We start from the raw sequence: 53,423 nt of genomic DNA, 5'->3' as shown, positions 1-53,423 counted from the left end.
ATTGCGGGCAGGATCACCTCTTACCATTCCGAACAGAGAAGTTAAGCTGCCCAGCGCCGATGGTACTTGGACAAGATCCCGGGAGAGTAGGTCGCCGCCAATTATGAAAGCCTCGTTGCATACCGCAGCGGGGCTTTCTCCGTTTGGGGAGCTCTGCAAATTTTACTTTAACCATTTGATGATCAAGGATTAATGGCCAATTTTTGGACTGTTCAGAGTCTGCTGGGCTCCGGTAATTTTCTGCACCTGCGCTCCGGCGCCCTCCACCAAAGATCCAATCCAATACATCTATACAGCAGTTAAGAACGTTTTTAAGCCGGATGGATTCGTCTAATGGAAACGTTAATCCATCGAACAAAGGTGCTTTTGGGACCAAAAGCGCGTATTTTAAGCAAAACTGCTTGCCATGATTTTTCTCGTAGCCCTATTACTGTGCGTATGGTTCTGGCGCCGGAGTATGCAGGACGCCAGTTGGTGGATGATCGCTACCTATGTGGGGGTCGGCCTGCTGATCTGGACTGATTACTCCGTTTCTGCCACCATGACCGACGCGATCCCGCAAATCGTTCGTGACTTTCTGATTCTCGGAATGGTCGGCTTCGTACAGAGCCTTGCCGTCCACAAAAGAATGCCGGTGTGGTTGGCCATTGTCCTGACCCTGGGCATATTCTTTGCCGCTCACCTACTGGAAGAATACGTCGCTGCGAAGCAGGTGATAACGGTTACTTCCGAAGAAGTCAGTGAAGTACCCCAGCTTAGTGCCGGGGAGAGTTACCTAATCGAGATTCGGGAAGGTGCTGGTAGTCAGCAGCTTAAGGCGGATGCTTTTATGCACGGACTGTCAATCCAACCCGCTTTCCATCCGGAAGACGAGGCCAGTACCCTGCTGGACAATTACTTTACCATTGACATTCCCGCGGATAACGATGCCCTCGTTAAAAAATTCAGCAGTTTCGACTACGTCGCCTGGATGGAGCCCAATGAAGTGATTCAGGTTGAGCCCTTGCTCAGCGAGGAAGTGCCTTCAACCCAAAAAAGAGGCTCCCTGAGTATCAATGACCCCAATACCGACCAGCAGTGGATCATGGATGTACTGGAAATGGACCGCTACTACCGACTGCTGAGCAAACAACAGCCCAAGCAGCAGGCCAAAATTGCCATTCTGGATACCGGTGTAGACGGAAAGCACGAGGATATCGTAGACAATTACTTTACGGTAGAACGTAAATATGACAATGACCCCATGGGGCACGGAACCCACTGTGCCGGGATCGCCGCTGGCGTGACGAACAACGGCATCGGCATCGGTAGCCTGGCTGGTTCCGGAGAGAAGCCCTTCGTTGAAATCACCAGCATTAAAGTGCTGGGTGCCGGTGGGATGGGAACCCAGAAAACCATCATTGCCGGAATTATTGAGGCGGTGGATGAGGATATGGACATCATTTCCCTTTCGCTAGGCGGGCCCAGTAATCAGAGTCGGCAGAGAGCCTATAGCCAGGCCGTGAAGTACGCTCATGATCACGGGGCGATCGTAGTGGCTGCTGCCGGAAACAGTAACCGGGATGCGGCCAACTACTCACCGGCCAACGCCGACGGGATGATTACGGTAGCGGCGCTTGACGATAAGTTGTTACGTGCTCCCTTCAGTAATCGGGTGGACCGCGTCAAGCGCGGCATCGCCGCGCCGGGAGTGGGCATCTTTAGCACCACCCCGAACAACACTTACAAATCTTTCAGCGGCACAAGCATGGCTTGTCCCTTCGTAGCGGGTTTGCTGGGGGTTATGCGTTCGCTGGAACCGGAGTTAACCGCCGAACGTGCCTACGCCATTCTCCACGCCACCGGTGAGGACGGTCCGGAAACGCGGGTTACGGGACGAATAGTTCAGCCGGCGGATGCCCTGGAGGCCATACTCCAGCGATAGACCATCGAATACATCCCTATCCACGGGGATGGGACAATAGGTTCAGGGTAAACCCTGGGCCTATGTTTTTTTAAGACCCAATTATTCTCACCTACGGGAAGATGGTTCTTTGGTGGGACCACAGTACCTTGCGGTATGGATTTAGCGATCAAGGATCAGTATTTCATCGTCGGCGGAGCTACCAGCGGTCTGGGGAAGGCAATTGCCGAGCAATTATTAGGGGAAGGGGCCTACGTGATTGCCGTAGCCCGGAGTAAGGATACGCTGGAAACATTGGCATCGGCTTACGAAGGTAAATGTCTGGCCTTCCCTGCGGACCTCTCCGACCCCCGGGCCATCGAGGAATTAGCGGAATTCGTATCGGGCTATCCGCTGGCGGGCTGTGTGTTTAATGCCGGCGGACCACCCACGGGGCGGATCGACGAGGTTAAGATGAGCGATTGGGATCGGGCGTACGAAAGTACCCTGCGCTGGAAAATTCAACTCTCCCAGTTGTTGGTACCCGGAATGCAGAAACGGGGATACGGAAGGTTGCTTTTCGTTGAGAGTGTTTCGATCAAGCAACCCATTGATAATCTCGTGCTTAGTAACGCCATGCGGGCGGCGGTCGCTGGCTTTGCCAAGACGCTCAGCCGAGAAATAGGGCAGGAGGGCATTACCGTGAATTTGCTGGCCCCCGGTTATCACGCTACTCCCCGAATCACGACGGTGCTGGATAAATCTGCCGAAATCCAGGGAATATCACTGCAGGAAGCCACGGTTCAGTTTACCGCAGAAACGGCGACCCAGTCCTTGGGGCAACCGAAGGATTTTGCCACCATGGCCGCCTATTTACTATCACCCCATGCCGCCTACATCACCGGCCAAACCATCAGCGTGGATGGCGGACTAACCCGCCACATTACCGGATAAACCCAGAAGATGAAACGATTTTACAGTAAAGGAAGCGATACCCGTGAGCAGGAAGTCTTTCCCGGTATTGTTGGCCATCTGGTGCATACCGAAAAGCTAACCGTAGCTGATTTTCTCTTGGAGGAAGGCACCGCTTTGCCTACTCACCAACATCCACACGAACAAATTTCCACCATACTCGAGGGAACCTTTAAGTTCACCGTCGGAGAGGAAACCCGCATCTGTACTACGGGAGACGTGGTGGTCATTCCGGGCAATACGCCACATTCGGGAACTGCCGTAACCGAGTGCCGGATAATCGATGTATTTTCTCCCGCCCGTGACGATTATCGGTTAGAATAATTCGCCATGGTGATTGCTATCCTGGGGAGGATGCCAGAAGTAATTGAATCCTCCTCGATACCCGATCAGGTTTCCTTTACCCACTGGGAATCCCATCCACTCTTTGAGGTAGACGGCGTGTTGGCCTTTCTCCCACTTGGCGAGCAGGACTTCCAGCAACTTCAACTGGCCGCCCGGAGTGGCCGGCCCGTTGCTGTAATTGGCCCGGGATCGGAGGACTTCCCGCTGGAGGGGCAAATTAAACGCTTTATGGAGGTTACTACTGCAGACCTTCGGCCGTTGGCCGAATGGTATGCTTCCGCCCAGCGAACCAACTATCGGCCCATCGATTGTAACTTCTACGATGAATTTGAAGCTGCCATCGTAACCCGGAGAACGGTACTGCTGGAGTATTTGGGGGTGGATGGCCACCGCAGAGAATTATCCACCAAACTCAGGGATACCAAAACTTATCTGACGGAAGAGTACCTCCAACTGGAGAACGGCAGTTGGCTACGGTTTGATCGGGTTTACGCTGTCAATGGTGTTCCGGCGGGAGACAGTTGCCGTTTCTGATTATTTAATCGGCCGGCCCATTTTTCGATCCACCCAGCGGAGAATAGGGTTCACGGTGACGCCGTGAACGGCGATGCTGACCAGGATAGTGAAATTAACGGTGGCCCAGATGGAGTCGATGTGGGAGAACTGCTCCGTATTGTGTGCGTAGGCCAAATAGTAAAGGGAGCCTACTCCCCGGATGCCAAAGAAACTGATTGCAAACCATTCCACGAGGGGAAGGTCACACCCCAGGAAGCCGATCAGGCCCGCCAGGGGGCGGACAACCAGAATAAGCAGAACCCCGATAGCTGCTCCGGCAAAAGTTAGGTCCGAAAGCCCCCCCTTTGCTAGAATGGCACCGAAGGCGATGAGGAAGATGCCGAGAAAGGCCTGCTCGACCTGCTCGATGGCCCGGAAACTCTTTTTGGGACCCTGGTCATCTTTTGATTTATGCCGGCTGACGACGGCCGCAATGAAAACGGCCAGAAAACCGTAACCCTCCAGGATTTCGGTAATTCCGTAAGTGAGCAGGGTAGCGGCCAGCACAAAGAAGCCCTCCTGGAGTTGAGTATCCTGTTGCTTTTGCATGTGATCCCGGACCCGGTAAAAGGTCCAGGAAAGTGCATGCCCGATGGCTACGCCCGCGGCCAGGCCAACCAGAATTCGGTACCCGAAGTCCCACCACGCCCAGGTAAAGAGGGTGTCGGATAAGGAATTGTAGGAAACGAGGGCCACGGCCAGGTAGATGAAGGGAAAGGCGAGCCCATCATTAAGCCCGGCCTCCAGCGTTAATCCGAAGCGCACTTCATCTTCCGGTAGTTGTTCATTTGGTGGCCCCACCTGAACGTTGGCGGCAAGTACCGGATCGGTGGGGGCAAGAACGCCCCCCAGAAGAACGGCCGAAGCCAGAGAGAGTCCCAACCAGTAGTAACCCAATAGGCTGATGATGGCAATGGTTACGGGCATGGTAATTGCCAGCAACCGAATGCCCGACGCCCAGTTTTTCCAGCCGGGCTTGCGGTCCAGCTTCAGGCCAGTACCCGCCAGAGAAATGATGACGATAAATTCTGTGATGTACTCCAGGGTAGCGCGATCGAAGGCTTTATCCTCCGGATTAACCAGAGGAAGATCCAACGGGAGACTGAACACCAGGAAGCCAAAGCCCACGTAAATAATGGGTAGGCTCAACAGGCGATTTTTTAGCAAGCTGGGAAGAATGAAGGACCCCAGAAACGCCAGGCCGGCGATGATGAGCAGTAAAATGTGAGTGGTCACGTGGTAGGAATGTCTACCTCGGAAACCCCGGTAGGTCAGTAGATGTTTGGACGCATATCCTCGTTAGGGGGTAATTGTTTTGATCTGGCCACGGAACACCGTCAGGATCAATCGGCAGAGAAGAAGGAAAAGTATCCGCTGCTGGAGGATTGGAATTCGAACAGTATTTTAGCTCCATGAATCCACTTGCTCCTCCGGCTTCCCTTCGCTGCCAGGCCGATCTCTTTCCGACTCCTGCCATCCGGGGCTACCTGAACGGGGCCTCGCGGGCCCCGCAACTGAAAAGTGTGGCGGCAGCTGCACGACACGCCCTGGATTGGCGGGAACACAATTCCTCCATGCCCATCGACCAGTTTTTTGGTCCCGTTGAATCGGTAAAGCAACAATTTTCCCGCCTGATTGGGTGCCGGGAAGCTCAGCGGATTGCCCTCATTCCTGCGGCCAGCTACGGGATTGCCACCGTGGCCAAAAACCTTCCCCTTTCGGCCAATCAGCACATCATTGTGGTGGAAGATCAATTCCCCAGCAATTACTACGCCTGGCACAAGAAATGCCAGCTAACGGGAGCGACCCTGCGGGTTATTTCCCGCCCCCAGGAGGGGGACAAAACGTCCTGGAACCAGAAAGTGCTGGAGGCCATTAATCCACAAACCGCCGCCGTAGCCATTGCCAATATTCACTGGGCGGACGGAAGTTTATTTGACTTGGCCGCGATTCGTCAGCGGACGGATGACGTAGGGGCGTGGTTAGTGATCGATGGTACCCAGTCACTGGGAGCGATGCCCTTCTCGGTGGAAGAGATTCGACCAGATGCGATCGTGGCGGGCGGCTACAAATGGTTGATGGGACCCTACGGCTGTGGCTACGCTTATTACGGTGCCCGGATGGACGAAGGAGAACCCCTGGAAGAGAATTGGATCAATCGCGCGGGCAGTGAAGACTTCCGCAACCTCGTCAACTACCGTGAGGAATACCGGCCGCTGGCAAATCGCTATTCGGTAGGAGAACATTCCAACTTCATCATCACCCCCATGCAGGAAGCGGCACTGCAACAGGTGAATGCGTGGGGACTGAAGAATATTCAGCACTATTGCGCAAAGCTCTGGGAGGCCGTCATCCCCGAACTGATGGCGCTAGATATTATCCTTCCCACCGAGCGGGCGCATCACCTGGTCGGGATCAGGGTCCCGGACAGCATCGCTACGGATAAGATCCCCGATGCTTTTGCGGAAAGGGGCCTAACGGTCAGTTACCGTGGTGATGCCATCCGGGTATCTCCCCACGTCTATAACACGGTGAAGGAACTTGAACTGATGGTGGAGGCCCTGAAAGCCTGTCGTCGGTAGTTTCTGTTTTTTAGATGACTTGCGGGTAGGGAATAAACTTTGAAAAGGATTAATAGTCATAGAAGAAAACCCATTCGATGAGACTATTCCTCCTATTGCCCTTGCTGTTACTACTACCCGGCCTGCCCGGCCAGTCGCTTTATTTCCCTCCGATCGATGGCGGAGCCTGGGAAGAGACTGCCCCCACGACCTTAGGGTATTGCCCGGAAGGAGTTCGTGCGCTAAGCGACTTTCTGGAGCAAAGCAATACCCGAGCCTTTATTCTACTCAAGGACGGGAAGATCGTCATGGAAGAATATTACAACAACTTTGGGCCAGACAGCCTGTGGCTATGGAATTCTGCGGGAAAAACCGTTACGGCCATGCTCATCGGAATTGCCCAGCAGGAAGGGTATCTGGACCTTGATGATTCCGCCAGTGATTATTTGGGACCGGGATGGACCAGCGCCACCCCGGAACAGGAGTCGGCGATTTCCGTCCGCAATCTCCTTTCCCAAACTTCCGGCCTTGACGATCGCCAGGGAGATTTCTGCACGGACCCCGAGTGTCTGGAGTACCTGGCGGATGCCGGTACCCGCTGGGCCTACCACAATGGTTCGTACACTCAGCTGACGGCCATATTGCCGGCGGCTACGGGTATTCCCCTCAACCAGTATCTGCTTGGTCGGCTGAGAAATCGTATCGGAATGAACGGTGGCTTTCTGACCCTGGGCTATAACCGGATTTACGCCAGTAACGCACGAAGCATGGCCCGTTTTGGTCTGCTGATGCTCAACGGGGGAGTATGGGACGGAACCCGTATCCTTGACGATACGACCTACCACCGGGAAATGATCACCAGCTCACAAGACCTGAATCCCGCATACGGATACCTGTGGTGGTTAAACGGCAAGGATCGCCTCATGGTACCCCAGGTACGGCAGGTGTTTAATCGGCCGCTGACCCCCAGTGCCCCCGCCAGTACTTACGTGGCGATGGGGAAGGACGGACAGCTGATCAACGTAGTGCCGGAAGAGAACCTCGTCTGGATCAGAATGGGGGATGCTTTTCGGGAGGGTGGACTGATCGCCGTGGACTACAATGAGGAGGTTTGGGCAAGGATAAATGGCCTGGAGTGCGCCACCTCAACTGCTTCCCCGTCGAGGGAGGAGACCGTTGCCATTTTCCCCAATCCGGTGACGGATGTCCTTAACCTGAACAGTACGCAGGAAATGCGGGAGGTGACCGTACTTACGGCCGGTGGACAGCGCCTGGAAGCATACCATCCCGCTGCGCGATCATTGCGTCTGGCCGCCCGGGATCTACCGTTGGGGATGTACTTCCTGCGCATCAGGCTTTCGGACGGCAAGGAAATCTGGAAAAGGGTGGTCCGTACTAATTAATGCTGCCGGGGACCATCCTTCTCAATGATTGGTTACCAGGAAACCTGGCCCTTCCCGGTTCATGGCACCTGCGCGTTAGCGCCCTCATGAACAGCCCCTACTCAAAGGTGAAATTGTACGATAAGCTCACGATGGGCGCGCCGAAGATGGTCAGGCGATAGCTGCCCAGCGGACTTGCTCCGAACACCTCCGAAGGGCCACCGGCGGAACGGGGCAAGTAGTAGATGTTGTAAGCATTTTTGCGTCCGTAGAGGTTATAGACGGTGAAGGTCCAGTCTCCCGTCCAGCGCTTTTTAACCATCAGCGGATTGGTGATCGTCCAGCTGAAGTCGAGTCGGTGATAGGTTGGCAACCGATCGTTGTTTCGCTCCAGGAAAATCGGAACGGGAAGCTCGTCAATGGTCAGAAATCCGTTGGGGACCGTGTAGGGTCGGTTACTCTGTAGGACGAAATTGAAGCTCAGCCGGTGGGTGGTTCCGTCGTCCAGGGTAATGTTGGTGTTCAGGGTGTGGGGCTGATCGAAGTAGCCGTTATACCAGTCTCCACCGTTAATCCGGGTGGAAAAGGTGGACCCGTTCACCCGGTTAAGACTGCGGGCGTAGGCATAGTTGATTTCTCCGGTGAGCATACCCTTGGCTTTGCGGACCCCCACTTCCACGCCATAGGCCTTGCCTTCTCCCTGGACCAGGTCCGTCTCTACTTCCGGGTTCAGGAAGAACTCCGCTCCGGGCTTGTACTCCAGGAGGTTGGCAATCTGCCGGTAATAGCCTTCGAGGCTTAACTCATACTTACCCGAGCCGGGCAGGAAGAATAAGCCCGCACTGTACAGTTCTGCCCGTTGGGGGAGGATGTTGTTGTCGGAGGTTTTCCAGCGGCTGGTGGGTAGGGGAGTGGTCGCGTTGAAGATGTTCTGGAGATACTGCCGGTTAAGGGCGTAAGCCGCTTTGAAACTGGCCCGGTCACTGAGCTGGTAACTCATGCCAAAGCGGGGTTCGAGCCCGCCGTACGATTGCATGTTTTCTCCGGCTCCGAAGCTGGTCGTTCCCGTGAGGAAGTCGGCGGTAATCTCCTGACCGTCCTCGTAAGTGCGAAGTTCCCCGGGGCCGAGTTGACTGAAGTAGGTGTACCGAAGTCCGAGCGAAAGCGTGAGGCGGTCACTGACGGTCCATTCATCCTCGGCAAAAACGCTGGCCTCGATGGCCTGTTCGTTGGTCAGGGTAACGGGGTTGATGCTTTCAACTCCGCCGGGATCCAGCTCACCGGGTTGAAGATCGTAGCGAATCAGTTGTACGCCCCCGGACAACAGGTGCCCGCCGTCCGTCTGGTGATCGAGAATGGACTGGATACTCTTGTACTGAATTTGGGAGCTGTAGGTGACGACATTATCCGTGTTCGACTGGGGAAACAGCACTTTCGGGACGTGGTTGCTGCTCACCAGGCGGGTTTGGAGGCTTGTTTTATCGGAAAAAATCTTCAACCACTCCAGGCTGCCGTTTAGGGTAAAGTAGTCGTTCTGGTTACTTTCCGCTACGATGCCACCAAAGGAGTTGATGAGGTCGATCTCGTAAAAATCCTTGGAGTAGAAGCCGGAAAAAGTAAAGATGTTCTTGTCGTTGGCCAGGTAGCGAAGTTTCAGGGTGCCGTCTACGAAGCGGCTCCTGGTGTTCTTCAGGCGTTCCACCAGACCGAAGACAAAGTCGTTGAATCCCGCTCGTCCGGCGGCCAGCACCTGGAGTTTGTTGTCTTTGGTAAGTGGAGTCTCCACACTGAGGTGACTCGAGACCAGCCCTAGCCCTCCCTGCATTTTAAACTTATCGGTGTTGGGGTTCCGCGAGCGAACGTCGAGGACCGAGGACACCCGACCACCGAATCTCGCGGGAATATTGGCCCGGAATAAATCCACCTTACCTACCGCATCGGGGGTAAACACCGAGAAAAGTCCAAACAGGTGGGTGGGGGTGAAGATCGGTGCGCCGTCCAGGAGCACGAGGTTTTGGTCAATCGTTCCTCCCCGTACACTGAGACCGTTACTGGCTTCCCCCGCCGAGTTGACGCCGGATTGTAGTTGTAGTCCGCGGAATACGTCGACTTCTCCCAGGGCAACGGGCAGAATTTCTATTTCCTTGATACTCAGTCGTTCCACTCCCATCAGCGGCCGTTCCAGCCGGTCGCTGGCGTCGTTGGAGCTTACCTCAATGGTTTCCAGTTGCTGGGCGGTGGGCTCCAGGCGGAGCGTCACGGTCTGAGGGCCGGTAACGCGGAGGTCCATCTGTATGGCCTCGTACCCCAGGAAGGAGGCCAGCAGCCGTTGGCGCCCGGCCGGTATTTCCAGTTGTAGGGCGCCCTCGGAATCCGTGGTGCCCGCCAGGGAAGTACCCTCCACCTGGACGTTGACAAAACCCAGCGGCGTATTGCTTTCGGCGTCTACCGTGCGGATGTCAACGGGGTAGGACTGGGCAAACGCACCCGTCAATCCGACGATCAGGAGGAGGAAGAAAAGGGAGAATCTCATAGAATGGGGAGTGTAAAGGAGGTCATTTGGTGGAGGACGGTCCTAAATTTTGACCTTGGGGGCGAAACTCATTGGGAGTGTCAGAATCAGTACTGGCAACGGAAGCCTGGCTGGGCGGGTAAGGCCGATTATTTGGCGTGACCGCAGGTGCAGAGTAATTAGCGAGGAGCCAGGTTTATTCGGGCCAGCCCACCGGTCGCTGGCGGGTGCGGGTTCCTCCCTCACAGGGAGCAACCGGCGGAGAAGGCATTACGGGCTCCAGAATAATTTGTCCGTCGTAGGGCAGGGAAGTACCGTTTACCGTATCCCGGTTCAGGTAAACCCGTTCAATATCCAGGGCCGCAACGCCCACGAAGCCGAGCACGTCGACCTTATTTTCGCTTCGATCAAGCAGGTTGCCAATCAGCGGGGCGGGTAGGGGGGCATTCAGCCCACTGGCGCCCTCGGCGAGATTCTGCAGGACGACGTTATAGTCGTAGGCCTTCTTGGAAATACTGTACTGCTCCACCTCAAAGAGCAGCCCTCCCGGCCGGGCAAAATCTTCCCGTCCGGCTTCCACTCCCGTGATGCGCCGACCCTGACTGAACTCATCACTGAGGATGTTCAGGTTTTTGCCCCGCGAAGAAACCCAGCAGGTCGCATCGCAGAGGTAATCCCAGCGGTTAACGAATCTGGTGTCCGGCCCGGGAATACATTCCCCGTTGCGCCAGCGGGCCCGTTGGCAGCTGGCACACACGTCGATGGTTTGCCAGGCGGTGTATTGCCACTGATAAAAATTTCGGTCATCCGCGGGGTCGTCAAGGTCCACCAGTAACCGGAAAGCGGGAACGAAGCGATCCAGCCCCTCACTAAAGTAAGCCTCCTGCTCAAACTGGACGCGTGCTGCGGCGATGGGAACCGTTGCGGGGACCCGTTCGGGCTCGGATTCCACGACTTCTCCCTGAGGAGTGACGGCCCGGATGTAGTAGGTGCGGCCGGCTTCGGCCTTGAAGTCCGCGGGCGGACGGTACTCGTTCGTGCTCTCCACCTGTGACCACTGGACTTCGTTGCCCGCATCGTCGATGCTGACCAGGTTTAGGCCCTCGACGGGCAGGAGGGCATAATTGCCGAAAATGATCTCGTTGCGGGAAACCCTGATCGCGCTGTACCCTTCCTGGTCCACGATCCGGCCTTCAAGCAGCAGAAATCCCGTCTCAAATCGGAAGACGGGCTCTACCGGATCGGAGCAAGTGGTGAGCAATAGTGCGAACAAAAGGGGAGGGAATGCCTGGAGCAAGAACCGCCATTTGATCAGATGGGGCAGGGCAAGGCCTGGGTTTGTTTTGGGGGTGTGCATGATGGGGTACTGGAATACTGGGGCACCTCGCCCCTTTTACCTTTGGTGAAAGGTAATAGCTTTATTTTAAAAATAAGCCAGAATTTTATCCCTTTGTCCGATACAAGAGGTCTGGTGGACCGAATTGAGGAACTGCCCCCCTTATTGGTTTACGATCAGTTTTCGGGCGAACTGTTTACCCTCCCTGGTGCTGAGCCGCCAGACGTAGGTGCCGGGAGCCAGGCCGCCGGGGCGGAGCATGACGCGGTTATCCTGGCCTCCGGCCAGGGTAATACTTCCCGTACGTACTTTCCGGCCACTGATGTCGATCAACTCAAAGGTGGCCGTTGCGTCGGTGGGGGCGTAGACCTTGATGTAACTGTCGGGGTTAACGGGGTTAGGCCGGGGCAGGCCTACCGCCCAGTCGGCAATGGCGGTACCCCGTAGTCGAGCAACCTTGACGGGACTGTAATTGTATTTTCCGTCCAGATCTTCCTGCTTTAGCCGGTAGTAGTACGTATTCCCCTTCGATACGCCCTGGTCCCGGAAATTGTATTCCCTGACACTGTTGTTGGGGGCCGACGCGGCCGGGGTCCAGCCGATCCGCCGGAAATTCCGGCCGTCTTCACTTCGCTCAATGACGAAACCACGGTTACCAATTTCATTGTCGGTTTGCCAGGCGACTTCCACGTTTACGTCGTAACCGGTTACGGTCATGCTCAGGAGGTTTACCGGAAGCGTCGTATTACAGCCGCCGGCAATGGGCAGGTACGTGAAGGCACCGTTGATCAGGTTTTGCACGGTGGCGGTGGGTACCTCAAACCAGTCAACGAGAATGCTGCCGTAGATGTCCCGGAAGTCGTACTGCATCGGTACGCCCACATTCTGGGCGACGTCGGGATCGATTTCGGGCGAGTCGCCCAGGACGCCACCCTGCACGCAATCACCAAAGAGAAAGAGGGGAGCGGCATCTCCGTGGTCCGAGCCGTTACTTTCGTTGGAGCGAATCCGTCGTCCAAATTCGCTGAAGGTCATGCCCAGAACCCGGTGGGAAACCCCCAGCAATTCGAGGTCTTCCATGAAGGCTTTGATGGAGTCACTCAGCTCCTGCAGCAGGCCGGCGTGGACGCCGGTGGTGTTGTCTCCAGCCGTTTGTCCGGAATGGGTGTCGAAGCCACCAAGGGTGGCAATGTAGACCTTTGTTCCCAGGCCACCACTGATGAGCGTAGCAATGTTTCTTAGCTGGGGGGAAAGCCGGCCATCGGTGTAGTTTTCTGACCGGGTATCTCCCGCTTCGGCGGCCTCCTGGACGATCGACCCGTAAGTATTGCTCTGTCCGATCAGGTTGCGGACAAAACTTACTTCATCGCCGTAGAAGTTGTCGGGTAGGGGAGTATCTCCCCCCGGAGCGATGTAGAGGTAGTTGAAGGGGTTGTTGACCGCCACGCTGAAGTTGGAGGCCTGCCCCTGGCAGGTTTCGGAGACCACGTTACCCATCGTCATCCCCAGAGGGTAGGGGAAATCGTCGTTGGGGTAACCGGTGGGATAATCGGGATGATCCAGTTCCAGGTAGCGGCCGAGCCAACCGGTGGTGATGACTTCATCCGCCGCCGAGGCGGTGGTCCAGATATCCGTACTGCGGAAGTGCGAGCGATTCTGGTTTGGGTAGCCCGCCGCCTGGACGATGCCTAATTTGCCGTCATTGAATAATTGGTGCATGCCGGTCATTGCACCGTGGAGCCCGGTCTTGGTATTCAGCCCGATGATGCCATCATCCGGTAGGGCGATATTGCCGCGAACCTGCCGGAGGTTCTCAAGTTGATCCAGGCCGATGACGGTATTTAGGCCGTCGTTGCCGCCCGACAGGCGGATTAGCACCAGGATATTGTCGTTGTCCGTACTCGCGAATTGTGAAAAAAGGGCCAGTGGGTTGGCCGCAATTCCCTGCTGCAGTAGGGCGGGAACACTCAGGGCACTGGTTGTTCTCAGGAAGTTTCTTCTGTTCATGATTTACCTACTTGTGCGGGGATTATTGTACCTGAAATTCAGCGAGTTGAAGGAAGCCGTAGGCCATTTCTTTTAGCCGGTTTTCCACCGACATTCGGGTGGCTTCGTCAAATGGGTTTTGCAGATAGTTGTTGTACTCACTACTCCAGACGAAGTCCTGTAAACCCGGCAGTAGCAGTTCCTTTACGGCCGTCAATTGCTCTTCCCGCAGGGGTTGGGGAAGTAGCCGATCCACGAACTCCTCAATCATGGTGTTGGGGTTGGCCGGATTTCTGAAATCGTCGATGAAGGCCAACCAGTCTATTTCGTAGCCCGAGCCATCCCAGAAGAAGCGGCGCAGGGTACATCGGCGGATGTGGTCGGTCCGGCGTTGGATGGTGGAAGTATTGAGCCATAACCTGGCGTAGCTTGGCTCCTGGTAATAGGCTTCCCAGCCGGCCACACTTGGCGGAAGGGTCATCTGCATACCCGTATCCCGGGCGTGGAAGAACGCTACCCGTGCGGCCCGGTAACGATCGTAAACGTCTTCCCATCCTTCGTACCAGGCCAGGGGGCGGAAAAGGCTCTGGACGAAATCCATCGGGGTTTTAATCTGGTTACCAATGATCCCTGCCTGGTAGAAGTGCTCGGAAGCAAGCAGGGCTTCGATGGCCGGCCCCACCACGTAATCGTTATCGATCAGAATTTGCGCCATGGGCTCGATGACGTTCGTTTCCACCGCATCGTCAATGCGATAATAGACGAAGAAGCGGTAAAGCTTGCGGCAGAGGTAGCGCGCTACTTCATCCTGCTGGAAGATGATGTCCACTACCTGCCGGTATTCGTTTTCGTCGCCGTTAGGAATTTGGACGTTACCAAAGCGTTCACTCAACTGCTTGGTGGAAGTATCGTGGCGATTGGGGACGTAGTAGCTTTCCGGATAATTCTCCGGGTCGGTGCTGTTGAAGTAGCGCGTGCGCCAGCCGGTAAAGGCCTTGGCCAGCTCTACAATATCTTCTTCGGTATAGGTCGTGTAGTCTCCCGGGCCAACCTGTGGCCCCTTACCGATGGTGAAAAGCTCCAGGATTTCGCGAGCATAATTTTCGTTCGGATTGGCCGCCGTGCTCTGGTTTCCGTTGAGGAACTGCAGCATGTAGGGATCTACCGTCATTTGTCTAACGAGTTCGCGAAAGTCCCCGGTAGCGAAATTCCGGTACCGCGTAAGGAAATCGTACATGAGGTTAGACTCATTAATGCCTCCCATGCCGAAGTGATTATGCCAGAAGAGCATCATCTTATCCCGGACATTGAACCCCTGTTCGGCGGTGCTGAGAAACCACCAGGACTCCATGGCGCGTCTGCGGGCCCCCTGGTCGGCATTCCGATCATCGGGTGCAAGGTGACTGCCGATAAAGGATTCTCCCCGGTTGAGCGTCGGATGCGATTCGTAGTCGTAGTATACCGGAGGACTCGGCAGCGCAATGGATTCAAATAGTTTACTAATGGATCCCGCCAGGCCAAGATTGACGGCCTGATCGATTTCGGATTTAAGGGGAGCGAAGGTTGCTCGGCGCAGGAGATGGGCCGCCTGAATGTTGGTCCATGGGCCGGCGTAAGGCGCAAGGCTGGTGGTCACCGTCACGGAAGGGAGGGAAAAGGTCGTGGACATACGCGATAGTTTAATCTTTCCTGCGTTGAGCAAAGATCAGCGGTGAAAAACAGTTTTATACCTGGGGAAGACTCAGTCGTGGCTGAGTTGTACGCACAATGTAGTGATAAACCTATGTATAAAATGCTTGAAGGTTGAAAAAACTAACGTTAAACTTAATCAAGAGAGGAAGACACTAGCCTGCAGCAAAGATCATAGGGCCACAATAAGCGTAATTAAACGCATAAAAACGTAAGTATACGTTTATTTGACGCTTAGCATGAGGGTGATGCCGGACCTTGCGGGTCAACAAATGCTTCAATATGGTACAGGCAAGGAATATGGTGCAACTGATCGGAGTGACGGGAAATACTCCGGAAATTTTTCAGCTTTCGGACGGAACCTACCGGACGAAGGTGCGACTTTATCAGGGGACGGCCGGGGGGCAACGACAGATGTTTCATCTGGTTGCCTGGGGAGCCATCGCCAAATCCCTTCACCGCACGGTCGGTCAGGGAGATCAGGTGTTGGTGCAGGGGGTGCTGCGTAACCGAACGATTCCCCTGGGGGAAGGGGTAATGGTGCGCACCGAAATTCATCTGACCCAGTTTTTGCAACTACGGCGGGGAGCGGGCAAGAGCCCGTCACTGGTCGCTAAAATCCGGGAAGAATGAATTGCCTCACGCTGATCGGTCGGGTGGCCTTGCCACCCGTCTACCACTGTACCAAGGCTGGTCACGACCTTACGCGATTTACGCTCAATGCTTCCCCCGGGACGGAAGGGGAGGACACGCACGAATGTATCTCCTGGGGGCCGGCCGCACTTGATCTGCACGAAAATCTGCGAGTGGGTGACCGGCTAATGCTCCGGGGGAGGTTGCGGTATAAATGGCGACAGCTACCGGGCGGCAAGCGGTTTCGGATGGCGGAAATTGCGGTGCGCAGTTATACCTACCTCGGCCACGGAGGAATGGTTGAATATCGACGGTAACGTGAGTTTGGCCATCCGGCAGTGCTCAATGATTCTGCTTTGCAGCACCTGGCGGAATTAACCGGGCCTCAAAATCTGCGATTTTTTGGACGCTGCGAGGAAACAATCCGACATTTGGGTTTGCCGCAAAAAACAAAGCCCATGGCAACTGCTGCTGCCATGGGCTTAAAATTCAATCCGAATACTTATTTCGTAGAGCCGATGCTTGACGTGAGGTATTCCCGGTTGAGGCGGGCAATGTGCTCAACGGAAATGCCTTTGGGGCACTCGGCTTCGCAGGCAGTTACGTTGGAACAGCGGCCAAAGCCCTCCGCATCGTGCTGAGCGACCATCCGCTGGGCCCGTTCGGCGGCTTCCACCTGTCCCTGGGGCATTTGCGCCAGGTGGCTGACCTTGGCGGCGGTGAACAGCATGGCCGACGCATTGGGGCAAGCAGCTACGCAGGCTCCGCACCCGATACAGGTGGCTGCGTCCATGGCGTGGTTGGCCTGGTCTTTTTCGATAGGGATGGCGTTGCCGTCCTGAGCCTGTCCGGTATTGACGGAAATGTAACCACCGGCCTGGATGATGCGGTCGAAGGAGTCGCGGTTAACCACGAGGTCCTTCACCACGGGGAAGGCGGCGGCGCGCCAGGGCTCAATGGTGATGGTGTCTCCATCCTTGAAGTGGCGCATGTGCAGCTGGCAGGTGGTGGTGCCCTGCATGGGGCCGTGGGGGTAACCATTGATGACCAGGCTACACGTCCCGCAAATGCCCTCCCGGCAGTCGTGCTCGAAGGCAACGGGTTCTTCCTTTTGGGAAACGAGCTGTTCGTTCAGTACGTCCAGCATTTCGAGGAAAGACATGTGTGAACTCACGTTGTCAACCTGGTAAGTTTTGAACTGGCCCTTGGTGTTTTCACCTTGCTGTCGCCAGATCTTGAGGGTAAGCTTCATGTTATCTGCTCCCATGATGAATTTTTTTGTGGCTCCTTTCCCAGATCATGGCACCTGCGTTTACGCCAAAAGGTAAGGGCGGGTGACGGGAAAAGGCCGGGCCAATTATTTGTAGGATCTGGTTTTCAGCTCCACGTTTTCGAAGATGAGTTCCTCCTTGTGCAGGATGGGGTCGTTGTCATCCCATTCCCAGGCAGAGACGTAGGCAAACTCATCGTCCCGCCGCAGGGCTTCTCCTTCCTCGGTCTGGTATTCTTCTCGGAAGTGTCCACCGCAGCTTTCCTGCCGGTCCAGGGCATCGAGCATCATCAGCTCGCCCAGTTCCAGGAAGTCGGCCACGCGCAGGGCCTTTTCCAGCTCGGGGTTGTATTCCTTGGCGGAGCCGGGAACGAACAGGTCCTGGTAGAATTCCTCCCGGAGTTCGCGGATCATTTGTCTCCCCTTGGTCAGTCCTTCGGCGTTGCGGGCCATACCACAGTATTCCCACATGATTTTGCCGAGACGGCGGTGGAAGCTTTCGGCCGATTGATTGCCACCGATGGACATCAGGCGGTCAATCCGCTCCTGGGCTTCTTTTTCCGCGGCCAGGAATTCGGCACCGTCGGGATCAATGGTCGGCGTACGAATCTCGTCGGCCAGAAAAGTACCAATGGTGTAGGGCAGGACGAAGTAGCCGTCCGCAAGTCCCTGCATGAGGGCGGAGGCCCCCAGCCGGTTCGCGCCGTGATCGCTGAAGTTAGCTTCTCCGGAAGCAAAGAGCCCGGGGATGTTGGTTTGCAGGTTATAATCGACCCAAAGCCCACCCATGGTGTAGTGCACCGCGGGGTAGATTTTCATGGGCATCACGTAGGGGTTTTCCCCGGTGATTTTTTCGTACATCTCGAAGAGGTTGCCGTACTTCTCGGCCACGACGGCCGTGCCCAACTCCTTGATGCGGGCCTCGCTGGCGTTGTACTCGTTCAGGGTGTTGGCGCGGCTCTTTCCGTAGCGCATGATGGCGTCGGCAAAGTCCAGAAATACCGCCAGGCCCGTGGGGCTCACTCCGAGACCTTCGTCACAGGCCGTCTTGGCGGCCCGGCTGGCGACGTCGCGGGGGACGAGGTTTCCGAAGGCGGGGTAGCGGCGTTCGAGGTAGTAGTCACGGTCTTCTTCCGCGATGTCGGTTCCCTTCTTCCGTCCTTCCCGGATGGCCTTGGCGTCCTCCTGATTTTTGGGCACCCAAACCCGACCGTCGTTACGAAGCGACTCCGACATCAGCGTCAGCTTAGACTGGTATTCGCCGGAAACGGGGATGCAGGTGGGGTGAATCTGAGTGAAGCAGGGGTTGGCCATGTAGGCGCCCTTTTTTACTACCCGCCAGGCGGCCGAGCCGTTGGAGTTCATGGCGTTGGTGGACAGGTAGAAAACGTTGCCGTAGCCCCCCGTACCCAGCACCACACAGTGGGCGGCGTGGCGCTCGAGTTCTCCGGTGAGGAGGTTGCGGGCGATGATACCGCGGGCTTTTCCGTCCTGGATCACCACGTCCACCATTTCGTGGCGGTTGAACATTTGCACGTTGCCCAGGCTGATCTGACGCGAGAGCGACTGGTAGGCGCCCAGCAGCAGCTGCTGGCCCGTTTGTCCGCGGGCGTAGAACGTTCTACTAACCTGGACACCTCCGAAAGAGCGGTTGGCGAGCAGGCCGCCGTATTCACGGGCGAAGGGAACGCCCTGGGCTACGGCCTGGTCGATGATGTTGACGCTGACTTCCGCCAGGCGGTGTACGTTGGCCTCGCGGCTGCGGTAGTCACCACCCTTGATGGTGTCGTAGAAAAGGCGGTAAACGCTGTCACCGTCGTTTTGATAATTCTTGGCGGCATTAATTCCTCCCTGAGCGGCAATGGAGTGTGCTCTGCGGGGACTGTCGTGGAAAGTAAAGGCCTTTACGTTATATCCCAGCTCTCCGAGCGTGGCGGCGGCCGCGCCGCCGGCCAGACCGGTTCCGACTACGATGACCTCAAGACGACGCTTATTATTCGGCGCCACCAGGGGCATGGAAGAGCGGTACTTGGTCCACTTTTCACTGAGTTCTCCGGGGGGGACGTTAGATTGAAATGGCATAATATATTTTTATCGTCGTTGATAGTTTACGCAAACAGGTACATGTAAACGGGAATCACGGCAAAGCCCAGCGGAACCGCTACACTGTAAATACGGCCCACCGTTTTGATGAGCGGCGTGTATTTACGGTGATTCAGGCCCAGGGTCTGGAAAGCCGATTCAAAGCCGTGCCAGAGGTGAAAGGCAATGACCAGCATGCTTACCACGTAGATGCCTACAAAAACCGGATTCTCGTAAACCGCGGCCACCAGAGTGTAGAGGTCCTTAACCGGTTCTCCACCGTAAGCCACCATCTCCGTATTGCCCAATTTCATTTGCAGCCAGAACTGGTACATGTGCAATAGAATGAAGACCAGAATGATGATCCCCAGGGCGCCCATCCGGTAGGAAGCCTTGCTGGCACCCGCCGTTCGGTTCACCTTCACGGCGTATCCTTCCGAGCCACGGGCTTTTTTGTTTTTCATCCAGAGAGCAATGCCCTGGAAGGCGTGCAGCAGGATGAAAAAATAGAGGCCGTAACTGGTGAATTTGATTAATGGATTGTGCGTCATGAAGTACGCGTATTCATTAAAGGCCTGCCCACCGTCACTCCACATCAGCTGAACGTTACCAGCAAGGTGAACGATAAGGAAGGTGATTAGGAACAAGCCAGTCAAAGACATCACCAACTTTTGTCCAATACTGGAGGTGATGAAACGACCAAACCAAGTCTTCATAGGTAGTTAGATTTTGCTAAACACGGCAAAGCTAACTGTTAAAGGGCAGAAGTAATAAATGGTTTGGTGTCGATTCCGGAGCAGCTTTTGTTTAGACTTGTTCTAATTAATTGAGGCGCTTTGATCCCGTTTTCCAAACGGCAGTGGGTGTCTTGTTGGAAGCCCAGGCCTGCCGGAGTATTGCTGGCTTGTGAGCGCAGGGAGGAAATATAGTAGGGGCGCGGAGCGCAGGTGCCATGCACCAACCCAGAGGCTTTTCGGGCAATTTTTTTACCCTACATTTTCGGCATCAAGCGTCCCCGGTGCTTCTCGCCACCAGGTTCGTAGCAGAATCCCACCAAGAAATCACCAGCTCTCTGGGGGCACCCCGCAGATGCGGATAAACGAGGGGTGGACAATAACCTTACTTTTTGCCTACCTTTCCCGTATGGTCCGTTTCTCTTTGTTTTGTACGCTTTCCCTCTTGCTGCTGGGCTGCACCCGGGAGCCCCCGGCAGACGCCGGGTTAATGTCATATTCCACCACCGAAGATTCGGCGACTTACTATTACCGACTAGGTTGGAAAGAGATCATGGATGACGGCTGGTACGGTCCTTCAGAGCAGAGCTACCGCAAATCACTGGCTTTCGATCCTGACTTTTTACTGGCCAAAAGCACGCTGGCCAGGCTAACCCTCGATCGATCGGAACGGCTCCGGTTATACGAGGAACTTCGGAAGGGCCTGCCTTCCGTTACGGGAGCGGAACGCCTGGCCCTGGAGGTGTATATGGGCTTTACTCACTTTACCAATCTTCGGGAGGCGGGCGCGGATTCTACCGCCGCGGTACTGAGCCGGGTCTTGTCCCTGGCGGAGAAAAACTTCGGCGAGATCATCCACCGTCACCCGGAAGAGACCTACCTGAAGGCCGAATATTTTGAAGTCCTCCACAGTGTACACGGACCGGAGAAAGCCCTGGACAGTTTGCGCCTGCTGACTTCTGCTGCGCAGCGACGTGCTCCCTTCATCCGGGGCTTCGAAGTATCCCTACTGGCGGAGATGGGCGAATTTGCCGTCGCCAAATCTTTGGCGGATAGCCTGGCGGCGGGCCTTCCCGCTGACCTTCCCAAACCCCACGCCGTGTACGCGGACTTGTACTTCCAAATGGACAGCTTCTCTCTGGCCCGCTCCTTCGCCGCCCGGGCCGTTGAATTGGACCACCGAAATCTGGACGCCAGCCGACTACTCAGCAGGTCAGAATCGGCGATAAAGGAAGCTTTTTCAGGAATAAAGGAGGATAAATGGGAGAAAAAGGACTAAAGCCTTTTGCTCCGGTTACCGAATATTAAGTAAAACTAACCGCTTATTAAGGTGAGTGGAATTAAAACAGGATTAAATGTGATATTTGTTGGTACAAGAACTTTAAGTCTGAAGGATTTATTCAGCATCAGGACCTACAGTGAACTCTCTCGGATTAAATCAAATCTTCTAGGTCTCAAATTTTCAATTTTTGTTCTTTGCTGGGCACGCTTCCCATCATTGAAGCCCCTTGTGCTTGGCAAAGCGTTTGTGTTGTTCATAGTGTATTGTTGGGCGGGTGCTGCACTAGGTGCACAGACCGCCCAACTTAGTTTTAAGAACCTGGGAACGGAAGCGGGCCTCCCAAGTTCCGAGGTTTATGTCTCTTACGAGGACCATCAGGGCTACATCTGGTTTGGAACGGACAACGGACTGGCGCGCTACAACGGCTACGATTTTGACATTTTTGACAGCCGTCATGGCCTTCAGGACGTCGTGGTCTTTTCTATTGTATCCGGTCCCGAAAATACTCTTTGGGTTTCCACCTACACCGGCAGAGTCTTCTATCTGGAAGGGGATCAATTTGTGCCCTACGAGAACAACGATATTCTGCTGGACATCAAGCGCAACACTCCCTTCCTGGTAATTTTAGGGGTAGAACCCTCGGGAAGCCTGATCCTCAACGTACGGCACGAAGGGATTCTGCGCCTGACCAGGAATGGAACCCAGGAATGGCTGACCGATAGACAACAAGATGCCATGTATCTGGTGGAGGAGATCGAGGGGCGAAACAATGGGCAAGGGCTGACCTCCATCAACAAAGGAAATTTAGTATTCCCCATGCCTTGGGTCAGGCAAGACTCGCTGGTGATCCACACGGGTAATTATAATGAGTGGTCCGAAAAGCACTACCTCAAACTAAGGAAGGAGCCCAGGTTGCCGTACGTCAGTTACGGCGCTAAATTCAACACCGAAGGTCCGTGGGACCTGGCCTTTGTTACCACACGTTTCTTTTACGGTAAGCTTAAGGGGGAAGACATTTTTTCGGTACCTCTGGAGACCAATGCCGTGAATTATATGATGCCCGATAACCAGGGCGGTATCTGGCTTTGTTCCTCGCTCGGAAGCGGACTATTACACCTTGCTTTCGATCCGGAAACCAAGCAAATTACGACAATGGACTCTCTGCTGACGGAATATTCCATCAGCTATTGCATGTATGACCGCCAGGGTGGTTTATGGATTTCAACCCTGGACAAAGGGGTTTTCTACAACGCCTTCCCAACCACCGTGGCTTGTCCCATGCGCCAGAAGCTGCCCAACTCCAGGGCCCTTTCGGTAGCCCTGGTTGAGGATGAGGGGGTTTACGCGGGTTTTGCCAACGGAGAGTTGCACTATGTCGACTTCAATTCCATGGAGAGCCGGAAAATTTACCCCAATGACCCGGCTCAGGAAGAAAATCTATTCAAGTTCTACGAGGTATTTTACGACAAGGCCTACGGTCGCGTCCACACCTCAAAATTTTCCTTCCTTCACCCCTTCCCGCAAAACGGTAGTGAATCTGACCTGCAGCGGTATTTCTCTCCCGAGGGAGGACGGGTTAAGCCCATAAAGCGTTTATCCATACCATGGGACTCCACGGCCGGGGAGTTGGGTTTTTCGGCCAGTATTGAAATTGGTACCCTTGATCGGGCCAGCGGACGGGTGAAGGACTTCTTTTCCACCTTCGATGGAAAGGACGTTCAGGGGCCCCAGTACCTTTACGTGGACAAAGGAGGAAAAAACCTGATTGGCACCTTGCACGGTCTGTATGAGTTGGAGGAATCCTTAGAGATAGGTCGCCCGGACATTGATTTTTCGGGAAAGGACGAACGGGTGGAAGTCATCCATCAACTGAAAAACGGTGCTTACTTGTTTGGTACCCGGGGAAACGGAATCGTTTATTTTGATCCGGCCGGAAAGGAGCGGGTTATCAACATCGATGACGGACTTGCCTCTAACATGGTCCGCGATTTCATCGTGGATGAAGAAGAGGTTATTTACGTAGCCACCCTTAATGGACTATCCGTATTCCGGTTAACACCCGACGGAGAACCGCTGGACGTACGTTCCTTCGGTCAGGAACACGGAATCGTCAGCGACGAAATTCATGGACTGGAAGTTGCTCAGGACGTAGTCTGGCTCGCAACCAGTGAGGGGGTTATGCGATTCTCCATACCACCAAAAGATACGACCTCCTATCCTCCGATCATCACGGAAATTACCGTTGATGGCACCCCGACCTTAATGGATTCCCGGATCAAACTGCGACCGGGCACCAAAAATATTCAGATTGACTACTGTGCGATCGATTTCCATCAGGAAGGAAATATTGCGTATCGCTATCGCATAGATTCCGAAGACGAGTGGACGCAGACGGACGGCGTCTCCGTAATTTATCCCCAACTTCGGCCCGGTACCTACCACTTCGAAATTGCCAGTAAATCCCGGGATGGGGTGTGGAGTACTCCCACTTCATTCAGTTTGATCATTCCCCAACTTTGGTACCGAACCCTATTCGCCCAGATTCTATTTGCGTTAATGCTGATCTCCGGGTTGGTGGTGGCCGTCCTACGCTACGGGCATAATCGACGAAAAGAGCAGACCCTGCTGATTCAAATAAACAACCTGGAACGTTCTGCCCTCCAGGCGCAGATGAATCCCCATTTTGTTTTCAACTGCCTGAATTCCATCCAGAGCTTTATTCTGCAGGACCAGTCGATGGAGGCCGTATCTTATCTGGGCCTGTTTGCCAATCTGGTGCGGCAAACCCTCAATGCCTCGGCAAAGGGTACCCACTCCTTGCGGGAAGAGATCGAGATGCTGGATAACTACCTGCGGTTGGAGAAGCTCAGGTTTAAGGAAGTTTTCAACTACGGCATTCATCAGGCACCGGACCTTCCTCTGGATGATTACCAGATTCCAACGCTACTCATTCAGCCCTTCATCGAAAATGCCGTCATCCACGGCATGAAGGAGCGCGAATCCGGTGGCAGAATTGACGTGTATTTTTCCATGGAAGGGTCAGAACTTGAGGTTTCCATTGTGGATAATGGCCCCGGATTTCAGAAGCAGCACGGCTTCCCCCGCAAATCTATGGGGATAGAAATTACCCGTCGCCGTTTGGAGATGATGCCCCCTACTCCCGACGGCCGAAAGCGCATGGAATTGGAAACTTTACGAGATTTTGAGGGAAAAGTTGCCGGAACTCAGATTATGTTGATGATATTTACACGGAATCTCTCAGAATAGTAGTTGTTTGAAACGTGAAGAGTTAAGCGCACTCGTCATTGATGATGAGGTAGACGCACGTGTCGGAATGCGGAAAATGTTAGAGCGTTGTTGTCCGGAAGTTACCCTGGTTGAGGAAGCTGCGTCCGGAGGACAGGCACTCGATATGGCCAGCAAACATCGCTTTGACCTGGCTTTTTTAGACATCCAGTTGAAGAACGAAAGTGGTCTGGATCTGGTCGATCGCCTGAGAACGTTCTGCCCCAACATCATTTTCGTAACCGCCCATGAGGAGTACGCCGTGAGGGCTTTTCAGACGGAGGCCATTCACTTTCTCCTCAAACCGGTGGAACCCCGTTTGTTGATCCAGGCGGTAAACCGGGCAAAAACTGCTTCGGTGCCGTCCTCTCCGGAAGAGCAAATAACGATTGGTCCCAGATCGGGTGGGGTGGTGGTCTCTGCCTCAGAATTACTCTACGTGAAGGGCGACGGGAATTATTGCACCTTTCACTGTACCGAGGGTCGCGAGTTCTTTTTTTCGGGAAACTTGGGCCATTACACCTCGGTGTTACCCGGATCCAGGTTTTATCGAATCCATCAGTCCTTTCTGGTGCAACTGATGGCGGTAGATGGGGTAAGGGCCCATAAAGGTCAGCTTCAGGTTGTACTGGCTAATGGCGAATGCCTGCCGCTGGCCAGGCGACGCAAGGAAGGGTTTATGAAATTGATGCAGGAACAGCGATAGCGAATCGTTCGGCCCGGAGGGTTTACGCAACTAGCCTTTGGCAACGGCCCCGAGTTCCGTATTGCTCGTCGGGATCGCTGATTTTAAGAAAATGCAGCGGCGTGCAGGTGCCGGGATTTCGCCAAAAAGCCAAGTAAACCGGATGCCTACTTGATCATGGACAGGAAGGTGCTGAAGAACCAGTTGGAATCAACTTTGATCAAAGCATCCAGTGCAGAATCCGCTTTGTAACTGTAGAGCTTCAGGTCCTTCACCACGCTACGGAATTCCTTGGCATCCTCGTCGTTGCCCTCGATACCCGTGAGCTCATCGAGCAGCCGCAACATGGGTTCCAGCTCCCGCTTCTTTCGGGCAATGATGATGCTCTTTACCACTTTAGACATATCCTTCTCGGCCACGAAGTATTCCTTCCGCTCACCGGGGATCAGCTTTTTGTGGGCTAGCCCCCAATCTACCAACATCCGCATGTTGGTATTCACGTTTCCCCGACTGATCTGGAGTTCCTCCATAACGTCATCGGAGCTTTTGGGGGTGTTGGACACCAGTAGAAGAGCATGGATCTGGGCCATCGTTCGCGTGACGCCCCAACTACTGCCGAGCGCACCCCATGCTTCAATGAAGCGATCTTTTCCTTCCGTCAGGTCCATTCGACTGGCTTGTGTTCGTGAGTTGTCCAAACTAGGGCGTTGAAATCTTGTACTGCTATGAAAAAGAAAAATTACCCTTAGAGTTTAATCATAACAATAGTTTTTCACTTTATTCAGGAATAAATGAAACCCGGCCAGCAGTACGCTGACCGGGTTTATTTTGATTCCGGACTGGGAAGTGTAATCGAGCTTGATTACATCATGCCTCCCATACCGCCGGGCATGCCGCCACCGTGGCTGTGACCTCCCATACCAGCGTCTGGTTCGGGCTTGTCGTTGATCACACATTCGGTAGTCAGTACCATACCGGCGATGGACGCCGCGTTCTCCAGGGCAATCCGGGTAACCTTGGTGGGGTCAATGACGCCCGCCTTCTTCAGGTCTTCGAATTCACCGGTGCGGGCGTTGTAGCCGTAGCTGTCTCCCTTGCCGGTGATTACACCCTGCAGGATCACGCTACCTTCCACGCCGGCGTTATCGGCGATGGTGCGCAGCGGAGCTTCCATGGCCTTACGCACGATGGCTACCCCGATATTCTGGTCTTCGTTGTCTCCGGTCACCCCGTCGAGGGAGTTGATGGCGCGCACCAGCGCAACACCGCCCCCGGCCACGATGCCTTCCTCCACCGCCGCACGCGTTGCGTGCAGGGCGTCGTCTACGCGGTCTTTCTTCTCCTTCATCTCCACTTCCGTGGCGGCACCAACGTAGAGCACGGCAACACCGCCGGCCAGCTTGGCCAGGCGCTCCTGCAGCTTCTCACGGTCGTAGTCGCTCGTGGTGGTTTCGATTTGTTGCTTGATCTGACCGATACGGCCGTTGATCAACTCGTCGCTACCGGCACCATTTACGATGGTGGTATTGTCTTTGTCTACCGTAATTTTCTCGGCGGAGCCCAGCAAATCAAGGGTCGTCTGGTCGAGCTTGTATCCCTTTTCTTCACTGATGACCGTTCCACCCGTCAGGATGGCAATGTCTTCCAGCATGGCCTTACGGCGGTCACCGAAGCCGGGAGCCTTAACGGCAACGACCTTCAGCTGAGCACGCAGACGGTTGACCACCAGTACGCCCAGCGCCTGGCTCTCAATGTCTTCGGCAATGATCAGCAGCGGACGTCCGCTCTGGATCACCTGCTCCAGCACGGGAACGATATCCTGCATGTTGCTGATCTTCTTGTCGTGGATCAGTACGTAGGGATTTTCGTATTCCGTGATCATGCTCTCGGTGTCCGTCACGAAGTAGGGGCTCAGGTATCCACGGTCAAACTGCATACCCATTACCTCATCTACGTAGGTGTCCGTGCCCTTGGCCTCTTCAACGGTAATCACGCCGTCTTTGCTTACGCGCTTCATGGCGTCGGCAATCAGGCTACCGATTTCGTTGTCGTTGTTGGCGGAAATGGCGGCTACCTGCTGAATCTTATCGAAGTCGTCACCGACGACCTCACTCTGACCCTTCAGGTTTTCGATGACCGTCTTGGTGGCCAGATCGATACCGCGCTTGAGGTCCATGGGATTGGCCCCGGCCGTTACGTTCTTAAGACCGGCCTGAATCATGGCCTGCGCCAGTACGGTAGCGGTGGTGGTTCCGTCGCCGGCGATGTCGGCGGTTTTGGAAGCTACTTCCTTTACCATTTGGGCGCCCATGTTGGCCACGGCGTCTTCCAGTTCAATTTCTTTGGCTACCGTTACACCGTCCTTGGTCACCTGAGGGGCACCAAAAGACTTCTGGATAACTACGTTACGTCCCTTGGGACCAAGCGTAACCTTCACGGCATTCGCCAGTGCGTCTACGCCGGCACGGAGTTTTTCCCGTGCACTTCTGTCAAAGCTAATTTCCTTAGCCATTGTAAATATATTTTAGTTGTTTTTGCGGATGATATTGTCCGGATGCACCCGAGGTAATCAGCGGGGTGCATCCTGAGGGAAAGGGAACTAGTCGAGAATAACCAGGATATCGTCCTCGCGCATGATCAGGTAATCCTGACCTTCATAGTTGATTTCCTGTCCGGCATACTTCCCGTAGAGCACGATGTCTCCCTTGGCAACCGTCATCAGGTTACCATCTTTACCTGGGCCTACGGCTACTACTTCGCCACGCTGTGGCTTTTCTTTTGCGGTGTCGGGGATGATGATGCCGCCACTGGTTTTCTCCTCCGCAGGGGCGGGCTTAACCACGACGCGATCGTTGATCGGCTTCATGTATCAGTTTTGTTTTGTTCAAAATTTTGGGTTCTCCATGTACCCCATTGGGTACGAACGGCGAGGCAGCTTGAACCTCACCCGCGCGAGAGCGTGCACAAGCCGTGCCAATTTATCGGTTCGGTCAATTTGTCAGTGTAGGCAGGGGAGGATGTCAGAACTGGCGGTCATAATATTACCGTCCCGTTAATCCTCTACGTGTTTGGGCTCACCATCCGTTTATCAATTATCTTCCTGCTCCCCAATCCCCCCGGTATGAAAAACTCATTGACCCTGCTTTTGTGCTGCCTTGGTTGTTTCCTGACCTCAACCCTGATGGCCCAGTCCAGAATGGCCAGAAGTGAAGCGATCTCAATGATTGGTGAGTTAACGCAGCACCTGCTGGAGCACCATCCCTTTGCCCAACAGGTTTCGGGCGCAAGAACGATTGATAGCATCGGCCGTCAACTGGAGGCCCAGCTGAGTATTGTCGGCCATAACGACAGTCTGTCCCTGCTGGAGTTCCTCGCTACCGTGGCGCCCCTGCAGCGGGGAACCGCCGATGGCCACCTCCAGCTGGTCCCGAATCCAAGTCCGGCTACTACGGACAGCATCGCGCTTCGGAACTTTCCGCTGTTCCTCGCCGAGATGAAAGCCGGGCAGTACGTTCTACGTTCCCCGCTGCCGACGGCGATGGCAGACACCCTGCCCGCCGGTACACCCGTGCTGGCCATCGACGGCTGGCGGGTGGCTCCACTCATTGAAAAAATGGCGGTCTTTGGTGGCGCCAACGACAATGGGTTCGACCGTGCGGCCAGATTTCATACGGCCTTCAACTTCGGAAGAAATTATCAGCGACTGGAGGGATGGCGGGATAGCATCAGCATCCTGGTACCGGGCAGCAAAGGCCAGGAGGAACTTCACTGGGTTAAACCGTCCCGTCCCGCGCAAAAAAGCAGCGACCAAAAGTCATCCAAAGGGGCTACGGCCAGACAAACCTTTAGCCTCCGGTTAAGTGAAGACAGTAGTGCCTGGATCCTGAAGGTCCGCAGCTTTTCCTCCTTTTCCTTTGGCGGCAACCGGAACTTCAGAAAGCTGGCCCGCGAGTACTTCGAGCGGATCAATGCTTCGGAAATCAATCAATTGGTGGTGGATCTCCGCTTCAACACTGGCGGTAGCCTGTCGAACTGCAGCTTTCTCTACGGATTTTTGGCCGAGGAACCCTTTCCGGCCCTCACCGACATTTCTTCCACCGGTCCCACGGCGGGGGGGAAGGGCCTCTGGAACCGGTTCGGAATGTGGCTCGTCGGAGGGGTGCGCAAGCAAGACGGCACCTACCGGCAGCCCCGGGAAACCAGGGCCAAAAACCGCGTGCCGGAAAAGAAGCGATTCGACGGCCAGGTAGTCGTGCTGGTGAATAACCTGACCTTCTCCGCCGCAGGATTGTTTGCCAATTACGTCCAGGGCTACGAGCGGGGAATCATCGTCGGGGACGTCAGCGGAGCGTCCAATGAGGTCGTTTACGGTGGAAAAACCCTGGAATTTCCGATCGGGGAAAGAGAACTGTTTACGCTGAAGATGAAAAACTGGCGCCTGATCCCGGCCAACCCCAAACCCGGAAACCTCACCCCGGATATTCTGGTACCCGTCCGCGCCAAAGACCTGTCGTCCGGCAGCCCGGATCCTCAATTGTCGCGGGCGCTGGACTCCTTTAAGTCATAGAGGTACCAGAAATTGACCTTGTCCAGCCAGCCCCGGTCTACGGCAAAACCCAGCCAGGCCGGGCGGTTGGTGTAGATCAACTCCGCTCCCGGCGGAGGTTGGGGTGCCCGGCTGCGGATGCCGTACAGACAGGTGCTGGTCTGGCATTCCGGCCAGTCCGAACGATCCTTCCCCTCTACGATAATGTTGCCGGGCCGCTGGTAAAAGCCCAGGTTCAGGCCGCCATAATCAAAGGGATGGTGACCATCGGCGTACAGGGTGACGGGCTGATGGAATTCGTGATACACGAAACTGGCCACGTCTACCTGTGAGCGGTTGGGTCGAATGGCGTTGAAAAGAACCAGGCCCAGGTTCACCACGACCATCAGCTTAAGGCCGTTGCGGACCCACCCCTGCTCAAACCAGGCGACTCCGCGTGCCCGGTAGATGGCCCGGGCGGCGGCCATAATCATAATGCCCAGATAGGGTAGGAGTGGGTAAAGAAAGCGGACGTCTTTGCGCGAAAGGTAAAAGTGGACGAGTAGAAAGGGGATGGCCATCCAGGTGATCGGATCTTTGCGGTATCGATAGAAAAACCACAGTGGTGCGCCGACGTAAAGTAGACTCAGGGGCGGCACGCCTTTTTCCAGCAGGGCCGGAAAGTAATACCACCAGGGTTCCGATCCGAAGGTGGCGGCCTTACCCTCCAGGAGGTTCACGGCCAGGTAATTCCAGGGGGCAATAACCCACTCGCCGTAGAGCCAGTAGTCGAGTACGGTCCCGAGGCCCAGGGCCGTGCATCCGCCCAGGATCAGGAGGAGCAGGTGCAAAAACTTTTCCCGGCCGATGAACAGCAACCAGGCCCCGAAGCCGACCACGAGGAGGGCGACCTGATACCGGAACAGAAAGGAAAGCCCAAAGAGGAAGCCCGCCAACAGGTACCGATGCCAGCTGCCCGACGGTGGTTGTCGGGGCGTGAATTGCTGGGGGCCGCTGTCCCGCGGCAGGGGGTACCACAGGAAGGCGACCGCAAGGACCAATCCCGACCAGTTTTCGCTGGAGAAACGGACCCCCGAATAGAGGGCGCACCAGTGGAAAAGGAGGATCAGCAGTAGCCAGGTTTTAAGCTTTTGGGCGCTAAACGCAGGTGCAAACCTTTGCCACAGGAGCCAGGCAACCACGAGGAAAAAGGCGGAGGAGAGCACCCGGAAAAGGAAGGTGATCAGGAAGGGGTCGATGGTCTTGCCGAGGGACAACACCCGGTAACCGGCGTAGGCCAGGGCCGGCTGGGCCGCCGGCCGCATCCGCTCGCCGAACTCCCAGGCCAAATCTTCCTGCGGGATGAGCCCCAGTTTGTAGCCGGCAAACTCCCAGATCTGGAAATGCTCGTCTCCCTGGTGGAAGCCTACGGAATTCCAACTGGCGAAGACCAGGAGTATCGCCGCGATGAGGAAGTACTTTCTTTCCAAGACCAGTGGGTTTTGCCCGCAAAGGTAAGCGGGCATGAGCGATGGGGGAAGAATTACGCGCCGAACCTAACGGGCGGAAAATCACGGAGGGTGCCCGGGGCCTGGCCATACCCAAAAGCATGGCACCGGCACGCCGTTGCATTTTCTAAAAATCATTGATCCCGACCTAGCTTCACTCAGTCGACGAGCCAGTTCCTGCGTCACGCCTCGGCGGACGAGTTCGTGTTTTGCGATGCATCGAATGTAGGGTGATAAAAATTTCGCGCTTGAACTACACATTAAATAGTATTCGGACGTCATTTTACTTGGCTACGCCTTCGCAAAACAGGCTTCCGACCACGACTTACTCTGGTCAGAGCAGTAGATTTTTTTTATCACCCTACATCTAATGAACGCTGCTTCAGCCTCGAGGTCGCCGGCCGAAACACGAGGCACGAGCAGATTCGTCCGCCGACTGGTGGAACGAAAAGCGGACAATCCCGAGGAAAGTCCGGAAAAAGCCAACCTAGTGCCCCCCAAATGCCTTTTCACACTACCGATCCTGCGCGCTTTATTGCGGGTTTGGATACCAACCCTTACCTTCGCCAGCGAAATTTCGCTAAATTGATCATGTATGTCCCCAAACAGTAGAAGAATCCGCCGTGTAGCCGTGCTGGGTTCAGGAGTAATGGGCTCCGGAATTGCCTGTCATTTTGCCAACATCGGCCTCGATGTCCTCATGTTAGATATCCTTCCGCGGGATATGAAGGAGGGCGAGACGAACCCCGCAGTGCGCAACAGTAATGCCGCCAACAGTCTCAAGGCCGCCATCAAAAGCAAGCCCGCTCCGCTCTACGATAAGTCCTTCGCCAGCCGGATCACGGTGGGTAACTTCACCGATGACCTCGACAAGCTCAAGGACTACGACTGGATCATCGAAGTGGTGGTAGAGCGCCTGGACATCAAGCAGGACCTGCTTGGTCGCGTAGATAAGGTCCGCAAGCCCGGCACCCTGATTACCACCAACACTTCCGGTATTCCGATCCACATGATTCAGGAGGGACTGAGTGAAGATTTTCGGGCTCATTTCTGTGGCACCCACTTCTTCAATCCCGCACGTTACCTGAAGCTTTTCGAGATTATCCCCGGTCCCGACACCAAGCAGGAGGTACTGGATTTCTTCATGCACTACGGCAGCCTCTACCTGGGTAAGACGACGGTAATGGCCAAGGATACGCCGGCCTTCATCGGCAACCGTATCGGAGTGTTCAGCATGAGTAAGATTTACGCATTGACCGACGAGCTGGGCATCCGGATCGAGACGGTTGACCGCCTGACCGGCCCGGCCATCGGCCGGCCCAAAACGGGTACTTTCCGCCTGGGTGACCTGGTCGGTCACGATACGGGCGCCCACGTCATGACCGGCATCCGGGAAAATGCGCCCCACGACGAAGCGGCCAAAATCCTGGAAATTCCCAGCTACTACCAGTTCTTGCTGGACAACAAATTCCTCGGCAACAAAACCGGCCAGGGATTCTACAAAAAGATTAAGGACGCCGAGGGTAACCGGCAGATTCTCGCCCTGAACCTCAAAACCCTGGAGTACGAGCCCAGCCAACGGGAAAGCCTGCCCAGCCTGAAGTTGGCCAAGCAGATTGACGATCCCCAAAAGCGGGTAGCGGCGCTGTTCAAGTCTGACGACCCCGGCGGTGAGCTGATTCGTCGGGCACTGGCCGGACTGTTCGCCTACTCCGCCAACCGGATTCCGGAAATCAGCGACAACATCTACTCCATCGACGACGCCATGAAGGCCGGTTACGCCTGGGAGATGGGGCCCTTCGAGTACTGGGATGCCGTGGGCATCCAGGCCGGGATTGATGCCGCTGAAGCCGACGGGAATACCGTTGCGCAGTGGGTAAAGGATATGGTGAGTGCCGGCCACGAGAGCTTCTACAAGCGGGAAAACGGACAACTCAAATACTACAACCAGGCCACCGGCACTTACGAGGTGAAACCCGGTCTGGATCAGTTCATCATTCTGGACAACTACCGCGAGCAGGCTCCAGTGTACAAAAACAGCGAGGTCACCCTGCACGATATCGGTGACGGCATCGCCTGCCTGGAGTTCACCAGCGCCCACAACAGCATCGGCGAAGGTGTTCTGCGGGGCTACGAAGAGGCCATCACGAAGCTGGAGGAAGAAGGCTGGAAAGGTATGGTGATCGGAAACGACGCCACCAACTTCAGCGTCGGCGCCAACCTCATGATGATCGCCCAGCTGGCCTACCAGCAGGAGTTTGACGAACTGAACATGGCCGTCAATCTATTCCAGCAAAGCGTGATGCGTTGCCGCTACTCGGCCATCCCGGTCATCGCGGCCACCCAGGGGTACGTCTTTGGGGGAGGTTGTGAAACGATGATGCACTGCGACCGGGCGGCGGTTGCCGCCGAAAGCTACATCGGACTGGTGGAGGCCGGTATCGGGGTAATCCCCGCCGGAGGTGGAACCAAGGAGTTTGCCCTTCGGGCCAGCGACAGCTTCTTTGAAGGAGACGTCATGGTACCCACCCTGATTGAGCGCTTCAAGGCCATTGCCATGGCCAACGTGTCCACCTCCGGGTACGAAGGCTTCAACAACGGCACCCTCATCGAGGGCCGGGATAAAATTGTGATCAACCGCAACCGCAACATTGCCGAAGCCAAGCAAATGGCCCTCGACCTGGCGGACGACGGCTACACCATGCCCCGTCGCCGGGAAGACGTGACGGTACTGGGCCGGGGTGGTTTGGCGGCGCTGTACGCCGCGGCCAACGAGCTGAAGCGCGGGCATTACGCCAGTGCGCACGACATCAAGATCGCCCACAAAATTGCCTGGGTACTCTGCGGTGGTGACCTGACCGGCACCCAACAGGTCAGCGAACAGTACCTGCTGGATCTGGAGCGGGAAGCCTTCCTTTCCCTCTGCGGGGAGCAGAAGACCCTGGAGCGGATTCAGCACATGTTGCAGACGAATAAGCCGCTGCGGAACTAGCAAGAAGACCGCGATACATCGGATGACCCTTCGCTTCGCTCAGGAGGCATCCGATGAACGCTACTTTACCTAGGATTGCGTCGCGTAACGACGTGGCGCCTGATTAAGTAAATCTAAATCAATTAATCAAGCGTTTTACTTACGCTTAAAAAATATAAATCATGCCAGAAGCATATATCGTAAGCGGTTTTCGTTCTGCCGTGGGCAAAGCCAAAAAGGGGGGATTCAGAAATTTCCGGTCAGACGATCTGGCCGTGCGGGTAATTCAGCACATGTTTGAGCAAAACCCGAATATTGATCCTAAGATCGTGGACGACTGCATCGTCGGTTGTGCCAACCCGGAAGGGGAGCAGGGACTGCAGATCGGTCGTCAGATCAGCCTGCGGGCCATGGGGAAGGAGGTTCCGGGAATGACCGTGAACCGCTACTGCGCCAGTGGTCTGGAAACGATCAGCATCGCCGTGGCCAAGATTCGTGCCGGCATGGGGCAGTGCTACGTAGCCGGAGGAGCCGAAAGCATGAGCCAGATTCCCATGACGGGTTACAAACTGGCTCCCAGTTACGAAGTGGCCAGCGATACGCCGGATTACGTCGTCAGCATGGGCATCACGGCGGAGTCCGTGGCGGCCAAGTACGGCATCAGCCGGGAGGCGGCGGACCAGTTCAGCGTCCGGAGTCACGCCCTGGCGGAAAAGGCCATTGACGGCGGACTGTTTAAGGACGAGATTGTTCCCGTGGAAGTTCCCGAGGTTTTTGTGCGGGACGGTAAGCGGGTGGAGAAGACCCACGTGGTGGACACCGACGAAGGCGTGCGCCGGGGCACGAGTATGGAAGGACTGGCGCGGCTGCGTCCGGTCTTCCGGAACAACGGTGTGGTCACCGCCGGTAATTCCAGCCAGACCAGTGACGGTGTAGCCTTCACGATTGTGATGAGTGAAGAGATGGTCAAGCAGCTTAACCTGGAGCCCATCGCCCGACTGGTGAGTTGTTCCGTGGGGGGTGTTGACCCGCTCTACATGGGCATCGGTCCCTGCGTGGCCATCCCCAAGGCCCTGCAGCAAGCCGGGCTGAAACTGAACGACATCGGTCTCATTGAGTTGAACGAAGCCTTCGGTGCTCAGGCCCTGGCCGTCATTCAGGAAGCCGGTCTCAACCCTGAGATCGTCAACGTGAACGGAGGAGCCATCGCTCTGGGGCACCCCCTGGGATGCACGGGAGCCAAGCTCTCCATTCAACTCCTGAATGAAATGAAGCGTCGCAATGAGCGCTACGGAATGGTGACTGCCTGTGTGGGCGGTGGCCAGGGAATCGCCGGTGTTTTCGAGCGACTGTAAAGCCCGCCAACGCTAAAAAGTAGCTGCCCTCTCTGGATGTTGTTCTGGAGGGGGCAGTGTTGTCTTGGAAAATATCTGGCGGGAAGTATGGCCGATAAAACGAGGTTGTGGGCACGAATTTTGCGTGGCTATCTGACCGGTGGCCCCTACATTTTTAACCGTGCAAAGGCCCCGAGTTTCGTACAGCTAGCTGGAATCGTTGATGTTTAGGAAAATGCAACGGCGTGTCCGCTAGTCAGTCGGATAAACTTGTGCGATTAGCCTCTAGAAACAGAAGTACAGGTGCAGCGAAGCGGAATCCTCGTGCTTAGCCAGGATGCCGGGAACCGGGAAAAGGAGCAATTATTTTTAGTAAAAATGAACAAGCTCCGTGGCGTAGAGTGTTGTGGGGTGATTGTACCTTAAATGTATACCTACCTATTTCCCCTATGGCAAAATGGTCTCTGTTACGCAGGTGGCGTATCCTCTACGAAAGATTCCAGCAGCGTAACTCCCCGCAGGTAAATCTGGTATTTGGCTTTGGCCTGTACGCCCTCATTGGTACGCTCTTGCTCCTTCTGCCAATTTTTCATAAATCCTCGGTCAGCCTCTTGGACCACCTGTTCATTGCCATTTCTGCCGTATCCACGACGGGATTGGTGACCGTCAGCGTATTCGATACCTACAATTTTGTCGGTCAGTTTATCATGATGGCGCTTTTCCAACTCGGCGGTATTGGTTACATGACCCTGACGACCTACTTTCTCCTGTTCACCACCCAGAGAATTACCCGATGGCACTCTCGCTTGATCGGAACGGAATTTACCCTGCCCGAGTCCATCAAAATCAATGACTTCATCAGAAGCGTAATTCTCTTTACCGTTGTCATGGAAATTCTGGGGACCTTCGGTTTCTTCTGGGTGTTCAGAGATGCCGGGATGGCCTTCGGGGAACGCTTATGGTTTTCTCTTTTTCACAGCGTTTCGGCCTTTTGTACGGCCGGCTTCAGCCTGTTTAACGATGGGTTTGCCGGTTTTCGGGATGACGGCGGAGCCAATGCGGTCATTTCCGTGCTGGCCATTGCGGGCTCGCTTGGCTTTATCGTGATTACGGATTTGTGGTACCGGCTTTCGGGGAAATCCAAAGAACTGACGTTTACCACGAAGATTGTCGTGGTTGGTTTTATCCTTTTACTTTCCCTTGGTACCATGGTGTTCTACGCCACCGACCCCCTGTTCGCCAGCGGAGAAGGTTCCTGGATGGCGGCCTTTTTCCAGGCCATGACCACCGTCGGTTTCAATACCGTCGACACGGGAGCACTGGCGCTCCCGGCACTGTTGCTGGTTACCTTTCTGATGTACGTGGGCGCCAGTCCCTCAGGGACCGCCGGGGGTATGAAAATTACCACCCTTACGGCCATGGTGGCCGTGCTGAAGAGTCGCCTCCTGGGACAAAAGAAGATCACCTTCCTCTGGAGAACGATTCCCTTTGAGCGACTCTACGTTGCGACTTCCACCTTCATGCTGTACACGAGCATGATTTTTCTGTTTACCTTTTTACTCTCTTACACCGAGACGTTTGCCTTCGAGGAAATCCTATTTGAGGTAGCCTCGGCGCTGGGGACCGTTGGACTCAGCACGGGCATAACCGGAGATTTAAGTTCGTGGGGGAAAGTGCTGATCAGCATCCTGATGTTCATCGGTCGGGTAGGGGTACTCACCTTTGGTTTTGCCATCCTGGAGCGTACCCAGCGCAAGGAAGAGGAGGAATTTCAGGATTGTGATCTGGCGGTCTAGGATTCACCATCTCCGGCCATGAATACCTTTGTGTCGCTAACCCGGTTCGGGTAGCCGGACTCTAATCGGATTCCCCAAAACTTCACCGAAACCATTTATCTTTCTGCCCATGTCCACCTACTGCCAGTACGTTCAGGGTTTACCCGCCGAAAACCCGCACCGCTTTTACCACGATAATGAGTATGGCTTCCCCATTCCCGACGATAATGAGTTGTTTGGTCGCCTGCTGCTGGAAATCAACCAGGCGGGTCTGAACTGGACGGTCATCCTCAATAAGCAGGATAATTTTCGGGCTGCTTACGCTAATTTTGACCTTGCCGCCGTGGCTAGCTTTACCGAAGCGGACCGCGAGCGTTTGCTGAACGACGCAGGAATCATCCGCAACAAACTCAAGGTTAACGCGGCCATCCATAACGCGCAGGTTATCCTTGATTTACGGCAGGCCTATGGTTCCTTTCAGGCGTGGCTGGATCACCATCATCCGCTTCCGAAAAGCGACTGGGTCAGGCTCTTCAAGAAGACCTTCAAGTTTACCGGAGGAGAAATAACGGGCGAATTCCTGATGAGCACCGGCTACCTTCCCGGAGCCCACGAGGAGCGTTGCCCGGTTTATCAACGGGTGCTGGAGACCAATCCCGCCTGGAACCGCTAGCCATCGCTCCCACTGATGGATCTGGGGCCCGGCTGACTCGTGGAATCAGATAAATTCCTCCTGCCCCGGCTGAGCATGAGGGTTCCGTTTCACTGCACCTGCGCTCCGCGCCCGCTTTTCAATAAGCCCCCGCTAAAACCTTACGGTTTGCCCGTGACTCGTCAACCAGGTGCCGTAGACGGCTCCCGGACCCTGCATGCGGAAATTAACTCCGACGATCTCGAAAACATGCTCCGGGGCGCTCGTCTCGTAGGCCAATTGTTCGTTAACCCAGAAGCGTAGATTGCGGTCCCTGCCCTCGATGCGCAGGTTCGTCCACTCGCTTAGATCGACCCCAAATCCCGAAAGGTCCGCCCGATTACTGTCGATGTTTTGTCCGAGCGCAAAAAGGCTCAGGTCCCCCACGCAACCCGGCGCGCTGAGGGGCACCACTAAAGCACTATTCTTGCAGAGGAGCAGTACTTCCATATGTTGACAACTCCCACTGCCCCGGTCATAGTCAGACCGCAAGTTAGCGTTGAAGGTGAAATTATCCGTCGTCAAACCCTCCGCCGCCGGAACGTTGTAGTAGCGCACTTCCGGGAGTTTGGGCTCCAGGGGATAGCCGTTGGCCGCCAACATCTTTTGGGTCACCTGCAGGGTGTCCTCTTGTTGAAAGTCGGTGGGGTCAAAGTAGATGGGGGACGGTTGGTGAATGGCCGCAACCCAGCCCTCGGAGTTGATCCGAAGATCGTGCTCGGCCACGATGGTTTCTTCCTGAATAAGCTTTGCCCGGAAGAAGCCGGGGTAGTAGTACATCGAGGAATGCAGGGAATCCTGAGCCGAAACTTTTACCTTTCGACGGACATCCCAATTCTGGGAAATGAAGAGATTGCCCTCCGGGCGCTGCGGAGCGGAATATCGAAAGACGACCGAATTTGGTACTCCGGAGCTGAGTACTTTCTCGGAAGAAAAGCGGTAGTCGTCGGGCCTGATGATGCTCGTCTGGGGTGCTCGCTTCCGGTTGCCCATGATGGTGGTTAACATCAGTACCACCGTACCCACGCCCACAATCCACATGAATACTTTAGCGGCGGCAGTAGTGGTGGCGGGGGTAGCGGTTTCCTCCCGTTTCGGTGGGGCCGGCTGCTCCTGCTCCAGCTGGCCGCAAAACGCCCGCCAATCGTCAAACTGCAGGAATTGAGCCAGGGCATTAAGGGTGGCCGTGGAGGGATTGCTCTGGTAGTTGACCCTTCCCCACAGCCGCTTTAGTGTGGTTATGCTGAGCTGGGTGCCCGTCGCTTCGTGGATGCGGTCACTCAGTTGTTCGAAGTCATAGTTGGTCCAGCGATCACGCTCTCCCCAGCCCAACTTTTCTTCGATGGCCGACAGGCATTGAGCAATGGCAGTTTCTTGAGACATCGGGGTGGTTAATTAAGGTGAGCCTGGCCCCGGCGATAGCGGAACGCTACGGGATATTACCGAGCGATGGTAATCCAAAGGCCCAAAAAACCCTGATTTTCGATCACTTTTAGCGTCGGCCCGTAACTCCAGCCTCCTGCATCAGGGACGGAATCCGTCGGGAAAATAAGGCTTATGCCCGCTTTCTCACCCGGAGTACCATGTTAAAGAGGAGCCCGACCATCATGCCGATCGTACCGATCCAGAACAGGTTGATGCCGGGGAATTCGATGGCCTGCAGGGCCAGCCAATCCGACCGGGAGCTGTTGGTCGCCACGGCAATCGGGACCGCAATTTCCTCCCGTCCTTCCGTTCTGGCCACGAGCAACGTGGCTTCGTTGGTGTTGGGGTTCAGGTTGACCAGGTTGGCGTAGAGCCCCAAATCCCGAATCTCGTCGCGCACCCGACTGGGTTGCTTATCCCGAATGATGAAGACCGGTTCCATGGAGCGGGGCTGCCCCCGCTCGTCCAGGGTCTCCAGCCGGGCACTGACCGCAATGTCACCCTCCACGGGAGCATAATGGTCTACCTCTGGCTGGGGATTGAAATTCCGGAACGTGATGGCCTGACCGTCAATTTCGAAGGTACTGCCCGGTGCCACGACGAACTCCTGATAGTCGAGTTCGTCTTCGTCAACGAGTAATTGCTCGAAGATGCTCTCGTCAATCTTTATCCGGGTGGCAATTTCGTTGATCTGCGCGGGGTAGTGATACAGCAATCCCTTTCGCAGCACCAGAGCGACCTGTCGCTCGTAGATTTCTCCGTCGTCATCGCGGCGAACCCAAACGGTGGCCCCTACGCCCAGGTCATCGGGCTCGGCCACGTAATCCGGGTGCGTGGGCACCCGGGCAAAATCCGTCAGGCCAACGGTAAAGCCCCGGATCAGGAAGGTGTCGGGTTGCCGTATCTTGATTGTATCCCGAAAGTCAATACGCTCTCCGCTTTGCAGGGATACGATCTGATACTTCAGGCTGTCTTCCTTGGCCCGTTTGGCTTCAATACTCTGCTCCTCTTCCGGCAAACTCATGATGACCGTGAAGATGTCCTTGTCCCAGTAGTGCTTGGTACTGGGGTTGGTGATGGCAATCTTCTCAAAGCTCTTGTCGTAGAGTACGTTCGGTTCCAGTTGGAATTCCTCCACCACCTCTCCGGCGGCGTTGCGCTGTTTGTAGTCTACGAAGTAGGTGCGGTTGTATCCGTCTATGGTGTCGTTACGCAGCGTGAGCTCATAGTTTTCCATGACCATTGGCTCATCCTTGATCAGGATGACGGTGGTCCGCACGAGTTCCTCATCGTCGCTCAGCCCCTCCATCAGGAACTGATTGTTGGAGATGATCCGCTTGTTGGTGCCGCTGGCGAGGATGCCGATCAGCATCAGGCCGAAGCCGATGTGACTCATACTGCTTCCGAAGACTTTGGGGTCCTTGCGGGCAAATTGAATCAGGTAGTCCAGGTTGGTCCAGACGGCAAACCAGCCGGCGAAGAGCAGCAGTTTGTGCTGGTAGCCGGGAGCCTGAATCCAGAGGGTAACCAGATAGCTGAGGACCAACGAACCCGCGACGGCAATCGCCGTACGGATCAGGAAAGGTTTTGCGTACTTCGAAAATTTTCGCTCCCGCCACCGCAGGTAGTGGGCAATTCCGGAGAGGATACCGATGAAAATACCGATCCAGATCTGGAAGTTATTGTGGTGCTCTTCCGGGTCGGCCAGCGTGACCCCCTCGTAGATGGGGTTGAAAATTTCCCGGATTTCGTTGTACACCGGCAGGCTCGTGGCCCCGGTGATCAAGACGGAGGACATGAACAGCACCAGGCTGCCGATGAACATCCAGAACTCCCGGCTACTGGTACTTTCTTCTTTTTCCGGTACCGGAATGGATTTCCAACGCCACACCATCAGGCCGATACTACCCAGGGTAAAGAAGCCAAGGAAGAACAGCAGTTGGGCCTCCAGCCCCATTTCGGTGAAGGCATGGACACTGGTGTCCCCCAGTACTCCCGAGCGGGTCAGGAAGGTGCTGTAGATGATGAGCACGAAGGTGAACAGGTAGAACAGGTAGGTCGCCCGGATACCCTGCCCGGTGGCCTTGCTGATGAGGTTGGTGTGCACCCCGGCGACCAACATTAGCCAGGGTACGAGACTGGTGTTTTCCACCGGATCCCAGGCCCAGTAGCCACCAAAGTTCAGCGCCTCGTAGGCCCAGGCGGCGCCCATGAGAATCCCGATGCCGAGAATGCCGGCACTGAAGAGGGACCACCGCAGTCCGGGTGCCAGCCATTCCTGGTGCTTACCCGTCCAGAGGCCCGCCACCGCGTAGGCGAAGGGGACCACCGTACTGGCAAAACCCAGGAAGAGGGTAGGCGGGTGGATGGTCATCCAGTAGTTCTGTAGGCTGGGGTTGAGGCCGTTACCCTTCAGTAATTCCACGTAATCGGCCTGCTGGAAAATGGGGGCATCCACCACTTCGCGTAACAGCAACATGGGGTTAGAGCCCAGCTTCACCACCGTCTCGCCGAACTCGAAGTGAATCCCGAGCAGCATGCTCACAATGATGACCTGTACGGAACACAACACGGCCATCACGGGGCGTTCCCACTGCCGAGCGTACACCATGAGCACATAACCCAGAATCACGTGCCAGAACATCCAGAGCAGAAAGCTGCCTTCCTGCCCTTCCCAGAAGGCACTGAAGATGTAGCGTTGCTGCAAGTCCCCACTGACGTGAGCGGAAACGTACTGATACTCGTAGTACTGGTTGAGCATCGCGTAAAAGATGCAGCCGATGACGGTAAAGACCGCCGCTCCGTGCGCCAGGAAGCTCAGTTGCCCCAAGCGGTGCCATCCCCGACTGCGCAGCTTTTCGTCGCGGTAGTGCGTCGCCAGAAAGTAGCTGACCATACTGAGCAGACCGCCAAAAAAGGCCAGCAGCAGGGCGAAGTGACCAATGTGGCGGGGTGCGAGGTGCTCACCGATGTACTGAATTTCTTCCAAGGTTGACTACGGGTTCGTGGGGTAAGGAGGAGGATTGAGGTTTTAGGATTTAGGTCTTAGGATTTAGGAATGATGATAGAGGCTTATCCTTAAGCCTAAAGCCTTGATCCTAAATCCTAAATATCTATTCAGTAAGTTCTTTGATCATGGACTCTTCGTCCTTGTATTTACTGGGACACTTGAGCTGGATGTCCTTGGCGATAAAGGCTTCCTGGTCCATGCGCCCGGTGAGTACGATGGATTCACTCATTTCAAAGTCCTGGGGTTTGCCCTTGAGGAGGATGACTTTCCGTTCGGTGCCTTCCTGGTCGCGCAACCAGAAACTGAAGTAGTTGGGATCCTTGAGGGCATCGTATTCCATGGGCTTGTCCTTCACCAGGGTGCCCACCAGCTTTACCTGGTCACCGTTTTCGGTTGCCGTGGCAAAATTTGCGTAGGGGGCAACTTCGCCTCCGGCACGGAGGACAAGGGCGACGGCCACGATGGCCATGATGATGGCAAGGATATACGTTTTCTTCATCGTACGAAAAGTTTAAGTAGGGGTACCACCGCTTAGTGCGATCAAATAACGAAGATGAACCACCGTTGGATGCGGGGTCGAGGGGTTTTGACCCCGGTTTTACGTGCCGGAAGGGGCGACGGAGCGCAGGTGCCAGGAAAATCCGGCGAGCCGCGCTGCCTGGCGCACCCAACCTAATGCACAAAGTTAAATTAACGCTTATCGTTGGGGGTCAGAATTGGGTCATGATGTCTTACTTACTATTGAGTTGCGGTCCGGACGGGGAATAGTCGTGGTCCTCCCGGCCGAATGTCTTTGGCAAAAAATAAACAATTAACTTCCGCTCCTATTTATTTCGGGAGTTAGGAAGACTCCTTTGTTACATGGCACCGAGGCCCGCTTGAGAACCAGATGAACCCCAGAATGAAAAGAATTACCTTCCGGTTGCTGCCCCTGCTCGGGCTTTTGGTTGGGTTGTGTGGGCCCGCAACGGCCCAGGACCTTACGATCAGAAAAACGACGGAGCCGATTACGGTGGACGGAAAAATGGACGAATCCGTTTGGAACAGCGCCGAGGTAGCGACCAACTTCCACCAGTTTTTTCCCACGGACACCGTGATGTCCCCCCTGAAAACGGAGGTACGGGTACTGTATGATGCGGAAAACCTCTACATCCTTGCCCGCATGTGGAGCGTCGGGCCGCGGGATGAGTACGTAACCCCCTCTTTCCGCAGGGATTATCGGGGGCGGGCCTTTGACGGGTTTTCTGCGGTACTCGATACCTATCAGGACCGGACAAACGCCTTTTCCTTCGGCATCAACCCCTTTGGCGTGCGGCGGGAAGGCCTGGTGAGCAATGGGGGCGAACTCTCCCTTACCTGGGACAACAAATGGTTCGGCACCTCCACGATCGAGGAGGATCACTGGGTGGCCGAAATGGCCATTCCCTTCAAAACCATCCGCTACAAGGAAAATCTGGATACCTGGTTCGTGAATTTCTACCGGGTAGATAGTGAACTGGGGGAAATTTCTACCTGGTCTCCGGTCCCGCTGAATCTGAGCCCCAATAATTTAGCCTTCAACCGCGAAGTCCAATTCGTCGAACCCCTCAATGACCCCGGATCCAACATCTCAGTGATCCCCTACGCCGCCTTCGGGACGGCGAAAGACTTTGTGGCCGAGACGCCGTCCACTTCTGATTTTGACGTCGGAGGAGACGCCAAGATTGCGCTTTCTTCGGCCATGAACTTCGACCTTACGATTAATCCCGATTTCTCCCAGGTAGAGGTGGATCAGCAGGTGACCAACCTGGACCGCTTCGAAATCTTCTTCCCGGAACGCCGACAGTTCTTCCTCGAGAACGCCGACCTGTTCAGTTCCTTCGGCTCCAGTCGGACTACCCCCTTCTTTTCCCGCCGGATCGGGGTGGCCCGGGATACGGCCACGGGCACCAACGTCCAGAATCCCATCTACCTCGGTGCTCGCCTCAGCGGAAAGATTAATAACGACTGGCGCGTGGGTTTACTCAGCGTACAGACCGCCCGGGATAATCGCATCCAGCTTCCCTCTACCAACTTTACCGTGGCTTCGCTGCAGCGGAAGGTCTGGGAACGCTCCAACATTTCCGCCATTTTCGTGAATAAGCAGGCCGTGCAGGATTCCATCGGTGGCGACTTCACCCTCGACCCCTCCGCCTGGAATCGCACCCTGGGTGCAGACTTTAACTACGCTTCGGCCGACGGTTACTGGACCGGCAAAGCCTACTATCACCGGACCTGGGACCAGGACCAGCGGGACTCCACCTTCTCCCTCGGGCTAAATCTGGAGCTGGACGCTTATCGCTGGGGTGTGCGCACCGGAGTGCGCTCCGTCGGCGCCAATTTTAACCCCGAAGCGGGATTCGTCCGGCGACGGGATTTTCAGCAGCACTTCAACACCATCGAGTATAATTTCTACCCCCAGCGCGGTCCCATCCAGTCCCACGGCCCCGGTTTCGACTACGACATCGTCGGCAACCAGCAGTTCGGGGTCACCGACTGGGACGTGAACCTCCTGTACCGGATCGCCTTCAGGAACACGGCCAACTTCCGGCTGCGGTTGCGCCGTCAGTTCACCTACCTCTTTCGGGAATTTGACGCCAGTGGAACCGGGGGACTGGCCCTCCCCGAAGGCAGCAGCCACTGGTACAACTTCATCATCGCCAGTTACGAATCCGATCAGCGTAAATCGTTTTTCTACGAGTTGTCCACCCGCTCCGGAGAATATTACAATGGGACGCGGATCAACCTCGAAGGCTCCTTCACCTACCGCTTTCAGCCCTACGGTTTCGTCTCCCTCGATTTCGCCTACAATCGCATCCGTCTGCCGGAACCTTACAACGACGGTGACCTGTATTTGATCGGTCCCCGGGTGGACATCACCTTCAGCAAGAACATCTTCTGGACCACCTTCGTGCAGTACAACAACCAGATCAACAACATGAACATCAATACCCGCTTCCAGTGGCGGTACGCGCCGGTGTCCGATCTGTTTGTCGTCTACACGGACAACTACTTCACCGACATCAACAACCGCTTCGTGGACTTCGGGGCTCCAAAGTCACGCTCCCTCGTGCTCAAGGTGACGTACTGGTTGAATGTGTGAGGGTGAGCTCGTCCGCCCAGGCGTGACGTAGGAACTGACTGGTCGGCCGAGCGACGCTGTACGATCATCTGGTTTCGAATCTATTACGATGCTTATTCCAATGAAGGGTGACAGTCTTTTTGTGGTTAACCAGCCCGTCGTATTGCTCGTCCGTCACCTCAGGGTAATCGAACTGGAGGTAGTCGCACACCAACAACTCGACGGTCACTTCACCCTTTTCGGGGTGCAATACGAAGTCGAAATCCCCGTATCCGGGATATTGATTGAGTAGCTCAGCATCTGCGGGCTTGTCGTAAAAGGCGGAAAAATCAAGGTTCGGTAGCACGATGGAATCGGCATTCATCAGCTGACCTTCCCGGTGGAGGAAAAAGAACGAATCGTGGCGCAGGCATTCCGGAGCTTCGCATTCCTGGTTGGAAACTACCACAAAGGCTTGTTCGTCCCGGCCACTAAAAATAGCCATCTGGAAGGAGGGCGGAAAGCCATCGTCCGAGTACTGCCTAAAGGAGAGCGAGCGGTTTTGGGTGTCAATGTGTTTGACGCCCAGGTCCCCGCCATATTCCCGCCAGTTGCATAAGTAAAAGCAGGAATCGGGTATTTGCTCGAAGTAGTAGGCAACTGTGGCGTGGGCAGTCGTATCCTGACCACTGACGTCAGACGAAAGGCCGAAGAATACCAGGCCAATGATCAGCAGAAAATACTTCATTAAGGCCATGTTTGAATCGATAGGTAATGGGGTAAGGAGGTACTTATTTTCACTAGTGTTCCGGCACCGACGTCCCGACAATGTCGGGGACTGACTGGTTGGCCGAGCAGTAGTTCGGGTAAACAGCTTGGGTTAAGCCCAATTTTCGCCAGATAAATCCGGCACTACCGCCAAATTTAGCAGTATCCTACTTCACCGTCACCTCCCAACTGATCGGCTTCTCCAGGGTCAGCAAATGTTCGGGGTAGGGGCCGGCGCTGGGCATCCAGCTGTTGTCGCCGCCGAGGCCGATCTGGGCACCGTCGAGGTTGAGGGTGTAATTGGTGGCTGGGGTGAGCTCGTGGGTGTGGGTGGCCGCTTCGAGGGTGGCCTGGGTGTAGGGCCAGACGCTGAAGTTGAAGTTGCCGGTAACGGTCAGGGGTTGGGCTCCGTTGCCGCTGAGCTGGAGGTCGGAGACGTCCTGCCGGTTACCGTTCTCGGCCGGGAGGATGTAGGGTTCCTGGAGGGCATCCAGGGCCGCCCGGTGGCGGCCGTACCGCGCACCATGCTTACGGTCGACGTAAGCTTCTTGGGGCCCGCGACCAAACCAGCTGGCGGTACTATAACTGCGGGGAATCTCCGTCTGCAGGCCGTAGCGGAAGACGCCCGGCACTTGAGCGTTGGCGTCCGTTTTCTGCAGCGATTGCGCCAGGGCTACCCCGCCACCGGCGGGGAAGCTGATGCTCACCGTTTCCGTCACCGCTCCCTCCAGGTACTGACGGGTCAGTTGCAGGCTGTTGTTGCGGAAGTCATGGCTGACCAGGGTGGGGGAGGCATCCCGCCAGGGACGGTAGCGACGGGCCAGTCTGGCCGGCTTGTCGTTGTCCGTCGGCGCCCGCCAGAAGTTCGGCTTCAGGGGAGCGGCGAACAGGGAATTCCCACCGCGAAGCACTTCATTGATGATGCCCGTGCTGCGGTCCACGTACACCTCCAGTTCTCCGGCGGCCACGAGGATGGTGGTGGGGGTTTCCTGATAGGTGGCCCGCAGGTTTTGCCGTACGGGACGGGAGGCCACGGCCGGAGCGGCGGCAATCGGCAGCTGATCGAAGGCGACCTCGTGGCCCACCGGCCGCCCGAAGGCGGCCTCCCGTTGCAGGAAGGCAAACTCCAGGTACTTGGTGCCCTCGGGCAGGGCTTCGTCTAGCGTCCATGGCACCTGCGCACCGGCGCCCACCGCCGGTGCCTTACCCCGCCAAATGCTCGTGGTGCCCGCCAGCGTCACCGCCCTTACCTCCATGTCGTACTGGGAAAGATTGGTGTGCGTCAGCCAGCTTTTGATCAGGAACTGGCCGCCGGAGCGACGGACCTGCACCGGCTGGAAAGCGTGCTTGACCTCGTAAAGGGCGGGTTGGGGCGTGCGGTCCGAATAGACCAGCCCGTTGGCCAGGAAGTTGCCGTCGTTGATGTCTTCCCCGAAATCGCCACCGTAGGCCATGTAGGTTTCGCCCCGGTCGTTGGTGACCTCCAGGCCCTGATCGATCCAGTCCCAGATGAAACCACCCGCAAAGGCGGGGTAGGTGCGGAACATGGTGGCGAAGGTGTCCAGGTGACCGGTGCTGTTGCCCATGGAGTGGGCGTATTCGCAGTAGATCAACGGACGATCGTCGTCCGCCGCCAGAATTTTGCGCATGAGGTCCTTATTCGTGTACATCCGGCTGCGGACGTCCACGTAGCCCTCGTCGGGCGTCGCCTCGGCGGCAAAGCTGTTGCCCGCGGCCCCCTCGTTGTGCAGCATCCGACTGCCGTCCCGGTTTTTGATCCAGGCGGCCATGGCGGCGTGGTTGGGCCCGGTGCCGGCTTCGTTGCCCAGGCTCCAACTCACGATGCTGGGGTGGTTTTTGTCGCGCTCGACCATGCGGATGGCCCGGTCCAACATCGCCCCGGCAAACATCGGCAGACCGCTGATCTGACTGCCCGCCTTGTGGGTCTCCACGTTGGTTTCGTCCATCACGTAGAGTCCCACGGAATCGGCCAGTTCGTAGAGGTAGGGATCATTCGGGTAGTGGCTGGTCCGCACCGCATTCAGGTTAAAGGCCTTCATCAACCGGAGGTCTTCCTTAATCTCCGCCCGGGTAACGGCCTTGCCGTTGCGGGCGCTGTGGTCGTGGCGGTTGACGCCGTAGAAAATGACTTCCCGCCCGTTCACTTTAAAGCCCTCCTTGCCCCAGCTGAGCGTGCGGAAGCCAACGTTTTCCGCCACGACGTCCACGACTTGTCCGCCGCCATCTTTCATGCTCAGCACCATGCGGTAGAGGTTGGGGGTCTCGGCGGTCCATCGGGCCGGATTCGGTACTTCCAGTTCCAGGTGATAGAACCGATGAATGCCGTAGGGGCCGCGGTAGGCGCCCCGTTGGTAGTATTCGATGATGGGGTTCACGGACTTCGCTACGGGCGATCCCACCAACTGGCCGATGGGGTCAAATAGCCGGAGCTCAAAGTGCCAGTCCCGGATCACTTCCGGGTCACGAAAGTGGAGTTGGGGCTCTACCCGCAGGGTGCCGGTGCGGTAGTCCGAGGAGAGGGTGGGTTTGGCGAACAGGTCCACGATGTATTCGTAGGGCGTGCTTTCGACGTAGACGGAGCGGTGTAGGCCGCTCATGCGCCAGTGATCCTGATCTTCCAGGTAGGAACCGCTGCTAAAGCGGTAGACTTCGCAGTAGACGGAATTTCCCCGTTCGCGGGCCACCGCCGTGATGTCGAATTCGGCGGGGGTGCGACTGCCCTCACTGTAGCCGATGTACTGTCCGTTGACCCACACGTGAAAGGCGGAACTGACGGCCCCGAAGTGGAGTACTTGCCGGTCACCAGTCTGGAAGCCCGGAAGGTCGAAACTGCGTTGGTAGGCGCCCATCGGGTTGCGGTCGTGCATCGTCTCTCCGGCCCGGCTGGGCACGAAGGGGGGGACTACCGGGCGGAAGGGGTATTCCCAGTTGGTGTAAATGGGGTGACTGTGCCCCTGCAGTTCCCAGTTCCCGGGCACCCGAATGCTGGACCAGCCGTCGCCGAGGTTGCCCAGCGAAGCGGGGGGAGCTTCGTTGCCGCCCTGCGGATAGAAACGGAAGTTCCAGGCCCCGTCCAGGGAAGTTCGTCCGGCTACGCTGCGGCCATCCCGGGCGTCCACTACCCGGTCGTAGTGTTTCAGGCTGGCGTGGGCGGGAAGTCGATTCACCGAGAACGTACCCGGGTTCTGAACGTACTGTTGTTGGGCCTGAAGGTGATGGTTCGTCGCAAAGAGGAGCATCAGGGGCAGGATCCAGGATGAGTACTTGGGCGCAGGTGCGCAGGTGCCAAGAAATCGGGAAAGAGCCAGGGGGACAGAAGCCTCAAACATGCGGGATGGATTTTGGGTGAAAAGCTACGAAGAATCGAACGGCTGGTAAGTTTTTGCGGAGGGATTTACGTCGCTATTCCACCGTGAGGAGCGCTTGAATTTTAGGGTGTGGACTAAGGTGAAGGCCAATCTCAGCACCTTATTTGGGGCCAATTTTGCGCCAGTTTCAGGTTCCATTCAGCACATTTTCCTACCGTTCAGCACAAATCGGACCTTTTATTTGGTCAGCTCTCCCCGCAAAAGCTATTTTTATCACTTTAAATCAGGCCCGGAGTTGGTGGTCCCTAGATAATCTCTAAAAAAGGACGAATGTTAAGACCTTTACCTAACCCGAGTGGGTTGGCCCTTCCCGTTAGAAATATGGGGTGGACAATTTTCACTCTTCTACTACTTTTACTTGGCACTACTACCAGCTACGCTCAGGTAGTGCATGACGGAAACGCAACCTGTGCTGTTGAGACCGGATCAAGTAATACCCTCACCGTACCAAACTTCACCGTTCCGGCCAATGAGAACGTGCTGATCCTGGTGACGACTTATGCTGAACGGCTTTCAACGGCAAGTTCGCCGACTTACGGAAATGCCACGGCCACCTGGAACGGACAAAATCTTACCTTCCAACAGCGAGGTATCTCGGGGGAGAAAACCACCGATTATCTATGGCTTCACTTGCCTTCGGTTGCATCCGCTACTACTGCTGATCTGGTCATCACTTACGATGGCGTCGTGGAGTTCCGCTCTGCCGTAGTGCAATCAATGAGTGGCGTGAGGGCAACGAACCCCTTCACTTTCTCCTTTTTTGATTTCTCATTTATTTTTAATGGCAATACTTCAACCTCCGGCACCGTATCCGCAGATGAGGGTGACCTGGCCTTTATGACCGTAGGTGCTAATTTCCCTATTGGTACGTCTGATAATCTTGTCCTTACTACCGGGCAAACCATCGGTAGTGATTGCATCAACCTGGGTAATCCAGAGTACCGGCAGCTGGTTACGGCCCATGCGCCAGTTGACGCCACGGGCGATGAGTTCTTCTCTTTCGACCTCGATAATGCGTTCCGGCTCATCCCCATGGGATTTGCCATCCGTCAGGCGGAACCCACAAACTGCGAAATCACCAACGTTCAGGTCACCAACCTCCGTTGCGGAAACAATGGGGTGGAGCCCGGCCAAACCTACGCCGACATCAGCTTTGACGTAACCGGTGGTAGTGGAGACTACATTGTCCTGGTTACCCGCGACGGGAATACTACTACGGCAAACGATCCTCTGGCCGGTCTTCCCATGGAAGGAACGGTAAACACCAGCGGCCAGCTCACGTTTGATCCCGCCGACCCCGGTGATATGGTAGAAATCCAGATTGTTGACCAGGGTAATGGTGGCTGTCAGTCAGTGCTGGTACCCGTGACGGTACTGGAGTGCCCTCCCTGTGAACTGGAGTGTGAAGAGAATGTAACCGTGGAACTCGGCGAAGACGGTACGGTGATGTACCCCAACGATCTTCCCCTCATCAGCTTTATGGGTGGATGCACGGATCGGGTAAACGGTCCCTTCACGATGGGCGGACCAGATGCCCGTACTTTTGACTGTGCCGACGTCGGTCAGACCTTCGAACGCCGCATGGTCTACAACGCCCAGGATGGCAGCGGCGAAGTAGTAGGCTGTGATTACACCGTCACGGTTATCGATCCTACCGCTCCCGTACTGGAGTGCGAAGAATCCGTTACGGTAGAACTGGGAGAAGACGGCACAGCATTGATGCCCAACGATCTGGCGCTGATCAGCATCACGGACGATAACTGCCCCGGCCTGGATTACCTGAGTGGTCCCTTCACGGTGGGTGGCCCCATGGCCCGGATGTTTAACTGTGAGGACGTCGGTGAAGACATCACGCGCCGTCTGGTATTTAACGACGCTAACGGCGGCGGAGAAGTGGTGGGCTGCGACTACACGGTAGTCGTGGTGGACAACGTGCAGCCCGAAGCCCTGTGCCAGGATGGCCTGGTGGAACTCGACGAGTTTGGTGAAGGCGGCATTGACGCCGAAGATATTGACAATGGCTCCAACGATGCCTGTGGCATTGAGAGTCTGGAGCTGGACATTGACGAGTTCGGCTGCGACGACGTTGGCGAGGTGACGGTCACGCTGACGGTCACGGACGTGAACGGCAACGAAAACACCTGTACGGCCACCGTGACGGTGGAAGATAACGTAGCGCCCGATGCGGTTTGCCAGGACATTACGGTAGAACTTGATGAGAACGGAGAGGCATCGATTGCCACCGACGGTGGTGGCATGGGAGCTGCTGATCCGATCACGCAGGTTACGGGCTCGCTGGACGATACGGATCCTCAGTTTGAGCGTCCCAACGGCAACGGCACGACATGTACGGTCAATACGGGTACGCCCGATCACTTCTACGACGTGCTGGAGTTCAGCATTGACCAGGAGGACATGTACACCTTCATGATGGAGGACATTGTTGGTCCTGACTTCTACTTCTTGCTGTACGAAGGTGGCTTTGACCCCAACGCTCCCTGTGATAACTTCCTGATCGGCAACGACGATAGCCCACAAGGGGGTACGACGGAGCCGGAGATCATGATCCAATTGATGTTGGTTCCCGGTGAGTACAGCCTGGTGACGACGGCCTTCTTTAGTGGAGCCGGTCCGCTGGGTCCCTACACGATCAACATCAGCAGCGACGGAGGCGGCAACGTCCTTCCCCGCGGTGCTGGTGGTGGCTCCCTGATTGACGGCGGTTCTACGGACGCCTGTGGTATTGCCTCGTTCAGCGAAGACATCACGGAGTTCACGTGTGCGGACGTCGGTCCCAACACGGTTACGCTGACGGTTACGGACGTAAACGGCAACGAAGACAGCTGTGAGGCCACGGTTACGGTCGAGGACAACATCGACCCCGAGATCACGACGACTCCCCAGACGATTGTGCTGGACGAGAACGGTTTTGCGAGCCTGACGGTGGCCGATCTGGCCAGCGCCACGGACAACTGCGCAGTGGCCAGCCTGACGGCCAGCCAGCTGGAGTTTGGCTGTGAAGACATCGGCGAGGTGCCGGTGACAATCACGGCCGAAGACGTAAACGGCAACGTGAGCACGGCCGAAGTGATCGTGACGGTGGACTTCATCCAGCCGCTCTACGCCTGCGTGGGAGAGCTGAACCTGACGCTGAACGAGAACTGCCAGGCGCTGCTGATCCCGAGCATGGTGCTGACGGGTACGGAAGCGTGTCTGGAGGTATTCGCCTTCGACATTACGGTCATGGACGACGATCCGAGCAACGGTCCGATCATCGACGGTTGCGGTAGCTTCCAGTACATGATCAGTGCGGCCAGCCTGGGTGATGAGCCTACGCTCGGCTTCACGGGCGACTTTGCGCCGGAGAACTGGACCGAAGAGCTCTTCTTCCTGGACGGCTTCCCGATCATTCCCGAAGATGCGGGCATCGAGTTTAACGAAGACGAGATCGTGATCAGCACGATCGGCGACGACTTTGGGGTCAACCTGATCGGTCAGGTGTCCTACACCTTTGCCGAAGACGGTGAGGTAGGCTTTGACTACGACTACAACGGTATTGACATCGTTGCGGGTACGGAAATCGGCTTCGACGACGCCTTTGTGGTCTACACCTTCGAAGGCGCGGTGGTAGAGGTACTGCTGGATACGGACATTGCCGCTACGGGCCGTCTGGAGTTCCCGGTAGAAGCCGGCTTTACGCTCTTCATCGGCATCGACGACGATGGCTTTACGCCCAGCCTTTCGGACAACCCGGATG

Annotated in this window: 34 protein-coding genes, 1 rRNA gene and 1 pseudogene; 19 read left to right on the top strand and 17 right to left on the bottom strand. The window is 55.8% G+C overall.

The genetic code is table 11. The features are described from left to right. From rrf to E1J53_RS22645, 5 genes are all read left to right on the top strand, one after another. A 5S ribosomal RNA gene (gene rrf, locus E1J53_RS22665) occupies positions 1-103 on the top strand; the annotation flags it as partial. 303 nt (positions 104-406) lie between these two features. Further along, complete coding sequence (locus E1J53_RS22660; RefSeq protein WP_134274681.1) at positions 407-1,924, top strand: S8 family serine peptidase; 1,518 nt, start codon at positions 407-409, stop codon at positions 1,922-1,924. Between the two features lie 135 nt (positions 1,925-2,059). Then, positions 2,060-2,836: an SDR family oxidoreductase gene (locus tag E1J53_RS22655; protein ID WP_134274682.1), complete on the top strand. Its 777-nt coding sequence runs from the start codon at positions 2,060-2,062 to the stop codon at positions 2,834-2,836. A 9-nt stretch (positions 2,837-2,845) separates the two neighbouring features. Further along, positions 2,846-3,178: a cupin domain-containing protein gene (locus E1J53_RS22650; RefSeq protein ID WP_134274683.1), complete on the top strand. Its 333-nt coding sequence runs from the start codon at positions 2,846-2,848 to the stop codon at positions 3,176-3,178. Between the two features lie 30 nt (positions 3,179-3,208). After that, a complete protein-coding gene (locus tag E1J53_RS22645) occupies positions 3,209-3,733 on the top strand; it encodes a hypothetical protein (protein ID WP_134274684.1) in 525 nt (174 codons plus the stop codon). Here the strand turns inward: E1J53_RS22645 and E1J53_RS22640 are convergent, their stop codons facing one another. Continuing rightward, complete coding sequence (locus E1J53_RS22640) at positions 3,734-4,990, bottom strand: cation:proton antiporter (RefSeq protein WP_134274685.1); 1,257 nt, start codon at positions 4,988-4,990, stop codon at positions 3,734-3,736. A 176-nt stretch (positions 4,991-5,166) separates the two neighbouring features. Here E1J53_RS22640 and E1J53_RS22635 point away from each other — a divergent pair, with 176 nt between their 5' ends. Next, entirely contained in the window at positions 5,167-6,336 is a 1,170-nt protein-coding gene (locus E1J53_RS22635; RefSeq protein WP_134274686.1) for an aminotransferase class V-fold PLP-dependent enzyme, read from the top strand. Between the two features lie 77 nt (positions 6,337-6,413). Continuing rightward, entirely contained in the window at positions 6,414-7,718 is a 1,305-nt protein-coding gene (locus E1J53_RS22630) for a serine hydrolase (protein WP_134274687.1), read from the top strand. Positions 7,719-7,815: 97 nt separating this feature from the next. Here the strand turns inward: E1J53_RS22630 and E1J53_RS22625 are convergent, their stop codons facing one another. The 4 genes from E1J53_RS22625 to E1J53_RS22610 all read right to left on the bottom strand — a co-directional run bounded on the left by E1J53_RS22625 (position 7,816) and on the right by E1J53_RS22610 (position 15,200). After that, a complete protein-coding gene (locus E1J53_RS22625; protein ID WP_134274688.1) occupies positions 7,816-10,230 on the bottom strand; it encodes a TonB-dependent receptor in 2,415 nt (804 codons plus the stop codon). 175 nt (positions 10,231-10,405) lie between these two features. Further along, on the bottom strand, positions 10,406-11,482 hold the full coding sequence (locus E1J53_RS22620) for a DUF4249 domain-containing protein (RefSeq protein WP_173021605.1): 1,077 nt from the start codon (positions 11,480-11,482) through the stop codon (positions 10,406-10,408). Between the two features lie 225 nt (positions 11,483-11,707). Then, complete coding sequence (locus E1J53_RS22615; RefSeq protein ID WP_134274690.1) at positions 11,708-13,552, bottom strand: DUF1501 domain-containing protein; 1,845 nt, start codon at positions 13,550-13,552, stop codon at positions 11,708-11,710. A gap of 22 nt (positions 13,553-13,574) precedes the next feature. Continuing rightward, positions 13,575-15,200: a DUF1800 family protein gene (locus E1J53_RS22610; RefSeq protein ID WP_134274691.1), complete on the bottom strand. Its 1,626-nt coding sequence runs from the start codon at positions 15,198-15,200 to the stop codon at positions 13,575-13,577. A 302-nt stretch (positions 15,201-15,502) separates the two neighbouring features. On the opposite strand from E1J53_RS22610, the gene E1J53_RS22605 reads away from it, so the two are divergent. Together E1J53_RS22605 and E1J53_RS22600 are read left to right on the top strand one after the other, a co-directional pair. After that, complete coding sequence (locus E1J53_RS22605; protein ID WP_134274692.1) at positions 15,503-15,853, top strand: single-stranded DNA-binding protein; 351 nt, start codon at positions 15,503-15,505, stop codon at positions 15,851-15,853. Continuing rightward, complete coding sequence (locus tag E1J53_RS22600; protein ID WP_134274693.1) at positions 15,850-16,170, top strand: single-stranded DNA-binding protein; 321 nt, start codon at positions 15,850-15,852, stop codon at positions 16,168-16,170. The genes E1J53_RS22605 and E1J53_RS22600 overlap by 4 nt, the downstream gene beginning before the upstream one ends. 185 nt (positions 16,171-16,355) lie before the next feature. Here the strand turns inward: E1J53_RS22600 and E1J53_RS22595 are convergent, their stop codons facing one another. From E1J53_RS22595 to E1J53_RS22585, 3 genes are all read right to left on the bottom strand, one after another. Beyond that, on the bottom strand, positions 16,356-17,120 hold the full coding sequence (locus tag E1J53_RS22595) for a succinate dehydrogenase/fumarate reductase iron-sulfur subunit (protein ID WP_216650093.1): 765 nt from the start codon (positions 17,118-17,120) through the stop codon (positions 16,356-16,358). A 90-nt stretch (positions 17,121-17,210) separates the two neighbouring features. Then, positions 17,211-19,205, bottom strand: a complete 1,995-nt coding sequence (locus E1J53_RS22590) for a fumarate reductase/succinate dehydrogenase flavoprotein subunit (RefSeq protein WP_134274694.1) — start codon at positions 19,203-19,205, stop codon at positions 17,211-17,213. 26 nt (positions 19,206-19,231) lie between these two features. Continuing rightward, the gene (locus tag E1J53_RS22585) at positions 19,232-19,921 is read right to left on the bottom strand and encodes a succinate dehydrogenase cytochrome b subunit (protein ID WP_134274695.1); all 690 of its coding nucleotides are present in this window, start codon (positions 19,919-19,921) and stop codon (positions 19,232-19,234) included. Between the two features lie 427 nt (positions 19,922-20,348). Here E1J53_RS22585 and E1J53_RS22580 point away from each other — a divergent pair, with 427 nt between their 5' ends. The 3 genes from E1J53_RS22580 to E1J53_RS22570 all read left to right on the top strand — a co-directional run bounded on the left by E1J53_RS22580 (position 20,349) and on the right by E1J53_RS22570 (position 25,212). After that, the gene (locus E1J53_RS22580) at positions 20,349-21,218 is read left to right on the top strand and encodes a hypothetical protein (RefSeq protein ID WP_134274696.1); all 870 of its coding nucleotides are present in this window, start codon (positions 20,349-20,351) and stop codon (positions 21,216-21,218) included. A 261-nt stretch (positions 21,219-21,479) separates the two neighbouring features. After that, positions 21,480-24,488: a histidine kinase gene (locus E1J53_RS22575; protein ID WP_368671771.1), complete on the top strand. Its 3,009-nt coding sequence runs from the start codon at positions 21,480-21,482 to the stop codon at positions 24,486-24,488. A 7-nt stretch (positions 24,489-24,495) separates the two neighbouring features. Beyond that, positions 24,496-25,212, top strand: a complete 717-nt coding sequence (locus E1J53_RS22570) for a LytTR family DNA-binding domain-containing protein (protein ID WP_134274698.1) — start codon at positions 24,496-24,498, stop codon at positions 25,210-25,212. Positions 25,213-25,358: 146 nt separating this feature from the next. On the opposite strand, the gene E1J53_RS22565 is transcribed toward E1J53_RS22570, so the two are convergent. From E1J53_RS22565 to groES, 3 genes are all read right to left on the bottom strand, one after another. Then, a complete protein-coding gene (locus E1J53_RS22565; protein WP_134274699.1) occupies positions 25,359-25,859 on the bottom strand; it encodes a GbsR/MarR family transcriptional regulator in 501 nt (166 codons plus the stop codon). 194 nt (positions 25,860-26,053) lie between these two features. Next, the gene (gene groL, locus E1J53_RS22560) at positions 26,054-27,703 is read right to left on the bottom strand and encodes a chaperonin GroEL (protein WP_134274700.1); all 1,650 of its coding nucleotides are present in this window, start codon (positions 27,701-27,703) and stop codon (positions 26,054-26,056) included. A gap of 87 nt (positions 27,704-27,790) precedes the next feature. Continuing rightward, the gene (gene groES / locus E1J53_RS22555; protein ID WP_134274701.1) at positions 27,791-28,057 is read right to left on the bottom strand and encodes a co-chaperone GroES; all 267 of its coding nucleotides are present in this window, start codon (positions 28,055-28,057) and stop codon (positions 27,791-27,793) included. A gap of 255 nt (positions 28,058-28,312) precedes the next feature. Between groES and E1J53_RS22550 the strand changes: the two genes are divergently transcribed. After that, positions 28,313-29,758: a S41 family peptidase gene (locus E1J53_RS22550; protein WP_134274702.1), complete on the top strand. Its 1,446-nt coding sequence runs from the start codon at positions 28,313-28,315 to the stop codon at positions 29,756-29,758. Here the strand turns inward: E1J53_RS22550 and E1J53_RS22545 are convergent. Further along, positions 29,722-31,206 (bottom strand): hypothetical protein, encoded by a 1,485-nt coding sequence (locus E1J53_RS22545; RefSeq protein ID WP_173021604.1) that lies wholly within the window; start codon positions 31,204-31,206, stop codon positions 29,722-29,724. The genes E1J53_RS22550 and E1J53_RS22545 overlap by 37 nt on opposite strands. 613 nt (positions 31,207-31,819) lie before the next feature. On the opposite strand from E1J53_RS22545, the gene E1J53_RS22540 reads away from it, so the two are divergent. From E1J53_RS22540 to E1J53_RS22525, 4 genes are all read left to right on the top strand, one after another. Next, positions 31,820-34,216 (top strand): 3-hydroxyacyl-CoA dehydrogenase/enoyl-CoA hydratase family protein, encoded by a 2,397-nt coding sequence (locus tag E1J53_RS22540; protein ID WP_134274704.1) that lies wholly within the window; start codon positions 31,820-31,822, stop codon positions 34,214-34,216. A 161-nt stretch (positions 34,217-34,377) separates the two neighbouring features. After that, positions 34,378-35,550 carry a thiolase family protein gene (locus tag E1J53_RS22535; RefSeq protein ID WP_134274705.1) on the top strand — a complete coding sequence of 391 codons (1,173 nt, stop codon included), beginning with the start codon at positions 34,378-34,380 and terminating at the stop codon, positions 35,548-35,550. A 428-nt stretch (positions 35,551-35,978) separates the two neighbouring features. Further along, complete coding sequence (locus E1J53_RS22530) at positions 35,979-37,325, top strand: TrkH family potassium uptake protein (RefSeq protein WP_134274706.1); 1,347 nt, start codon at positions 35,979-35,981, stop codon at positions 37,323-37,325. Positions 37,326-37,434: 109 nt separating this feature from the next. Beyond that, the gene (locus tag E1J53_RS22525; protein WP_134274707.1) at positions 37,435-37,977 is read left to right on the top strand and encodes a DNA-3-methyladenine glycosylase I; all 543 of its coding nucleotides are present in this window, start codon (positions 37,435-37,437) and stop codon (positions 37,975-37,977) included. Positions 37,978-38,109: 132 nt separating this feature from the next. On the opposite strand, the gene E1J53_RS22520 is transcribed toward E1J53_RS22525, so the two are convergent. From E1J53_RS22520 to E1J53_RS22510, 3 genes are all read right to left on the bottom strand, one after another. After that, the gene (locus tag E1J53_RS22520) at positions 38,110-39,378 is read right to left on the bottom strand and encodes a hypothetical protein (protein ID WP_134274708.1); all 1,269 of its coding nucleotides are present in this window, start codon (positions 39,376-39,378) and stop codon (positions 38,110-38,112) included. A gap of 172 nt (positions 39,379-39,550) precedes the next feature. Further along, positions 39,551-42,409 (bottom strand): cytochrome c biogenesis protein CcsA, encoded by a 2,859-nt coding sequence (gene ccsA / locus E1J53_RS22515; RefSeq protein WP_134274709.1) that lies wholly within the window; start codon positions 42,407-42,409, stop codon positions 39,551-39,553. 124 nt (positions 42,410-42,533) lie between these two features. Continuing rightward, entirely contained in the window at positions 42,534-42,929 is a 396-nt protein-coding gene (locus E1J53_RS22510) for a cytochrome c maturation protein CcmE (protein ID WP_134274710.1), read from the bottom strand. Positions 42,930-43,331: 402 nt separating this feature from the next. On the opposite strand from E1J53_RS22510, the gene E1J53_RS22505 reads away from it, so the two are divergent. After that, positions 43,332-45,551: a carbohydrate binding family 9 domain-containing protein gene (locus E1J53_RS22505; RefSeq protein ID WP_173021603.1), complete on the top strand. Its 2,220-nt coding sequence runs from the start codon at positions 43,332-43,334 to the stop codon at positions 45,549-45,551. Positions 45,552-45,615: 64 nt separating this feature from the next. On the opposite strand, the gene E1J53_RS22500 is transcribed toward E1J53_RS22505, so the two are convergent. Beyond that, entirely contained in the window at positions 45,616-46,257 is a 642-nt protein-coding gene (locus tag E1J53_RS22500; protein WP_134274712.1) for a hypothetical protein, read from the bottom strand. A gap of 187 nt (positions 46,258-46,444) precedes the next feature. Continuing rightward, positions 46,445-49,627: a glycoside hydrolase family 2 TIM barrel-domain containing protein gene (locus tag E1J53_RS22495; protein WP_134274713.1), complete on the bottom strand. Its 3,183-nt coding sequence runs from the start codon at positions 49,625-49,627 to the stop codon at positions 46,445-46,447. 309 nt (positions 49,628-49,936) lie between these two features. Between E1J53_RS22495 and E1J53_RS22490 the strand changes: the two are divergent. Then, positions 49,937-53,423, top strand: a pseudogene (locus E1J53_RS22490) (hypothetical protein); the annotation flags it as partial.

Origin of the sequence: Lewinella sp. W8, from assembly GCF_004375085.3 — a bacterium.
Lineage (GTDB): Bacteria > Bacteroidota > Bacteroidia > Chitinophagales > Saprospiraceae > Neolewinella.
Note: the sequence above shows the minus strand (reverse complement) of the source record. Positions and strands in the feature narration are given on the sequence as shown.

What these genes read in the sequence shown, in the direction of transcription:
- E1J53_RS22660 (WP_134274681.1), top strand. Translation starts at nt 407, where the DNA reads ATGATTTTTCTCGTAGCCCTATTACTGTGCGTATGGTTCTGGCGCCGG.
- E1J53_RS22655 (WP_134274682.1), top strand. Translation starts at nt 2,060, where the DNA reads ATGGATTTAGCGATCAAGGATCAGTATTTCATCGTCGGCGGAGCTACC.
- E1J53_RS22650 (WP_134274683.1), top strand. Translation starts at nt 2,846, where the DNA reads ATGAAACGATTTTACAGTAAAGGAAGCGATACCCGTGAGCAGGAAGTC.
- E1J53_RS22645 (WP_134274684.1), top strand. Translation starts at nt 3,209, where the DNA reads ATGCCAGAAGTAATTGAATCCTCCTCGATACCCGATCAGGTTTCCTTT.
- E1J53_RS22635 (WP_134274686.1), top strand. Translation starts at nt 5,167, where the DNA reads ATGAATCCACTTGCTCCTCCGGCTTCCCTTCGCTGCCAGGCCGATCTC.
- E1J53_RS22630 (WP_134274687.1), top strand. Translation starts at nt 6,414, where the DNA reads ATGAGACTATTCCTCCTATTGCCCTTGCTGTTACTACTACCCGGCCTG.
- E1J53_RS22625 (WP_134274688.1), bottom strand. Translation starts at nt 10,230, where the DNA reads ATGAGATTCTCCCTTTTCTTCCTCCTCCTGATCGTCGGATTGACGGGT.
- E1J53_RS22615 (WP_134274690.1), bottom strand. Translation starts at nt 13,552, where the DNA reads ATGAACAGAAGAAACTTCCTGAGAACAACCAGTGCCCTGAGTGTTCCC.
- E1J53_RS22610 (WP_134274691.1), bottom strand. Translation starts at nt 15,200, where the DNA reads ATGTCCACGACCTTTTCCCTCCCTTCCGTGACGGTGACCACCAGCCTT.
- E1J53_RS22605 (WP_134274692.1), top strand. Translation starts at nt 15,503, where the DNA reads ATGGTACAGGCAAGGAATATGGTGCAACTGATCGGAGTGACGGGAAAT.
- E1J53_RS22600 (WP_134274693.1), top strand. Translation starts at nt 15,850, where the DNA reads ATGAATTGCCTCACGCTGATCGGTCGGGTGGCCTTGCCACCCGTCTAC.
- E1J53_RS22595 (WP_216650093.1), bottom strand. Translation starts at nt 17,120, where the DNA reads ATGGGAGCAGATAACATGAAGCTTACCCTCAAGATCTGGCGACAGCAA.
- E1J53_RS22590 (WP_134274694.1), bottom strand. Translation starts at nt 19,205, where the DNA reads ATGCCATTTCAATCTAACGTCCCCCCCGGAGAACTCAGTGAAAAGTGG.
- E1J53_RS22585 (WP_134274695.1), bottom strand. Translation starts at nt 19,921, where the DNA reads ATGAAGACTTGGTTTGGTCGTTTCATCACCTCCAGTATTGGACAAAAG.
- E1J53_RS22580 (WP_134274696.1), top strand. Translation starts at nt 20,349, where the DNA reads ATGGTCCGTTTCTCTTTGTTTTGTACGCTTTCCCTCTTGCTGCTGGGC.
- E1J53_RS22565 (WP_134274699.1), bottom strand. Translation starts at nt 25,859, where the DNA reads ATGGACCTGACGGAAGGAAAAGATCGCTTCATTGAAGCATGGGGTGCG.
- groL (WP_134274700.1), bottom strand. Translation starts at nt 27,703, where the DNA reads ATGGCTAAGGAAATTAGCTTTGACAGAAGTGCACGGGAAAAACTCCGT.
- groES (WP_134274701.1), bottom strand. Translation starts at nt 28,057, where the DNA reads ATGAAGCCGATCAACGATCGCGTCGTGGTTAAGCCCGCCCCTGCGGAG.
- E1J53_RS22550 (WP_134274702.1), top strand. Translation starts at nt 28,313, where the DNA reads ATGAAAAACTCATTGACCCTGCTTTTGTGCTGCCTTGGTTGTTTCCTG.
- E1J53_RS22540 (WP_134274704.1), top strand. Translation starts at nt 31,820, where the DNA reads ATGTCCCCAAACAGTAGAAGAATCCGCCGTGTAGCCGTGCTGGGTTCA.
- E1J53_RS22535 (WP_134274705.1), top strand. Translation starts at nt 34,378, where the DNA reads ATGCCAGAAGCATATATCGTAAGCGGTTTTCGTTCTGCCGTGGGCAAA.
- E1J53_RS22530 (WP_134274706.1), top strand. Translation starts at nt 35,979, where the DNA reads ATGGCAAAATGGTCTCTGTTACGCAGGTGGCGTATCCTCTACGAAAGA.
- E1J53_RS22525 (WP_134274707.1), top strand. Translation starts at nt 37,435, where the DNA reads ATGTCCACCTACTGCCAGTACGTTCAGGGTTTACCCGCCGAAAACCCG.
- E1J53_RS22520 (WP_134274708.1), bottom strand. Translation starts at nt 39,378, where the DNA reads ATGTCTCAAGAAACTGCCATTGCTCAATGCCTGTCGGCCATCGAAGAA.
- E1J53_RS22510 (WP_134274710.1), bottom strand. Translation starts at nt 42,929, where the DNA reads ATGAAGAAAACGTATATCCTTGCCATCATCATGGCCATCGTGGCCGTC.
- E1J53_RS22505 (WP_173021603.1), top strand. Translation starts at nt 43,332, where the DNA reads ATGAAAAGAATTACCTTCCGGTTGCTGCCCCTGCTCGGGCTTTTGGTT.
- E1J53_RS22500 (WP_134274712.1), bottom strand. Translation starts at nt 46,257, where the DNA reads ATGAAGTATTTTCTGCTGATCATTGGCCTGGTATTCTTCGGCCTTTCG.
- E1J53_RS22495 (WP_134274713.1), bottom strand. Translation starts at nt 49,627, where the DNA reads ATGTTTGAGGCTTCTGTCCCCCTGGCTCTTTCCCGATTTCTTGGCACC.